Source organism: Aequorivita todarodis (assembly GCF_028561335.1).
Taxonomy (GTDB): domain Bacteria; phylum Bacteroidota; class Bacteroidia; order Flavobacteriales; family Flavobacteriaceae; genus Aequorivita; species Aequorivita todarodis.
Genome location: NZ_JAQQTG010000043.1, coordinates 1 through 49,911 on the forward strand (window position 1 = coordinate 1; position 49,911 = coordinate 49,911).

The 49,911-nt window shown below is 41.0% G+C and carries 41 protein-coding genes and 3 tRNA genes; 19 read left to right on the forward strand and 25 right to left on the reverse strand.

Annotated elements, in window-relative coordinates:
- The 4 genes from POV26_RS15390 to mutS all read right to left on the reverse strand — a co-directional run.
- Positions 1-146, reverse strand: a 146-nt coding sequence (locus POV26_RS15390; protein ID WP_419180018.1) for a GIY-YIG nuclease family protein, incomplete at its 3' end; no start/stop codon positions are given.
- 48 nt (positions 147-194) lie between these two features.
- A tRNA-Leu gene (locus POV26_RS11640) sits at positions 195-278 on the reverse strand.
- 114 nt (positions 279-392) lie between these two features.
- Positions 393-465, reverse strand: a tRNA-Gly gene (locus POV26_RS11645).
- 156 nt (positions 466-621) lie between these two features.
- Complete coding sequence (mutS, locus tag POV26_RS11650) at positions 622-3,237, reverse strand: DNA mismatch repair protein MutS (protein WP_272856647.1); 2,616 nt, start codon at positions 3,235-3,237, stop codon at positions 622-624.
- 225 nt (positions 3,238-3,462) lie between these two features.
- On the opposite strand from mutS, the gene POV26_RS11655 reads away from it, so the two are divergent.
- The gene (locus POV26_RS11655) at positions 3,463-4,011 is read left to right on the forward strand and encodes a TrmH family RNA methyltransferase (RefSeq protein ID WP_272856648.1); all 549 of its coding nucleotides are present in this window, start codon (positions 3,463-3,465) and stop codon (positions 4,009-4,011) included.
- 6 nt (positions 4,012-4,017) lie between these two features.
- Here POV26_RS11655 and POV26_RS11660 read toward each other — a convergent pair whose 3' ends face one another.
- The 4 genes from POV26_RS11660 to POV26_RS11675 form a co-directional block, all read right to left on the reverse strand.
- Positions 4,018-4,929 (reverse strand): geranylgeranylglycerol-phosphate geranylgeranyltransferase, encoded by a 912-nt coding sequence (locus POV26_RS11660; protein WP_272856649.1) that lies wholly within the window; start codon positions 4,927-4,929, stop codon positions 4,018-4,020.
- Between the two features lie 24 nt (positions 4,930-4,953).
- The gene (locus tag POV26_RS11665; RefSeq protein WP_272856650.1) at positions 4,954-5,850 is read right to left on the reverse strand and encodes a hypothetical protein; all 897 of its coding nucleotides are present in this window, start codon (positions 5,848-5,850) and stop codon (positions 4,954-4,956) included.
- A 5-nt stretch (positions 5,851-5,855) separates the two neighbouring features.
- Entirely contained in the window at positions 5,856-7,304 is a 1,449-nt protein-coding gene (locus POV26_RS11670; RefSeq protein WP_272856651.1) for an MBOAT family O-acyltransferase, read from the reverse strand.
- Positions 7,305-7,367: 63 nt separating this feature from the next.
- The gene (locus POV26_RS11675) at positions 7,368-8,306 is read right to left on the reverse strand and encodes a mevalonate kinase family protein (protein ID WP_272856652.1); all 939 of its coding nucleotides are present in this window, start codon (positions 8,304-8,306) and stop codon (positions 7,368-7,370) included.
- A gap of 367 nt (positions 8,307-8,673) precedes the next feature.
- On the opposite strand from POV26_RS11675, the gene POV26_RS11680 reads away from it, so the two are divergent.
- Positions 8,674-11,856, forward strand: a complete 3,183-nt coding sequence (locus POV26_RS11680) for a CHAT domain-containing protein (RefSeq protein ID WP_272856653.1) — start codon at positions 8,674-8,676, stop codon at positions 11,854-11,856.
- On the opposite strand, the gene POV26_RS11685 is transcribed toward POV26_RS11680, so the two are convergent.
- On the reverse strand, positions 11,853-12,956 hold the full coding sequence (locus POV26_RS11685) for a diphosphomevalonate decarboxylase (protein WP_272856654.1): 1,104 nt from the start codon (positions 12,954-12,956) through the stop codon (positions 11,853-11,855). The genes POV26_RS11680 and POV26_RS11685 overlap by 4 nt on opposite strands.
- A gap of 124 nt (positions 12,957-13,080) precedes the next feature.
- Here POV26_RS11685 and POV26_RS11690 point away from each other — a divergent pair, with 124 nt between their 5' ends.
- From POV26_RS11690 to POV26_RS11755, 14 genes are all read left to right on the forward strand, one after another.
- Positions 13,081-13,263 carry a hypothetical protein gene (locus POV26_RS11690; protein ID WP_272856655.1) on the forward strand — a complete coding sequence of 61 codons (183 nt, stop codon included), beginning with the start codon at positions 13,081-13,083 and terminating at the stop codon, positions 13,261-13,263.
- Between the two features lie 122 nt (positions 13,264-13,385).
- Positions 13,386-13,997, forward strand: coding sequence for an RNA polymerase sigma factor (locus POV26_RS11695; RefSeq protein WP_272856656.1), 612 nt, complete (start codon positions 13,386-13,388; stop codon positions 13,995-13,997).
- Between the two features lie 143 nt (positions 13,998-14,140).
- Entirely contained in the window at positions 14,141-14,893 is a 753-nt protein-coding gene (locus tag POV26_RS11700; protein WP_272856657.1) for a tetratricopeptide repeat protein, read from the forward strand.
- Positions 14,894-15,027: 134 nt separating this feature from the next.
- The gene (locus POV26_RS11705; RefSeq protein WP_272856658.1) at positions 15,028-18,285 is read left to right on the forward strand and encodes a CHAT domain-containing protein; all 3,258 of its coding nucleotides are present in this window, start codon (positions 15,028-15,030) and stop codon (positions 18,283-18,285) included.
- A 191-nt stretch (positions 18,286-18,476) separates the two neighbouring features.
- Positions 18,477-20,894 carry a T9SS type A sorting domain-containing protein gene (locus POV26_RS11710; RefSeq protein ID WP_272856659.1) on the forward strand — a complete coding sequence of 806 codons (2,418 nt, stop codon included), beginning with the start codon at positions 18,477-18,479 and terminating at the stop codon, positions 20,892-20,894.
- Positions 20,895-21,188: 294 nt separating this feature from the next.
- Positions 21,189-22,868: an SBBP repeat-containing protein gene (locus POV26_RS11715; protein WP_272856660.1), complete on the forward strand. Its 1,680-nt coding sequence runs from the start codon at positions 21,189-21,191 to the stop codon at positions 22,866-22,868.
- A 262-nt stretch (positions 22,869-23,130) separates the two neighbouring features.
- Positions 23,131-24,720 carry a T9SS type A sorting domain-containing protein gene (locus POV26_RS11720; RefSeq protein WP_272856661.1) on the forward strand — a complete coding sequence of 530 codons (1,590 nt, stop codon included), beginning with the start codon at positions 23,131-23,133 and terminating at the stop codon, positions 24,718-24,720.
- Positions 24,721-24,931: 211 nt separating this feature from the next.
- Complete coding sequence (locus POV26_RS11725; RefSeq protein ID WP_272856662.1) at positions 24,932-25,324, forward strand: hypothetical protein; 393 nt, start codon at positions 24,932-24,934, stop codon at positions 25,322-25,324.
- A 203-nt stretch (positions 25,325-25,527) separates the two neighbouring features.
- Entirely contained in the window at positions 25,528-25,824 is a 297-nt protein-coding gene (locus POV26_RS11730; protein ID WP_272856663.1) for a TM2 domain-containing protein, read from the forward strand.
- A 196-nt stretch (positions 25,825-26,020) separates the two neighbouring features.
- A complete protein-coding gene (locus POV26_RS11735) occupies positions 26,021-26,371 on the forward strand; it encodes a hypothetical protein (protein WP_272856664.1) in 351 nt (116 codons plus the stop codon).
- A 7-nt stretch (positions 26,372-26,378) separates the two neighbouring features.
- Positions 26,379-27,410 carry a S1C family serine protease gene (locus POV26_RS11740; RefSeq protein WP_272856665.1) on the forward strand — a complete coding sequence of 344 codons (1,032 nt, stop codon included), beginning with the start codon at positions 26,379-26,381 and terminating at the stop codon, positions 27,408-27,410.
- A gap of 500 nt (positions 27,411-27,910) precedes the next feature.
- Positions 27,911-29,011, forward strand: coding sequence for a DUF4407 domain-containing protein (locus tag POV26_RS11745; protein WP_272856666.1), 1,101 nt, complete (start codon positions 27,911-27,913; stop codon positions 29,009-29,011).
- A gap of 297 nt (positions 29,012-29,308) precedes the next feature.
- Positions 29,309-32,311: an aminotransferase class III-fold pyridoxal phosphate-dependent enzyme gene (locus tag POV26_RS11750; protein WP_272856667.1), complete on the forward strand. Its 3,003-nt coding sequence runs from the start codon at positions 29,309-29,311 to the stop codon at positions 32,309-32,311.
- A gap of 81 nt (positions 32,312-32,392) precedes the next feature.
- On the forward strand, positions 32,393-32,821 hold the full coding sequence (locus POV26_RS11755; protein WP_272856668.1) for a YybH family protein: 429 nt from the start codon (positions 32,393-32,395) through the stop codon (positions 32,819-32,821).
- On the opposite strand, the gene POV26_RS11760 is transcribed toward POV26_RS11755, so the two are convergent.
- The 10 genes from POV26_RS11760 to ruvC form a co-directional block, all read right to left on the reverse strand.
- Complete coding sequence (locus tag POV26_RS11760; protein WP_272856669.1) at positions 32,818-33,813, reverse strand: metal-dependent hydrolase; 996 nt, start codon at positions 33,811-33,813, stop codon at positions 32,818-32,820. The genes POV26_RS11755 and POV26_RS11760 overlap by 4 nt on opposite strands.
- Before the next feature lie 112 nt (positions 33,814-33,925).
- Positions 33,926-34,750, reverse strand: coding sequence for a hypothetical protein (locus POV26_RS11765; RefSeq protein ID WP_272856670.1), 825 nt, complete (start codon positions 34,748-34,750; stop codon positions 33,926-33,928).
- 276 nt (positions 34,751-35,026) lie between these two features.
- On the reverse strand, positions 35,027-36,820 hold the full coding sequence (locus POV26_RS11770) for a MutS-related protein (RefSeq protein ID WP_272856671.1): 1,794 nt from the start codon (positions 36,818-36,820) through the stop codon (positions 35,027-35,029).
- 65 nt (positions 36,821-36,885) lie between these two features.
- On the reverse strand, positions 36,886-37,245 hold the full coding sequence (locus POV26_RS11775; protein WP_272856672.1) for an MmcQ/YjbR family DNA-binding protein: 360 nt from the start codon (positions 37,243-37,245) through the stop codon (positions 36,886-36,888).
- 45 nt (positions 37,246-37,290) lie between these two features.
- The gene (locus POV26_RS11780; protein ID WP_272856673.1) at positions 37,291-38,193 is read right to left on the reverse strand and encodes a transglutaminase domain-containing protein; all 903 of its coding nucleotides are present in this window, start codon (positions 38,191-38,193) and stop codon (positions 37,291-37,293) included.
- Between the two features lie 89 nt (positions 38,194-38,282).
- Complete coding sequence (locus tag POV26_RS11785; RefSeq protein ID WP_272856674.1) at positions 38,283-38,897, reverse strand: DUF4230 domain-containing protein; 615 nt, start codon at positions 38,895-38,897, stop codon at positions 38,283-38,285.
- Between the two features lie 4 nt (positions 38,898-38,901).
- A complete protein-coding gene (locus tag POV26_RS11790) occupies positions 38,902-39,252 on the reverse strand; it encodes a DUF4260 domain-containing protein (RefSeq protein ID WP_272856675.1) in 351 nt (116 codons plus the stop codon).
- A 1-nt stretch (position 39,253) separates the two neighbouring features.
- A complete protein-coding gene (locus tag POV26_RS11795; protein ID WP_272856676.1) occupies positions 39,254-40,021 on the reverse strand; it encodes a cyclase family protein in 768 nt (255 codons plus the stop codon).
- A gap of 68 nt (positions 40,022-40,089) precedes the next feature.
- Positions 40,090-41,283: a radical SAM family heme chaperone HemW gene (hemW, locus tag POV26_RS11800; protein WP_272856686.1), complete on the reverse strand. Its 1,194-nt coding sequence runs from the start codon at positions 41,281-41,283 to the stop codon at positions 40,090-40,092.
- 24 nt (positions 41,284-41,307) lie between these two features.
- Positions 41,308-41,904 (reverse strand): crossover junction endodeoxyribonuclease RuvC, encoded by a 597-nt coding sequence (gene ruvC, locus POV26_RS11805; protein WP_272856677.1) that lies wholly within the window; start codon positions 41,902-41,904, stop codon positions 41,308-41,310.
- 44 nt (positions 41,905-41,948) lie between these two features.
- Between ruvC and POV26_RS11810 the strand changes: the two genes are divergently transcribed.
- Genes POV26_RS11810 through POV26_RS11820 form a run of 3 tightly spaced genes read left to right on the forward strand, consistent with a single transcriptional unit; the run spans position 41,949 to position 44,977 of the window.
- Complete coding sequence (locus tag POV26_RS11810; protein WP_272856678.1) at positions 41,949-42,905, forward strand: lysylphosphatidylglycerol synthase domain-containing protein; 957 nt, start codon at positions 41,949-41,951, stop codon at positions 42,903-42,905.
- On the forward strand, positions 42,902-44,050 hold the full coding sequence (locus POV26_RS11815; RefSeq protein ID WP_272856679.1) for a glycosyltransferase family 2 protein: 1,149 nt from the start codon (positions 42,902-42,904) through the stop codon (positions 44,048-44,050). The genes POV26_RS11810 and POV26_RS11815 overlap by 4 nt, the downstream gene beginning before the upstream one ends.
- Positions 44,051-44,098: 48 nt before the next feature.
- Entirely contained in the window at positions 44,099-44,977 is an 879-nt protein-coding gene (locus POV26_RS11820) for a hypothetical protein (protein ID WP_272856680.1), read from the forward strand.
- On the opposite strand, the gene POV26_RS11825 is transcribed toward POV26_RS11820, so the two are convergent.
- The 6 genes from POV26_RS11825 to POV26_RS11850 all read right to left on the reverse strand — a co-directional run bounded on the left by POV26_RS11825 (position 44,978) and on the right by POV26_RS11850 (position 49,797).
- Positions 44,978-45,457, reverse strand: coding sequence for a hypothetical protein (locus POV26_RS11825; protein ID WP_272856681.1), 480 nt, complete (start codon positions 45,455-45,457; stop codon positions 44,978-44,980).
- Between the two features lie 313 nt (positions 45,458-45,770).
- The gene (locus tag POV26_RS11830; RefSeq protein ID WP_272856682.1) at positions 45,771-46,853 is read right to left on the reverse strand and encodes a tetratricopeptide repeat protein; all 1,083 of its coding nucleotides are present in this window, start codon (positions 46,851-46,853) and stop codon (positions 45,771-45,773) included.
- The gene (locus POV26_RS11835) at positions 46,850-48,271 is read right to left on the reverse strand and encodes a M56 family metallopeptidase (protein WP_272856683.1); all 1,422 of its coding nucleotides are present in this window, start codon (positions 48,269-48,271) and stop codon (positions 46,850-46,852) included. Before POV26_RS11835 ends, POV26_RS11830 begins: the two co-directional genes overlap by 4 nt.
- Positions 48,268-48,636, reverse strand: a complete 369-nt coding sequence (locus tag POV26_RS11840; RefSeq protein WP_272856684.1) for a BlaI/MecI/CopY family transcriptional regulator — start codon at positions 48,634-48,636, stop codon at positions 48,268-48,270. The genes POV26_RS11835 and POV26_RS11840 overlap by 4 nt, the downstream gene beginning before the upstream one ends.
- Before the next feature lie 236 nt (positions 48,637-48,872).
- The gene (locus POV26_RS11845) at positions 48,873-49,427 is read right to left on the reverse strand and encodes a nitroreductase family protein (protein ID WP_272856685.1); all 555 of its coding nucleotides are present in this window, start codon (positions 49,425-49,427) and stop codon (positions 48,873-48,875) included.
- Between the two features lie 296 nt (positions 49,428-49,723).
- Positions 49,724-49,797 (reverse strand) — tRNA-Asp (locus POV26_RS11850).
- Positions 49,798-49,911: the final 114 nt, after the last annotated feature.

Consider the following 49,911-nt stretch of genomic DNA (forward strand, 5'->3'; position numbering starts at 1 on the left):
TATAAAGTCCAGTCCGAGGCCTTTCTTGTATAGGAATCGAAATAGGTTTTGTCCAAATGCCTTTGAAAACGTTCCGTGAAATCTAAACAGCTGCCAGTATAATAGCCATCGACCGATTTGGAATATAAGATGTAAACCGTTGCCATACACTAAAAATAAAAAATCCCCAATGTCTATTAACAAAGGGGATTCCGTACTCGAGGCGGGACTTGAACCCGCACGACCAAATGGTCACAGGATTTTAAGTCCGGCGTGTCTACCAATTCCACCACTCGAGCATTTCGACTGCGCTCCTTGCAGGTTTAATTTCAGCCTGCAAAAGCCTCGGATAGATTGTCTATTACAATCTGGACTTAACAAAAAATGCCGAATTGCATCGGCATTCAAGGTTGAGCGAAAAACGGGATTCGAACCCGCGACCTCCACCTTGGCAAGGTGGCGCTCTACCAACTGAGCTATTTTCGCAGAAATATTATTCTGTGGCGCTAACCACCCCGATAGCTATCGGGAGAGCTATTTTCGCAGAATATTTAATGAACGTCGCTTCCTAAGCAAAGCGGGAGCAAATTTAAAAATTTTACTTCAAAAGCAAAGTGTTTTTTGATAAATTATTGCTGAAATTTACTTTTTCATTTTAACCGAAGCATTGCGCTGCAGCATTCTGCGGATTTCATTCAGCTTCATCAACGCTTCTACCGGCGTAAGTGTGTCAATATCAATATCTAAGATTTCCTCACGAAGTTCTTCCAGCAATGGATCGTCCAGTTTAAAAAAGCTCAACTGCATCTCTTCTTTGGAAACAGCCTTCATTTCCTCGGTCAATTCTTCGGAAGCGTGGCTCTTTTCAAGCCTTTTCAGGATTTTATTGGCCCGTTGGAGCACTGCTTGCGGCATTCCGGCCATCTTTGCCACGTGTATTCCGAAGCTGTGGTGACTACCGCCGGGCACCAATTTCCGAAGAAAAAGCACGTTATCCTTCAATTCCTTCACCGAGACATTGTAGTTTTTGATGCGCGCGAAAGTCTCGGTCATTTCATTCAACTCGTGATAGTGGGTTGCAAAAAGTGTTTTTCCACGCGAAGAATGCTCGTGAAGGTATTCACTTATCGCCCACGCAATGGAAATTCCATCATAAGTACTGGTGCCGCGGCCAATTTCATCCAAAAGAATCAAACTCCGCTCTGAAAGATTGTTCAGAATACTGGCCGTTTCGTTCATTTCGACCATAAAGGTAGATTCGCCCATCGAAATATTGTCGCTCGCTCCTACTCTTGTAAAAATCTTATCCACACATCCCATTCGTACCGCCGAGGCCGGAACAAAACTGCCCATTTGTGCCAAAAGCACAATCAAAGCCGTTTGCCGAAGAATGGCCGATTTACCGCTCATATTGGGCCCCGTAATCATAATGATTTGCTGGTTTTCCCTGTCGAGGAAAACATCGTTTGCAATATAGGGCGCATCGGGCGGAAGTTGTTTTTCGATTACTGGATGGCGGCCTTCCTTTATGTCCAAATCAAACGTATCATCCAATAATGGTCGTGTGTAATTTGCCTCTTTGGCTTGGGTTGCAAACGAACACAAGCAATCCAATTGCGCAATCAAGGCCGCATTTTGCTGCACCGAACCGATAAACTGAAGCATCCAATCTACCAGTTTTGCAAAAATCTCCTGCTCTAACGCAAGAATTTTTTCCTCCGCGCCAAGTATTTTGGTTTCGTATTCCTTTAATTCTTCGGTAATATAACGTTCCGCACTGACCAGTGTCTGCTTGCGGATCCATTCCGGCGGAACCTTGTCTTTATGGGTATTTCGGACTTCAATATAATAGCCAAAAACGTTGTTGGAAGCTATTTTCAGCGAAGAAATACCCGTGCGCTTAGTTTCGCGCTCCAGCATTTCGTCCAAATATTCCTTTCCGTTGGCAGAAATATTTCGCAATTCATCAAGCGTTTCCGAAAAACCTTCGGCGATGCTATTTCCCTTTAGAATATTTACGGGCGCTTCCTCAAAAAGTGTTTCCTTTATTTTGTTCCGAAGCAATTCGCAGTCGTGCAGTTGTTCGCCGATAATTTTTAGCGATTCGTTTTTGGAATTCAGTGCCAACGCTTTTATGGGAACGACTGCTTCTAAAGAATTTTTAAGTTGGATAACCTCGCGCGGGTTCACTTTTCCGGTTGCCACTTTTGAAATCAACCGCTCCAAATCGCTGATGCGCTTGGTGTATTGTTGTATCTTTTCTAAAGTAACCGGATTGTCCAATAGAAAACTTACAACTTCGTGTCTGCGGTTTATCTTTTCAGCATTTTTAAGCGGAAGCGCCATCCAGCGCTTCAAAAGCCTTCCGCCCATTGGCGAGATGGTCTTATCAATCACATCCAAAAGCGTAACCGCGTTTTGCTGGTTGGAATGGTACAATTCTAAATTTCGAATGGTAAAACGGTCCATCCAAACGTATTCATCTTCAGCAATTCGCGACAATTTTGAAATATGTTGAAGCTTCGTGTGTCGCGTTTCGCTTAAATAATGGAGTGCCGCACCGGCAGCAATTATGCCCTCTTCCAAATGATCCACGCCAAAACCTTTTAAATTTTTTACATCGAAGTGTTTCGTGAGCGTTTCAAAGGAATAATCGGTCTGAAAAATCCAATCCTCCAAATGGAAAACGTGATAATTATCGCCGAAAGTTTCAGAAAAGAGCTTTCGTTTCTGTTTTGAAAAAAGCACTTCCGAAGGGTTGAAATTCTGCAGTAATTTATCCACATATTCCGCAGAACCTTCCGAAACCAAGAATTCGCCCGTGGAAACATCCAAAAACGAAACCCCGAGATTTTTGGTGCCGAAATGAATGGCCGCCAAAAAGTTGTTTGATTTTGATTGTAAAATATCATCGTTAAAAGCAACGCCGGGAGTAACCAATTCTGTAACGCCACGCTTTACGATGGTTTTGGTCATTTTCGGATCTTCCAGTTGGTCGCAGATTGCCACGCGGCAGCCCGCCATAACCAATTTGGACAAATATGTATTTAGCGAGTGGTGCGGAAATCCCGCGAGCTCAGTCCGATCGCCACCGTTGTTGCGATGGGTGAGCGTAATGTTTAGAATTCCCGCCGCGCGCACGGCATCTTCCCCAAAAGTTTCGTAAAAATCGCCCACGCGAAACAGCAGCAAAGCATCGGGATACTTGGTCTTGATCGTGTTGTACTGCTTCATCAACGGGGTTTCCTTCTTGGGCATTTTTTATTGTTTATTACTATTGTTTATTATTTATAGCTATTGTTTATTGAAGCTATAAATGTAACGAAATTGCTTTTTTCTTTGAAATGAAGGGGTTGTGAATTATTGGGTTTTATCAACAATTTCCATCCAACTTTGCGCATTTACATGTAAAATTCTCTCGCAAAGCCGCAAAGACGCAAAGAGCTTTTTCCAATTAACTTTTAACAGTTAACTTTGCCCCCTATGAAAAATCGCAAACTAAAAAACAGCGAGCTGGACCGCATCAATCCCGAAGAATACAAAGCTTCGGAAAAAACGCCGCTGATCATTATTCTCGATAATATTCGAAGTTTGAACAACATCGGCTCCGTTTTCCGTACGGCCGATGCTTTTTTGGTGAAGAAAATCTACCTCTGCGGCATTACCGCAAAACCGCCACATAAAGACATCCAAAAGACCGCTCTCGGCGCGACCGAAAGCGTGGATTGGGAATATGCCGAAAATATTATGGAAGTGGTTGCCAAACTGCAAAGCGAAGGCGTTTTTGTAGCATCCATCGAGCAAGCGGAACTCGCCGTAAACCTCAACGATTTTTCTGTTCAAAAAGAATTGACTTACGCAGTGATTTTCGGGAACGAAGTGAAGGGCGTACAGCAAAAAGTTGTTTCCGCCAGCGATGCTGTTATTGAGATTCCGCAGTTTGGAACGAAGCACTCCTTGAATATTTCGGTAAGCGTGGGCGTTGTGGTGTGGGATCTTTTTGTGAAGCTTGGCGCAGTTGGTAGAGGGTAGAGAAAATCAAAAAAATCTGTTTAGCAATAAATCTACGTGGATTAAAACGATGCTAAAAACGCCGATGACGATGGCGAACTTCAAAATATTATGCAGCACCATATAGTGAATTTTGTTTTTTGAATACCACAAAACCGCTAGAAACACGGCCAAACCGGCAATGCTTGCGTAAAAATAATAATCCATATAGCCTATTTCTTCCTTGAATTTTGTGATGAGCAAGATGATTGGCACCAAAGTCAATATGCTTAAAACCGTCAACATTCTTTTGGAGGTTTTTTCGCCATAGACCACTGGAATGGTATTGTAACCGTGCACCAAATCGCCTTTTAGGTTTTCGAGGTCCTTTACCAATTCGCGCATTGAGATTAGCAAAAACAGGAAAGTGGCGTGTACAAAAATCACGACATCGAAATTTTTGTAATGCACGAAGATCGCGAAGAACGGAACCACCGCGAGAATAGCCGCCGTAATGTTTCCTATGAAAGGATATTTCTTCAATTTATGCGAATAGAACCACAGGAAAAAAATATAAATAGAGAAAAACAGCACCGCCCGAAAAGAAACATAGCTCGCAAAAATGACCGACAAAAAGTTGAGCACAAAATAGGCAGAAAGCTTGGTGCGTTGGCTCACCAACTTATCGAGCATCGTTTTTCGCGGACGGTTTATCAGATCCTTTTCGCTGTCGTAGAAACTGTTTATAATGTAACCGCCCGCGATGGCGGAAGATGATGCCAAAACGAGCATCAATAGATTCACATCAAACAAAACCTGCCGTACGGGCAAATCTGGGGCTAAAATGTAAATGCTGGTAAGGTATTGGGCGATTACAATGATAAGTATGTTGTAGCCGCGGACCACAGAAAACAGGCTGAAAAACTTTAGAAGAAAGAGTTTTTGTTTTCTATTGAGCATTTTTTACAGACAAGTATTTAGTTTTTACTGTTTGGAAATCCACTCTCCCACTTCAGCAGACACTTCTTTTGCCGAGTCCCTATAAAGATGGATACCATCCGTAAAGGTAAACTTTGTATCGGAATTCATTAAACTTAAATAAGGAACGGATGTCGTTTTTGCCAATTCTTCAATTTTTTCATCAAAATCAGGAAGCAGTTCGGTCTCAATTTCCGCAATTCTATGATCTACGGGAAGCCTCACTAAATATACCTTTCCATGGTTTTTTAATAACTTAATGGTCTTTTTTAGGTATTCAAAACGTGTTTCTGAAAATTTATAGCTTTTTAATTTCAGTTTTTGTTCCAGAATATTTTCAGCAGTTCTGTTTTTTACCGAAGCGGAATCCATCGGCGGAAATACTTCAAGCCAACCATCAGTATGCACTTGCATCAAGGAAAAATTCCACAGGATTTTTATATAATTATCGCCATAATTGTTCAATAAATACGAAATATTTGGCTTTGAACTGAAGGAAGGCAGGGTGCCCATAAACGATTTTGATTCGCCAAACTGCGATTCGTTGTTCGGGTCTGCCCCGTCACTGGAAATGCTCCACGGATCTACCGTAATAATAAAAACGCCATCCTTTGATTGTGGCTCCAGTTTCTTTTCAATAGCACTTAAATACGCAGGGCCAAACGGACTGTGCGCCACGGTAAAAGAGAAGTTATAGCTGTCTTTTCGCAAATAGGGCTTCAGCACTTCCGGCATCAATCCCTGTGCGGCTTTTGAGGTTCCAAGTATCAGCGAGGACTGTTTTGGCGTTGTGGTCCGGGAATAAAAAGGATCGCTCTTGCCGTCGGCTTGTAGAAAAACAAAGTAAACCGAAGCAATAATTGCAACGGCAAACAAAGAAGATTCTATCAGAAATTTTTTCATCCTTCTTAAAATTGAAAATATATAAACGCCTGTTCCTTTCCGCCAAAGAAAAAGATGAGCATTGCCAAACTGTAATAAAAAGCATATTTTGCTGGCTTTGGCCAAGACTCGCCAAAGCTTTCAAGGGCGTAATTCGTTTCCCTTCCTTTCCACTCCAACATCAAAAACCCTACAATCAAAAAGGACAAAACATACACCTTATTTAGTGCCAAAAAATTGGGGGCATCAAAAATCGATTCGGAAAAAAGCAATGAAATATACTCAAAAGCACTGCTTAGTGAATTCGCTCTAAAGAAAATCCAAGCAAAACAAGTGATCGTGAAAGTTAAAAGTATTTTGAAGAAATCTGCAATACTGGGCAAAAGTCTATCCTTTGCAACCACTTCAATATGCTGTCTGTTTCGTTTCAAAAGTAAAAGCGGAAGAAAATACAGCGCATTCAACGCGCCCCAAAAAATAAAAGTCCAATTGGCGCCGTGCCAAAAACCACTTACAATAAAGATGATGAAAATATTGCGGACTTTTAACCAATTGCTCCCGCGGCTTCCGCCCAAAGGAATATAAACATAGTCGCGAAACCAAGTGGAAAGCGAAATATGCCAACGCCGCCAAAACTCGGCAATATCCCTTGAAAAGTACGGGTATGAAAAATTCTTCATCAAATTGAAACCAAAAAGCTTGGCCGTTCCGATGGCAATATCCGAATACCCAGAAAAGTCGCCGTAAATCTGAAAGGCAAAAAATACCACCCCAATAGCCAACGAACTGGCGGTATAATCCTGTGGGTTATTGAAAGCCAAATTCACAAACTGCGCACAGTTATCCGCAATTACCATTTTTTTGAACAGCCCCCAAAGTATTTGCCGAAGGCCATCCATTGCCACCGCATATTCGAACTTTCTTTTTCTGAAAAACTGCGGCAAAAGATTGGTTGCCCTCTCAATAGGCCCCGCAACCAATTGCGGAAAAAAACTGACGAATGAAAAGAAGGCAACAACATCTTTGGTTGGCTCCATTTTACGCCTATAGACGTCTATGGAATAGCTCATTGTCTGAAAGGTATAGAAGCTGATTCCCACTGGCAAAATAATATTTAACCGGGATGCTTCAAAGGGGTGGCCAAGTAGCGTAAATGCTTCTGCAAAGCTTTCGGAAAAAAAATTGAAATATTTAAAAAAGCCCAAAAAACCGAGGTTTACAAAAATACTCAGCAGCAAAAGGGCTTTTCGGCTTTGCTTCTTTTCGGTTTTTGAAAGGCCAATTCCCACCAAATAATCTACCGCAGAACTAAAAACAATCAACGAGAGGAAACGCCAATCCCACCACGCATAAAAAACATAGCTGGCGACCAGTAAAAGAAAATTTTGAAGTTTTAGGTTTTTATTGGCTACAAACCAATAAAGCAGAAAGACAATAGGCAGAAAGATTGCAAAATCAATGGAGTTGAAAAGCATGAAGCATCTTTAATTAACTGCAATCTAATAATTATTGTAGAAATGCCTTAAGAAAAAGCGATTCTAAAAACTATAAACCACTTCCAGTTTATAATCCTTCAGCGCTTTGCGGGCTTTGTCAATATCTTCGGTAAAGCCGAGCATATAGCCCCCGCCGCCGGAGCCGCAAAGTTTTAGGTAGTATGCATTGCTGTCAATTCCCTTCTTCCAAAGTTTGTGGAACTGTGCGGGAATCATCGGTTTAAAATTGTCGAGAACCACTTTTGAAAGCTGTTTGATGTTCCCGAAAAGCGATTTTATATCGCCTTGCAGAAAATCCTCCACACAGGCATCGGTATGTTTCGTAAATTGATCCTTCAGCATATTCCGGAAACCTTCCTGCTTCATATTCTCCATAAAAATCTGGACCATCGGCGCGGTTTCGCCCGTACTGCCGCTGTCCAGTAAAAACACGGCGCCTTTGCCGTTTTCGGTTTGTGAAGGGATTCCGGCCGGTTCAATATTATCTTTGGAATTGATTAAAATGGGAAGGCTCAAATAACTGTTCAACGGGTCTAGCCCCGAGGATTTTCCGTGGAAAAAAGACTCCATTTCAGCAAAAATAGCTTTCAGTGTTAGCAATTTTTCACGGGTAAGATTTTCAAGGACCGTAATTTTATCTTTTGCGTATTTATCGTAAATGGCTGCTACCAACGCACCGCTACTGCCTACCCCGTACCCCTGCGGAATGCTGCTGTCAAAATACAGTCCGCTTTCAACATCTTTTTTAAGCGCTTTTAGATCAAAAGAAACCATTTTTGGATTTTCTGTTTGAAGCGTCTCCAAATACGCCGCAAATCTTTTAAGACTGGCGTTTGATTTGTGCGTGGAAATGGTGTGGTGTTTATCAATTTTCAATGCACCGTTATAAAAATTGTACGGAATGGACAATCCTTTGGAATCCTTGATGATTCCATATTCGCCAAAAAGCAGAATTTTTGAGTAAAAGAGGGGGCCGTGCATATATTTAAATTTGCTGTGTTAAAAATACCGTTTTAAACGATAAGATACTGTTTTAAAGTGCAAAGATACAGTTTTTAGGAATTATAGTTTCAGAAAATTTCATTCAGAAGTCCAGAAAAACCGAAATTAAAGAGTTGAATTAAAGTATTCTATATAGTATTGATGACAGGATATGAGGAACAAAATTGGAACGTTTTCATAGCGCAAAAGTGTTTATCTGAAATTTGCCAATCAAAAATAATTCGTATCTTTCTTCAAAATATCCCCTGAAACATTCACTTATTTTTGAGTTCCTTCATCTATGAAATTCATTTGTGGGATATTTTTTTCCTTGCTACATATTACCATTTTTCTTTCTGTGTTTACAATGTATCCGCAAGAAAAAGTTACGGCCGTAAAAGAAATCCAAACCTTGATTGAACAGGATTCCCTCGCAAAGGCCCGTACGGAAGTATCAAAAAACCTTACTTATTATCGCACCAAAAAGATATACGACAGCCTATACAACTACATACAGTTTGAAGGCAGTTTTAAGCTAAACAACGGCGACAAAAAACTGGCCATAAAAAAGGCTGAAGCACTTACACAAGAAATAAAGAACAATGCCTCGCCTCATTTTATTGTTGAGGCAATTACCGAGCTTGGCTGGATTTACGATGATGCCGGGCAACACCAAAAAGCATACAATCTTCTGGCAACGGCCATTCCCATAGCTCTCAAAAACACCGAACCCAACAATACCGACCTTGCTGGGGTGGAATACGGACAGGGTTATTACGCCTCAAAATTGGGCAATTTCCCATTGTCAAAAAAACACTACGAAAAAGCCTTGCGGCTCTTGAAAAAAACGGGAAAGGAAGATTATGTTTTTTACAACCAAGTCTATAACGCGTTGGGCGGAATGATGTGGCAGGAAGCAAAACTGGACAGCGCAAAGTTCTATTTTCAGGAAGCGGTCAATGTATTGGAAAAAACGGATGAGACTGATATTATGAATAGGTACTATCGTCCTGCACTGGTAAAAATGAACCTTGCCGTTTTGTGGAATGCTCTTGGAAAAAACCAAAAAGCCATTGCCATTTCCGAAGAATCCATTGCAGGATTTCAGGAATATATCAATCGCTCCACAGATGAGGCCCGAACCTATAAGGCAAAAAGCCATCAATGTGTTGTGATTGATAATATGGCAACGTTTTATAACACTTTGGGCGAATATTCCCGTTCGCAGGAGCTCATTGAATATTCCTTTGAACAGAAAAAAAAGCTTTTTGAAAAGAACGACATCAATATCATTATTTCAAACATCATTCTTGCAGAGGCCAAAACGGCAAGCCGCGATTTTGAAGGCGCCGCAAAGAATGCAGACGAAGCACTAAATCTTTTGAAGACCAGTCCGGGAGCCGATCTTTATTGGGAAGCCGCAGCCCTCTCCACCCGTGCCACCATTTATGAATTTATGGACGATGTTGAAAATGCCGCAATGTATTATGAAAGGGCCCAAACAACCTACCGCAGGTCTATGGGAACTATTTACACAAAAGACTTTCTGGATAATATTCTGGAATATTCCCTTTTCGCCGCAAAAAACCAAAAAAGGGAGAAAGCCCTTTCCCTTGCCAAAGAAACCTACAATTTTACGCACACGGGAGATTTCAAAAACACGCTTCAGGAATTTTATCACACCGTCAATTTGGCACAAGTACATTATCTGCTTAAAGACTATGCCGAAGCAGAAAAATACAGCGATGAAGCCTTGCGTTTCAATATTTTAGAAAAAAATGAAAAAATCAGCTCCTCAGATTCCATACTTAGCCAATACCGAAAACCACAAGCCTTGCTTATCAACGCAAAATCAAAATACTATTCCACGGAAAACAAAAACCCTTTTTTCCTGAAAGATCTTTTGCAGCAAGTAGAAAAGGGAATTGCCATTTTGGACCAGCGAAAAAAAGTGGTCAGCAATTATGAAGACATTACGCTACTGATAACTGAAAACGAAGAGATCTTAAATTTTGCTGAAAAACTTCGGCTCGAACTTTTCCAAATGACCAAAGACGAAGTATATCTGGACAAGATGATAGCCCTCCACGAATCCAGCATCTACAACCGTATCCGTTCTAGGTTGAACCTTCGGGACAATGTGGCATTTCAGCATGTTCCAAAAGAAGTGGTTTCGCGGGAGAACGATTTAAAGGCAAAAATGGTTTCTTCCCTCAACGATTCAGAGAACAGCAGCATAGCGCCCTTCTTTGAAGCATCTGAAAACTGGGAACAATTTCTGGATTCGTTGAAACAAAATTATCCAAGATATTACAAAATGCGTTATGCAACTTTGGAAGAACCCATATACGACCTTCAACAAAAAATTCCTGAAAACACTACTGTGATCCGATATATTTTTATTGAAGACGAACTCTATGCTTTTCTGGTCTCGCCTTCATTAAAAAAAATGATACAACTGAATTATGCACCAGTTAAAGGCCATATTTCAGAAATCAACAAAAACAACGATTTTTCATTGGATAAACTACGACCCAAATTATACGAACTCTACCGGGCACTTTGGTTTCCCCTGGAAAAATACGTGCATACTAAAAAGGTGGTAATCGTCCCAGACCGGGAACTCTTTAATCTCAGTTTTGAGATGCTCCCGCAAAGGCCCTTAAAATCCTTTAATGAGTTTGCCACCAATAGCCTATTATCAAATTATGACATTTCCTATAATTTCAGCCTGTTGCTTTATAAGGACAAAGGCAAGGTAGCCGATTATTCCTCAGAATTTATTGCCTTTGCCCCTGGTTTTAACACAAAGATGAAGGATGAATACAAACTGGCCCTTAAAGATTCCGTGGAACTAGATAGAACCTATTTAACATTATTGCCACAACCGTTCAGTGAAGATTTGGTAAAACAATATGCCAAAATTTTTAACGGGAATTATTTTATAAATGAAAACGCCAGCAAGGAGCTTTTCATAAACCGGGCAAAAGAGCACAAAATAATCCACATAGGTACCCACGCCGAAAGCAACAATATAAGTCCAGAACTGAGCCGACTTATTTTTGCCAAAAGGACCGATGGCACTGAAGCCTATGATGAAAATTCGTTGTACTCCTATGAAATCTACAACATAGACCTTTCGTCCAACCTCGCCATACTCACTGCCTGCGAAACGGGCAAGCCCACCTATCAGGCCGGTGAGGGGATGATATCGTTGGCACACGCCTTCAACTATGCCGGCAGCGAAAGCATCTTGACCAGCCTTTGGGAAATTGATGAGGAATCGAGCGCAAAAATCGTAAAACTTTTTTACGACAATCTTTCCCGAGGAATGCCAAAGGATGAAGCTTTGCGAAAAGCAAAATTAAGCTACATAGCCACTGCCGAGGGCCGTACGATCGCCCCTCAATATTGGGCAGGACTTGTGCTCATTGGCGACACTGCTCCCATAGATTTAAATAACGATGTAGCCTGGTGGTGGTATGTTTTGGCAGGAATCGTGGCCGCATTATTGCTATTGGCAATCGTCAAAAACAGGAAAATTTCCTAATCAGTTAATTTTTGGCCTCCCAGACCAACACGGTCCTCAATAAACTCTCCGTTTTTACAAAAAGGCACTAACTCATTTTTAATGAATTGCAACACATTTTCCTTTTCACTTTCAGGATAGAGCAGATGCACATTGGCACCGGCGTCCAAGGTAAAGCATGCATGGCTTCCCGTGGTTTCCCTAAATTCCCAGATACGGTTGATTATTTCCAAAGTGTTCGGTTTCATCAATATGAAATAGGGCATGGAGGTCATCATCATGGCGTGCAGGGACAGTGCTTCGCTTTCAACAATTTTAATGAATTCAAGAAGGTCGCCATTTTTAAAAACGGGTATCAACTTTGAAAGATTGTCCTTTGCCTGCCTGAAGCGGGATGCCGCAAAAGGATGGTCCAGCATCAAATCGTGGCCAAGTGTGCTGCTTACCTGCTTTTCACCTTTGTCCACCAAGAGAATGGTGTCCTGATAATTTTGAAAAATTTCATGAATATCGGAAGGATATTTGGTGCCAAAAAGGTTACTGCTTCCCTCAATTTCGGGATGCTCGCCCCAGACAATCAGCGGGCCTTTTATACTTCGGCACGCGCTGCCCGAGCCCAAGCGCGCAAGAAAGGAAGCTTTTTCTGCAAAGTAAAGCCGTCCTGTTTCATCCAGTTCAAATCCCATTTGTTGCAACATTTGCCGCTCCATATCCATCAGGCAAAGTGCCAAGGCTCCCATCCCACTGGCCGATGAGGCTATCCCGCTGCTGTGTGGAAAACTGTTGACGGTTTCAATGGTAAACCTAAAATCCTCCAAAAATGGAACGTAAACAACTATCCTTTCAAAAAAGGTCCTGATTTTCGGTTCGAAGCCCGTCTCCCGCTTTCCGTTCAGGTACACTTCAAAGTCAAACCCCTCATTTTGTTTTCTTTCAAAGGAAAGGGTTGTTTGGGTATGGCAATTTTCCAAAGTAAAGCTGATGGAAGGGTTCATGGGCATCTGTTCGCCATATTTCCCCCAATATTTCACCAAGGCAATGTTACTGGGCGCTTGCCAGCTAACTGTTCCTGAAGTAAGGGAATGGTGGTAATTGCAAACAATGAATTTGTGCTGTGGCATAGATTATTATGGGATAGATGGCAAAAGTAAAATTCTTTTTAGTTATTCCGATGACAATTTAAAAAGGTTTCGATGTAAATATATCTGCTAAAGAAGAATCTAGTAATTTAAGGATTATAAAACAATGGACTCTTCAATAGCTTGTGAGGTTGTACATCAACCGGAAATGCCCCTGAAATATGGGGCATTTTTCATTCCGAGCGAAGCGAAGGAATCTCAGCGAAGCGTAGCAATCTCAGCAAAGTCGTCCCGAAGGGATGCCGTCGGCAAAATCAAAATTCCAACTCTTTTTCTCTCTAACGTTTAACGTCTAACGTTTTTTTTTGATGACCTTCTTCCAATCTTCCGTTATCCAGATAAACAAGGGTAAATTTCGGGTTTGTTTTAAAAAAATATTCAGAAACGTTAAAAATTGAAGTTCCATTCTGAGTGAAAAAATTGTATATTTCCATATCTAATTTTATGGAAGATACGCTCACCCAAAATCACTTTACCCTCCTGGACGCTTTTTTAAATAATAAGGAAGCGCCTGTAAGGGAATTTTATATTGCCGAATATCCCAAAACAAAATATTACGTCCTAAAGAATGGAGGTACTATTGACAATGCCAACGATGTTTTTCAGGAAGCGTATTTTGCCTGTTGGAAAAAGTTGAGCACGGGAAAATTCAAGCCGAAAAACAAGGCTGAAATTGAGGCGTATCTTTTTACGATCGCTAAAAATAAATGGACTGACCAAACGCGGCTTGTTTCAAAAAAGAAAACCATTTCAATAGATGAAAAGATGTACCAATTAAAGGCAGACGATACAAACGACACAAGTGAAGTGGCAGAAAAGGAAGAACGCCTAAGCATAACCCTGGCCGCTTTTGAAAATCTGGGCCAAGCCTGCAAGGAGCTGCTCACGCAGTTTTATTTCCATAAAAATTCCTTACGGGAAATTGCCGAAAGATTAAATATGGAAGAAGCCTCGGCGAAGAACAAAAAATACAGATGTATCCAGAAGTTGAAGGAGTTGGCGAATTCAGTGGGTAGTAGGTAGTGGGTTGTGGGTATTAGGTAGTAGGAATTAGGTAGGGGGAGTTAGGAGTTTAACGCTTAACGCATAACCCTTAACCCTTAACCCTTAACCCTTAACCCTTAACCCTTAACCCTTAACCCTTAGGAGTTAAAAGTTATGAAAAAATGAAAAACAAAATTGAGATAAGCCCCGTAGAATGGGATGTGATTGAAACCTATCTGGAGCAGGAGAACGCTTCGGAAAGGGAGACCTTTTGGCGTGAAAAACTGGTTACAATCCCAAATGTGGAAGAAAAAATTGCGCACATCGCAAAAATAAGGGAAGAAATTGAGGACAGCATCCGCCAATCGAAAATAAAGGAATTTCACGTGCAAGTTTCGGTTGATGAAAACGGTGGAAATGTAAAAATGCTACCTGCCGGCAAATCGAATCCGAGAATAATTTGGTATAGCATTGCTGCCGTGCTGGTGGTTGCATTCGGGATTCTTTGGATGATGCAGCACAGACCTTCTTCGGAAAAAATATTTGCAGAAAATTTTAAACCAGACATAGGTCTTCCCCTAAAAATGGGCACCACAAACAACCTGGAGTTTTATGAAGGGATGGTGGACTACAAACAGGGAGAATACCAAAAGGCCATTGACCAATGGCAAGTTTTATGGAAAGATAATCCGCAAAACGATACCTTAAATTACTTTTTGGGGGTCGCAAATTTAGCGCGGGATGATGCAAAAAAAGCGTTGCAATATTTTCAAAATCAGGAAGTTTTCCAGCACGGTATTTTTAAGGAAGATGCCGCATATTACGCAGCCCTCGCTAAGATAAAGGAAGGGAAATTTGAAGAAGCCAAGGCATTGCTCCAAGAAAATCCTTCGGAGCGAAATACAAATTTGTTAAGACAGCTCGAAGACCTATAAATTTCTTTAGAAAAAATTATCCGTTGCGCCGTTAATCTTTCCATTTTTACACTTCCTCGATTTGATCTCCAAAAAAACCTTTACATTTTTTGGTAAACTGAAAATATTGGTATATTTCAAAAAAAAATACCAATATGGGGCAATTCTACCGCTTTATTTTTTTGATTGCCGCCCTATTTTTTTTGTCCGCCTCAAAATCCTTTGCACAAAAGGAAAAACTTTCGGGAACCAAATTATTGGATTTCTACCTGATAAAAGAGCAAACGAAACAAGCAGATTCCGCCCTACAATCGCAAATTGAAAATTTCAAACAGACCAACCAGATAGATTCCCTTGCCCAATACGCCGTGTATGTGGGAAAGGTCGCCTTTTTGAAAAGCAATCCACAGCAGGCGGCCAAAAAAGCGGAGGATTTTTTTAAGGAACTAAAAACCCTCGGTGCGTCCAAACGCGCGCAACATATTGCCCTGTATGGTCTTTCCAAACTTTATGAAGATTTGGGCTACATAGAAAAATCCTTTAATGCCGCCCAGGAATCCTTGAATACGATTCTACAAGTAAAGGATGCCACATATAATGAAATTGCAGAGGCCCAATACGCGCTCACCTATAGTTATTATATCTCTGGAAAATACGTAGATGCCAACATACAGGCAAAAAAAGCACTCGCGAATCTAAAAAAATCCAAAGAAAAAAATTACAAGAAATTATCGGACGTAAACAATTTTTTTGGCGTTATGATGTGGCGTTCCCAAAAACTGGACAGCGCACAATATTTTTTTAAAAACGCCATAAAAATTTTAAATAATATAGAAGGAGATTCGCTTTATAAGGTATATTCCGCTGCTGGCATAAAACTGAATTTAGCCCTGGTAATGGAAGCGGAGGGAAATATTTCAGAATCCATAGAGACCTTGGAGAAACTTATCCAAGCCTGCACCTATGTAGTAAATGAATCACAGGAGCAACGAATGGTAGAGCGCTGCAAACGCCTAAAATGGTCCGGGATCACCAACCTCGGCTCCCTATACCACAATATTGGCAACGTAAACCGCGCCTACGAGCTCACTGCCTACGTTTACAACAACCGGAGTGAACTGTACTTGCCCGGCGACCCTGAAATACAAAGATCAGTCGTTTTGATGGGACAGGCGCAGATGGGCCTAAAGGAAACCGACAAAGCCATAGCCTCTTTTGAAAAGGCACTAAAAATGTATGAGGCTGATTCGAGCCCCGACTTGTTTTGGCAGGCCATCGCTACCGCAAATTTGGCAAATGCGTACGAGTTAAAGGGCAAAATTGCCTTGGCCGAAAAAACCTATAACGATGCCGAAAAACTATACAAGGCCGCGCTCGGCAACAACCTGGACGATACCTATCTTGAATTTGCCAACGACAAAGCGCTATTCTTGGCAAACAACAATAAGAAAGAAGCAGCAATTGAAACTTCACTGTATGCCTATAATTATTTAAAGAAGAACGGCGGCAATCACAATATCGACCTTATTGCGCGAATCTTAAACCTGGCAGAGGTGTATTACATTACCGGCGAATACCAAAAAGCTGCGGAATGGAGCGAAAACGGATTGCATTATATTGACACGCTCTCCCAAAACCAAGCAACAGAACTCGACGCCTTAAAGCTAACCTACAGAAAACCTTTGCTGCTTTTAACAAAATCGAAAGCGGAGTACAAGCAGCACACCACCGAAGATTCAATTTTTCTTAAAAGTCTTTTGAAAAATATGGACGATGCCTTTAAAATCCTTGAGGAACAAAAAAATCTGATTTCAAAAGACGATAACGTAAACGTGCTGTATTCAAATTTTTTGGGGCTGTACGGTTTCAAAAAACGACTTTATTACGATTTATTCGCGCTAACAAAGAATAAAAAATACCTTACCAAACTTATAGAGACCCACGAAAACAGCATCTATTACAGCATCCGTTCCAAGTTGATGCTGCGCGATGAAATTGGTTTTGCCGATGTGCCACAGGAAGTCATAAAAAGGGAAAACAAGCTGAAAAAAGCCGCCACGGAATTTGCCTACTCCGAAGATTCAACCGAAACTTTTCAGGATTATCTCAAAGCAAGCGAAGTTTACGATTCATTTTTGGATTCGCTGAAAACGGCCTTCCCGAAATATTACAAAATGAAGTATGCCTCGTTGGATGTTTCGCTACAAAATCTTCAAAAATACATTCCCGAAAACACCACCGTAATCCGCTATCTGTTTATAGACGGAGCGTTGTACGCCATGGTTTTGGACCAAAAAAACCGAAATCTCATAAAACTGGAATACGGCCCCATTAAAAACCATATCGAATCGCTAATCGACCCATCCCTCACTTTTGAAGCGGAGGCCACGCTGCTGCACGAACTGTATGAAAACCTTTGGAAGCCTTTCGAAAACCAAATACATACCGAAAAAATAATCATTCTCCCCGATGGGCCGCTTTTCAACTTGAGTTTTGAAACCCTTACCCCTTCCAAAATAAAAAGTTACGGGGAGCTCGCCACCAATAGTCTTTTGGCGAAATATACCATTTCGTACAACTTTAGCCTGTTGCTTTTGCACGGAGAAAAAAAGCCGAAAATGTTCCCGGAAAACTTTGTGGCCTTCGCGCCCGGTTTTACAAAGGAAATGAAGCAGGAATATAAAATCAGCATCAGCGATTCGCTTAACAAGGACGCAACCTACCTCCATCTTTTATCACAACCGAGCAGCGTGGAACTTGCCAAAAAATATTCGAAAATATTTGACGGCACTTCGTTTTTGAATGAGAACGCGTCCAAAAGAATTTTTAGGGATAAGGCCGGCGAACACAAAATAATCCACATTGGCACCCATGGCGAAAGCAACAACATAAGCCCCGAATTCTCGCGGCTCATTTTCGCAAAAAACATGGCGGACGACAAAAATTATGATGAAAATTCGCTTTACACATACGAAATTTACAACACCAACCTCTCCTCCAATCTGGCGATACTTACCGCCTGCGAAACCGGAAAACCAACCTACCAGCCCGGCGAGGGAATGATTTCGCTCGCCCACGCCTTTAACTATGCGGGCAGCGAAAGCATCCTGACCACGCTTTGGGAAGTAGATGAAATTTCCAGCTCCCAGATAGTCGGGTATTTTTATGATTTCCTTTCCGAAGGATTCCCAAAGGACGAAGCGCTAAAAAAGGCAAAACTGAAATACCTCACCACCGCAGAGGGCCGCGCCGCCTCGCCACAGTACTGGGCAGGCTTGGTTTTGATAGGCGACACCACTCCCATCCCGCTGCAACAAGGCATCAACCCGCTTTGGTGGTGGGCAATAGGATTGTTTTTGGCAGGAATTTTAATCTTTTTTCTTCTGAAAAGTAAACGGGCCAAAAAAGCATAATCCAAACCCTATTTTCCACCCACTACCCACGACCTACTACCCACTACCTCCTCACACCACATCCCTCAAACCTCATCCCTCCAAAAAAAGTGATGACCTTTTTAAATAGTGCCGTTAAAAGAATAGAAACTCACTACAGTTATGCTGCACCAAGTTTCAAAACCCATTTAACTAACACTAAACCAGATTTTATGAAACGACTATTATTATTTTCAGTATTGAGCATTTTTTGCTTGACTATTTCAGCACAGACAAAAACTTGGGTTGGGCCTTCGGGAGGTTCCTATAGTGTATCCTCCAATTGGAGTCCTGCGGGTGTACCAAACCAAAACAATGATGTGATTGTCCCCACGGGGAGCGATATGATTATAGATATTGAGGCAAATATAAAATCCATTGCCGTTCAGGGTAATTCCCACGTTACTATGAGAAATACGCTCTATTTTACAAATACCTCCTCTATTGCGGCAAATGCTTCCTTTACTTGGCAATTTGGGTATTTACAAGGCACGGGAACTTTAAATAATAACGGTAGCTTTACTATTATTGAGAACATAAATAAATACATTGAAGACACAACCATTATAAACAATGCAGGAACCATAAATTTTCCTGTGGGCTTTTATTTATTTCTGGGTGATGGCTCAATTATTAACAATTTAGCAGCAGGTGTCATTGATTTTCAATCGGATGCTAATATTGTCTATGACGGAACTGCAGGCCATATCTTAAACAATGCGGGATTGATCAAAAAATCTGGGGGCATAGGCGTGTCAACAATTGAGGTTGCTTTGAACAATACAGGCATTATCAGCTTAGAAACCGGAGAGATGAACTTATATGGCGAGGAAAAAACATTTAACGGAGGTGTTTATAATGTGAATGCCGGAAGTGTCATGCGATTGGGAGGGGATAATATCAATTTTGAGGGTACCCTAACCGGACAATTGGATGGCGAAATGAACTGGACAAATTATGTCACTGTAGCAAATACCGCAATATTGGATTTTGATGGCAATGGTTTCAACTGGACATCCGGATACTTAAAGGGAGATGGTGTTTTAACCAACAACGGTACGCTAACCTTTCCTTCAACGGTAAATAAATATATAGAAAATGCTACCACGCTTGAAAATTTAGGAATTATAAATTTTGAAATTGGCTGCTATTTGTTTGTTAATGATGACTCCGTTCTTGACAATACGGCTTCAGGGGTAATTGATTTTAAATCGGATGGCAATATCACCTATGGTGGGAACGGAAGTCATATCCTCATTAATTCGGGATTGATTAAAAAGACTGTTGGAACTACTTCATTCCTAGATGCCAAATTGGTAAATACAGGCACTATCAGTGTGGAAGCGGGACAATTAAACCTGTACGGCGAGGACAAGACTTTTAATGGAGGTGTCTATAATGTGAATGCAGGAAGCGTAATGAGTTTGGGAGGAAACAATATTAATCTGGAGGGTACATTAACTGGGCAACTGGACGGCGAAATGAACTGGACAAATTATGTAACGGTAGCAAATGCCGCAACTTTAGACTTTGATGGCAATGGTTTCAGTTGGACTGCCGGTTACTTACAGGGAGATGGCGTTTTAACCAACAAAAGCGTCTTCAACTTTCCCACCCCTGTAAATAAATATATGTACGGAACAACCATACTGGAAAATCAAGGCATTATCAACTTTACGGTACCTTCCACTTTGTTTGTTGGCGATGATTCCAACATCAATAACACCGCCTCAGGAGTTATCGATTTTAAAGCAGACGCATCTGTTGCTACTTCTGAAAATGGAAGCATCAACAATGCAGGTGTATTAAAGAAAACAACGGGCACGGGCATTGCCTATTTTTATCTTCCGGTTACTAATTCTGGAACAATCGACATACAGTCTGGAACCATGACATTCGTAGATGGAAATAACTTTACCAATACAGTAAATGGCAAAGTAATGGGCATCGGCACAATAGATGTACCTGTTTCCGCAAACTTTACAAATGACGGCATCTTCTCCCCAGGCGGTTATCCAGGAACATTGACCGTTATTGGCGATTATAAATCCACATCAAATTCTGATCTACAAATAGAAATTTACGGTTACAACCAAGGAACAGAATACGACCTGCTTGCTATTCAGGGCAACGCAATAATGGATGGCGACATCCCGGTTTACTTGGCCTTTGAAGCCAATATTGGAGATGAATTCGTAATCCTTACAGCAAACAACATTACCAGCTGCAACCTCCCCGCAACAGTTACCGCCCATCATGACGGTAATAATTATACGTTCGATGTAATCTGCAACCCAACAAATGTTACGCTAAAAATAACCAACATCGTTTTGGGAACCGAAGAAAATACATTGAGCAATATTTCCATGTACCCAAACCCATCCAACGGTCGTTTCACCATAAACTTGGGCAGGGAATATACAGATGTAACCGTTCAGGTTATAAATATGCTCGGGCAGGTTATTTCCTCTTCAAAATACGCTTCAGCAAGATCTGTTGAAAAGGAGATAAATGCTCCCGCGGGAATATATTTTGTAAAAGTGAGTACAGCTAAAGAAGGATCGAAAACTTTAAGGATTATAAAACAATAGATTTTTCAATAGCCTGTGAGGTTGAAACCAACCGGAATGCCTTCTGAAATATGGAGGCATTTTTTATTCCCAATAAAATGAAGGAATTGCCGCGAAAGCGAAAGCGAAATTGAAGTTGAAATTGAAATTGAAATTGAAATTGAAATTGAAATATTAGAAAAGCGAAAAATCTTCAACCCAAAAAAGGATTTACCGAAACACTACCCACTACCCTCTTAAATACGGCAACTGCCCCATTGATTTACCAATATTTACTGGGCACCTTTGAATTATAACTTTTAAAACCCAGAAATTATGAAACAAATGATACTCTTGGCATTGGGCCTCATGGTCTTTTCGCTGAACGCACAAAGCCTGCAATGGGCAAAACAAATTGCAGGTACTTCCAGTGGCCACACTATGGCAATAGATGCCGCTGGTAATGTTTATACCTTGGGAACATTTCGCTATACCGCAGATTTTGACCCATCTGTAAATACCTATAACATGACTTCAAACGGAGAAGGGGATATTTTTATTACCAAATTTGATGCAATCGGAAATTTCATCTGGGCGCTACAGCTTGGGGCGCAATACTATAACGACATCCCCGGAAATATTGCTTTTGATTCCAACGGCAATATAGTGGTTGCAGGTTCCTTCCAAGGCACAATTGATTTGGATCCGGGCGTGGGCGAACACATGGTAACCACGGAAGGCAAAGAAGCCTTTTTAGTGAAATTGGACACCAATGGCAATCTGCTATGGGCCACACATTGGGGCGGAAATGACTACTTGGCGCAAAATAACGTATATACAGTGGTTTTGGACGGGGCGGACAATATCATTATAGGCGGCGGCTTCTTTGGGACCAACGACCTTGATCCCGGAGCCGGAACATTTACCGTATCCGTGGCTTCCTATGAAGATGCCTACCTATCCAAATTGGATGCCAACGGCAATTTTTTATGGGCCATCACCATTGGGGGAGATAGTCCATGGAATGACCAAGTAAATGCAGTAGCTGTTGACGATTCGGGAAACATCACTTTTGGCGGGAAATTCTATGGAAATGTTCCCGCATATAATTTAACGGGCAATGGTAATTTCTATATAAAATTGGATGCTTCGGGCAATTTGGTCTGGTCAAAACAAACCACAGGGAGCGGCAGTATTTTAACGGTCACTTCCCTAAAGATCGATGCCGATAACAACACCTACATTACCGGCGGTTATTTGGGTACATGCGACTTTGACCCGGGCGCGGGCGTTTACAACCTTTCGAGCAGCGGCGGCTATATTGATATTTTTATTTTAAAACTGAACGCCGCGGGCGACTTTGTGTGGGCCACAGGTTTTGGCGGGGAAGATGGGCTGGACACTTCAAAATCCATTGAACTGGACGGCCAAGGCTATCTATATGTAACCGGCCATTATAAGGGAACCGCAGATTTTGCCCCGGGGACCGAGGAATTTTTGATGACGCCCATTGGCCATATTGATATGTTCCTCCTAAAACTTGATACCGATGGCAATTTTGAATACGCAAACACCTTTGGCAGCGCCCCCAATGGCGATACTATTGGCCACTCGGTACATGCACAGGGCAACGGAACTGTTTTTCTTACAGGTTCTTTTCAAAACACAACCGATTTTGATCCCAGCGGTGGCGTTTACAATTTAATTTCTACAGGAGGGGATAACTGTTTTATGCTAAAACTCAATGGCGATCCGCTGGGAATTACCAAAAACAACCTGTTGCCCATTTCCCTATATCCAAATCCGTCAAAGGGCAGCTTTACCGTCGATCTGGGCAAAGAATTTCAAAACGCGACTGTTGAAATCTCAAATATGATGGGGCAAATTATTTCTTCTGAAAAATACAGTTCCGTAAAAACAATAACGCAACAAATAAATGCTTCCGCGGGAATTTATTTCGTAAAAGTAAGTACGGCCAAAGAAGGATCGAACACATTAAGGATTATAAAACAATGATCGTTCAATAGCTTGTGAGGTTGAAACCAACCGGAATGCCTTCTGAAATATGGAGGCATTTTTTTGAAATCGAAACCAAAATTGAAATTGAAATTGAATCACCTCGTCACCCAACATCCCTCATGCCTCATACCTCAAACCTCATCCCTCACCCAGCACCCAGCACCCAGCACCCCCCACCCAACACCCAACACCCAACATTTTTTTGATGACTTTTCCCAACTTTCCCGATATACCTATATAATCCTTAAAAAACCAAATTATGAAAGCATCTATTACAATTTTCGCATTATTGCTGGGCCTATTTACGGCCCAAGCCCAAGACCCCGCCATTATTTGGCAAAAAACCATTGGCGGTAGCGACACCGATTTCTCGACCAATTTTGAAGCCACCACCGATGGCGGCTACATTTTGGGCGGGTATTCCACCAGCAACATTTCTGGCGAAAAAACCGAAAATAGCAACGGGGCCATCGACATCTGGATCGTAAAAATTGACGGCTCCGGCAACATACAATGGCAAAACACCATCGGGGGCAGTGGCGACGATTATCTTATTTCGCTTCAACAAACCTCAGACGGCGGTTATATTCTCGGTGCCGGTTCAGACTCAAACATTTCTGGCGACAAGACCGAAAATTCCCGTGGCGGTTTGGATTATTGGATCATAAAACTGGATGCCTCGGGCAATATTCTCTGGCAAAAAACCTATGGAGGCAACCAACCGGAGTTTGATACCTATATCGTAGAAACCACAGATGGTGGCTATTTTGTGGGCGGTTATTCCGATAGCGACGTAAACGGTGACAAAACAGACCCCACCAACGGGCAACGCGACTACTGGGCCCTAAAGCTGGACAGCAACGGAAACATTGTTTGGCAAAACAGCATAGGAGGCAGTTTGGTTGACCGTCCACAAGCAGCCTTTCAAACCACTGACGGAGGCTTTATAATCGGCGGATTTTCAAATTCCCCAAGCTCGGGCGACAAAACTGAAAACACACGCGGCGGCAACGATTACTGGATTGTAAAACTGGATGAAAACGGGGCGGTACAATGGGACCGCACCTATGGAGGAAATGACAGTGACGTGCTTCGCGATATGATACAACTGGCAAATGGCAGCTACTTTGTGGGCGGATATTCAAAATCAAATATTTCTGGAGACAAGACCGAAAACTCACAGGGCGATTACGATGCCTGGATCCTAAAGCTGGATAGCAGCGGCAATTTGGACTGGCAAAACACCATTGGCGGTAGCGGCATAGACTATCCGCGCGATGTAAAACAGCTTGCCGATGGCACCTATATGGTAGCCTGCTGGAGCAACAGCAACATCAGCGGCGACAAAACAGAGAATTCCAACGGAGGTTATGATTATTGGCTGCTAAGGCTCAATACCGCTGGAAATATCATATCCCAAAACTCCATTGGCGGGGCTGCCGATGAAAGCGGTTCCTACATCCTTCCCACTGCAGATGGCAATTTCGCCATGTTCTGCTCCTCAGACAGCAATATCTCTGGCGATAAAAGCGAAAACAGCAGAGGCCTTGATGATTATTGGGTTTTTAAGACCACCCCAACAATCCTCGGGATTTCAAAAAATACTTTTGGCCCAGCCATAAGCGCCTACCCAAACCCGACCAATGGCAGATTTACGATAAATCTGGGCGAAAGTTTTTCAGAAATAAATGTAACCATCAGCAATATGCTTGGGCAAGTGGTTTCAACTTCAACCTATAAAAACGCACAAAAATTAGACGTGGAAATAAACGGCACTGCAGGAATCTATCTCGCGACCGTAAAAACTTCCGAAGGAAAACAAGCTACCCTAAAAATAACAAAACAGTAATTTTTTTCATTTCAATTAGTTAATAAGATGGAAGCTCCCCTAAAAAGGAGCTTCTTTCATCAATAACACCCCGTTAATCCTGTTTCCTTTACTTCTGCCTCCCTTCAGTCTCTTTTCGTGTTTCCCTTTCAATCCTACATCAAAAAGCATAAAAATTCCTATCTTTCACAAAAGTTTGAAACCTAAAATCAATTCATAAAAAAATATACCTATGAAAAATTTAATCGCTCTTTTCGTCTTCGTTCTTCTCGCAGCCACTGTGCAAAGCCAATCCCTTACCCAAAAAGACGTTACCGGCACTTGGCTGGTTACGAACGTTGAAAACAGCAACAGCAACCCAAAAATGGCAGCGGCAATGGCCAACGCGGTGATTAACCTTTATGCCGATAACAGTTTTGAAATAAAGGAAAGACAGGCAAACGGCACTGCGTATTCATATACAACCTCCACGAATAAAAATGCAACCTGGAGTTTCAACCCAAGCACCCAGACCATCAGCACTACCCGTTCAAAAATGACGCTTCAAATTTCCAAAAGCGGCGACAAAACTTTTTTTACCGATACGGACAGCGGGCTGAAATTTGAAGTGATGAAACCTATATAAAACTATCCTATTAATTGTTAAAACCCATTGTGCCATCCCTAAGGATAGTAGGATGGGTTTCCTTTTTAACCAACTCCTATTCCCCGAAGTTTTTATAAAGAAAATCCTTCAATTACGGAAAACCGTAATACAAATTCCATTAAATTTCAGAAGTTTGGGAAATGATAAATTCAACCCATTAAAAAAACAAAACAACCAAGACTATGAATAAACACTACCTTCAATCGCAGCTTAAATCAACAGGCACAGCTTACCTGCTGTTCTTCTTTCTCTTTGCAACCCACTACGCCTATCTTGGCAAATGGGGGCTGCAATTTCTCTTTTGGTTCACCTTCGGCGGACTGGGCATTTGGTGGTTAATAGACCTTTTTACCATGTCCAGCAAAGTGAATGCGCACAACGCCGTAATCTTCCGCCAAATTGAGGAAATTGAAAAAAGGGAGCGCAATGACGATCAAGCCAGGCAATTGGCCATGCTTGCGGCCGTAAAGGGGAATTAACACACACTCCAAAACTCCACTTCGTTGTTATAGCCCAATGGGTTGGGGTTTTATTTTTAAGGAAGATTCCTTCTAATAAAAATGCTTTGGAAATAAAGTGTTTGCTTTATATTTGAAGTTAACTTTATTACACCATATTAGGCGAATAAACACCAGATGGTTTTTATATGCGTGTTGTGCAACATTTGAAAAAAATATGAAACAAACTTTTACCTTAATGATATTCTTATTCCTTATCAGTCTTTCATTTGGTCAAAACCTTGAAGATTTAGATAGCTATACAGTTGACGAATTTTATAAAAAAGTAGAACTTGACAGAGGAACACTTGATGAAGATGGAGACGAAATTGAATATATTTATGTGAAAACGGAATTAGAGAAGGGCGACTATAAAATTGACTTGACTGATGGAGATGGAGATTTATACGAGGTAAAAGACACAAATATTTTTATAAAATTTAATGGCTACTTTGGATATGCTGGTTACTCAACTGAATGTATTTTAAAAGTAGATTATTACTCATCAATAGTTTACAAATTAGAATAAAATAGGAATGAAAAAATACTTTATAATAATACTATTAGTTCCAACTTTAATGTTTTCTCAAAATGCTAAAGAAATTGCAAAAATGTGTATGGCTTCCACAGTTTCACTTGTTATGGAAGACAACTTTAAACAACCTTTATCTTTAGGCTCTGGATTTATTGTTGATAATGGTAAAGTAATCACCAACCTACACGTAATAGAAAATGCAAAATATGGTTACGTAACTATTAATGGAGAATCAAAAAAGCATAATATTGAGGGATATTTAGCTATTGATAAAACTAATGATTTAGCATTATTATCAGTTCCAACCTTAATAGGTAATTCAATTGAAATAAACGATAATAATCCAGAAATTGGAGAGAAGATTTATGCCATTGGTAATCCAAAAGGTTTGTCAGGAACAATATCAGAAGGAATTATAAGCGGAATTAGAACTTTTGACAATGAAGAACTTATCCAAATAACAGCACCTATTTCGCCTGGAAGTAGTGGCGGACCAGTAATAAATAATAATGGTCAATTAATTGGAGTTTCGGTTGGAACTTTAGATGCTGGACAGAATTTGAATTTCGCAATTCCTACAAAATATGTTACAAAATTAATTCAACAAACCAAAACCCAATTAACCCAATTAAATATTAAGTCTGTTCCGAAAAAAGATAGTGAGAGTAATTTGGGAAAAGGAATTAAGGAAGGACTGGAGATTATAAACATAGAATGGAATGCAATTGACTACTCAATTCCGGCAGAATATCGCTCGAAAGAAAGAGAATTAGAGGGCTTTTCTATCAAAAACAACTTGCCTTATGAAATAACTAAAGTAACATTGCTGTTTATTTTAAGAAATGCACAAGGTCAACCAATTGATGCTTTTGAATATAGTCCATATATAAGTTATGGCGATTACATAAAACCATTTCTCGCAAAATATATTGAGGCAGGTTTTGGAAGTTCAATCGGAAGAGAAAGAGTAAGCAAAAGAAAAAGTGGAGAAAAACTTGAAATTAGAATATTAGACTTCTCAATTAAAGAATAAAAAACGTTGCACAACAATGGCTCCTATGAAAAGCACTAATCCCGTTCTTCAAAAATAATATTTTTATTTTAATTATCTCATAATGATTATTTTGGGGTGTTGGAATGTTGATAATTCCGAAGGATTATCAGTATTTCAATACCATATAACTTGCTCCGCATCCTATATGTGGTCCATTGTCCAGCGCGGCCAGCAGTCCCGATAGCTATCGGGATATGATTATAAGTTATAATAAACCTGGCCACTTGCTATAAAGATGTGATTCCTATTTTTTGGATCTCCGATGGCCTCTCCCCAGCTAGCGCACGTTTGCAACGTGTGTCCACAAAAGAAATCCCCTACTTTTAAGTAAGCAATTTTTTCCATCCGCATATTTTACAACCCCAACTATCCACTATAAATTATGCATTAAACCCCAAAAACCCTGTAACAATCTGAAAGAAATAGCGTTATATAGATTCATCAACCTGCCTGCCAGAAGGTAGGTCTAAAAAAACCTTATGCTACAACGCTTTTTCATCTTCTGCTCCGGCGCGGATACCGCCATCCTTGACGAATGTTCACCCGGCGAACGCACCAAATACGCCGGTATTGGCGCCACCGTATTCTTTACCGCCGTTATGGCCACTATTGCCGCCGCCTATGCGCTTTACACGGTTTTCGACAATTACTTTTCCGCTATTTTCTTCGGAATTATTTGGGGATTGCTCATCTTCAACCTCGACAGGTTCATCGTTTCCACCATCAAAAAACGCAACAACTTCTTTGATGAATTGATACAGGCCTCCCCGCGAATTGCCTTGGCAATAATCATCGCCATCGTGATCTCAAAACCCTTGGAAATGAAGATTTTCGAAAAGGAAATCAACCAAGTTTTGCTCACCGAGAAGAATGAAATGACCCTCGCCAACAAAGACCAGTTGGCATTGCAATACACCCCTTCCGTAAAAGCCTTGGAAACCGAAATTGAAGGTTTAAAAAACGAGATAACCACAAAAGAAGCCGAAGTAAACGCCCTTTACGAAACCTACATTGCCGAAGCCGAAGGCCGCAAAGGCACGGAACTAATAGGCAAAGGACCCGTTTACAAAGAAAAGCGCGAAAAACACGATGCAGAGCTCGCTGCATTGGCAGAGCTAAAGAAAACAAACGCCGAAAAGATTGCTGCAGCCGAAGCCCAAATAGCAACCTTAGCCACCGAATACCAAACAAAAGTGGCAGAAACCCAACCCGTAATTGACGGTTTTGATGGGTTAATGGCACGTGTAAATGCGTTGAATAAACTTCCACTGTTGCCTTCGTTGTTTATCTTTTTGCTGTTCCTCGCAATAGAAACTTCTCCTATTTTCGCAAAACTTTTGTCCCCAAAAGGCGCGTATGACTTAAAGTTGGAAGAACAGGAAAGCGCATTAAAGTCCTGGGTTGTCCAACAGAAAACACAACGCGACATAGTAGTAACCACAGACCGCGACATCAACAACAGGGTGTATGCAGACATCGCCGAGGAGCAGGAACTTTACGATTACAAGCGAAAAAAGGCAAGAGAGCTGATGCAGATGCAGGCCGATGCCTTTTACAAAAAACAGAAAAGCGTGCTGTAAAGCCCCCTAACCCCCGAAGGGGGAACTTTTCTTTAGGCTCAAAACTGTGTTATTTTAAATAATTTAATGGCTCCTCCCCTGATAGGGGGAGGTGGCATTTCATTTTGCCAAAAAGCAAAATGAAATGACGGAGGGGGTACAAGTTTAAACCCCTTCTCAATTTACCATTTTCTTAATTGTCCTACAATTATCCTTAATTGCCGCCAGATTTATCTGGGGGAACAATTAATATGGGATTTTGGGAAGGGCTTTAGCCCAACATTCAGTAATTTTGAAATAATATTTTTCCGGTAAACTATGTCCAAAACCACCCCAGACCAAGCATCAAAAATCGCCAAAGACCATTATAATATTTCAGCCGAAGCCTCAAATCTTGACGGCTACGTTGACGAAAATTTTCTTTTAAAAACAGTTTCAGATGAAAAATTCCTTCTGAAAATTTCTTCCGAAGAAAATGGCGAGCAACTAAATTTTCAAGTAGCGATACTAAAGCATCTTTCAACAAAAAGTTTAGATACTTCCCTTTCCAAAGTTATTCCAAATAAAGAAGGAAACCTGCTTACAGAACTTCCAAACAACAAAACCGCCAGCGTATTAACCTGGCTACCCGGCAGGCTTTGGGCAACGGTAAACCCAAAAACCGAATCTTTGCGAAATAGTTTGGGCGAGGCCGTCGGAAGTTTGACAAACGCATTGCAGGATTTTAACCATCCCGCCGCCCAAAGAAAGCTGGATTGGGATCTGGCAAATACAGCATGGACCTCAGAACACAGCAATCGATTTTCTGGAAGGCAAAAGGAAATCGTACAGCATTTCCAAAATCGTTTTGTGGAAATTCAAAAGGAATACAGAACCCTTCCCAAAAGCATCGTCCACGCCGATGTGAACGATTATAACATTTTGGTCTCCGACGATCTGCGAAACCCGAAAGTAACGGCGCTGATTGACTTTGGCGATGCGGTTTTTACCCAGACCGTCAACGACCTCGCCATAGTTTTGGCGTATGCCGCCATGAACCTTCCCGACCCGCTTACAGCAGCTTTGGAAGTTGTAAAAGGGTATAACAAACACTACAAACTATCGGAAAACGAACTGCAATGTTTATATACTTTGGTCGGAATGCGCCTCGTTACAACCGTTACGAGCGCCTCCCTTAAAAAAGAGGAATTTCCAAACGAGGAATATTTCGTAATCAGCGAAAAACCTGCTTGGGAATTGCTGGAGAAATGGTTCAACGTGAACGAAAATTTTGCCTATTATTCCTTCCGAAACGCTTGTGGATATTCCGCACATCCCCTGCAAAAGAAGTTCGAAAACTGGGCAAAAAACAATCGGGTTCCGTTAAAAACGATGTTCCCAAGCCTCGCTTCAAAAAAAATAACAAATCTCGATATGAGCGTTGGCAGTACTTTGCTCGGAAATCCTTCTGAATATAACGATACGGAGGTTTCAGAATTCAAACTGAAACAATTCCGAAAACACCATCCCAAAACCCTACTGCTGAACGGTTATTTGGAAACACGTCCTTTTTACACCACCGAAGCTTTTAAAAGCGAAGGCAACAACGGCCCGCAATACCGAACCGTCCACTTGGGAACCGATTTTTGGATACCGGCCAAAACCCCCGTCCACGCACCCTTTGATGGAAAAGTGAGAATAATCCATCACAACAATTACGATAAGGATTACGGCCCGATGCTCATCCTGGAGCACACTTTTAAAGGCGGAAAATTCTACTCGCTCTACGGCCATTTGTCGCTAATGTCGTTGGAAATTTTAAAAGTGGGGCAAAAGGTAAAACAGGGCGACCGCATCGCTTACATCGGCAAACCATCTGAAAATGGCAATTGGGCACCGCATCTTCACTTTCAATTGGTTTTGGATCTGTTGGGCAATAACGAAAATTTCAACGGAGTTGCATTGCCTTCAAAAGTTGAAATTTGGAAAAGCATTTGCCCAAACCCAAATTTTATTTTTGAAGAGGAATTGGAAACCGCCGAAACAAAGAATTCGGAAGAAAAAATGATTCGTTTCAGAAAAGAACACCTCGGGAAAGGCTTGAGTCTTTCCTATGAAAAACCGTTGCACATCGTGCGCGGCGAAGGTGTTTATTTAATTGATATTGAAGGCCGAAAATATCTGGATACCGTAAACAACGTAAACCACGTGGGCCATCAGCACCCAAAAGTGGTTGCCGCAGGACAACGGCAAATGGCGGTTTTGAATACGAATACGCGCTATCTGCACGAAGAAATTATCGCCTATGCCGAAGCATTGCTGAAAAAACTACCGCCGCATTTATCGGTTATTCACATTGTAAATTCGGGCAGCGAGGCCAACGAACTTGCGCTGCGAATGGCAAAAACCGTAACGGGCAACAAGGATATTCTGGCGATTGAAGTAGGCTACCACGGGAACACAAACGCGGTAATGGACGTGAGCTCCTATAAATTTGAAGGCAAAGGCGGTTTCCCAAAACCTGGGACAACGCACATTTTGCCGTTGCCGGATTCCTTCCGAGGAAAATATTCCGGAGAAAATTGTGGGATTGATTATGCCAATCACGCCGCGGAAATCATTCAAAATTTAAAATCTGAAGGAAAAGAAATCGCAGGGTTTATCGGTGAAACTATGATTAGTTGTGGCGGACAAATTGTTCCCCCGAAAAACTATTTCAAGGAAGTTTACAAGCAGGTTCGCGAAGCGGGCGGTATCTGCATTGCCGATGAAGTACAAACTGGTTTTGGCCGCATGGGGAAAACCTTTTGGGCGTTCGAACTTTACGACGTACAGCCGGATATTGTAACGATGGGCAAACCTGCTGGAAACGGGCATCCGCTTGCCGTAGTTGCTTGCACCAAAGAAATTGCCGAAAAATTCAACACGGGAATGGAGTATTTCAACACCTTTGGCGGGAATCCCGTTTCCTGCGCCATTGGAAGGACGGTTTTGGAGGTTATTGAAGAAGAAAACCTGCAGCAAAATGCTTTGGAAGTTGGGGGCTTTTTAATTGCCGAATTGAAAACACTTCAAAAGCAATTCCCAATTATTGGCGACGTACGCGGTGAGGGGTTGTTTTTGGGGTTTGAATTGAATGATTCCAATAAAAATCCACTGCCCGAACACGCTTCCTATCTGGCAAATAGAATGAAACAACTCGGTATTTTGATGAGCATTGACGGCCCCGACCACAACGTTCTAAAAATAAAACCCCCAATGGTTTTCAGCAAAGAGCATGCGGAAGAGCTTCTCTTTAGACTGAAAATTGTTTTTGGGGAAGATTTTATGTTGAAATTTTAAAGAAACTCCGTGCTCTCTGCGCCTTTGTGGTAAAATTTCCACCGCAGAGGCGCAGAGGACGCAAAGCAAAAACCATCTATTATGAAAAAACTACTTATAATTTTATGTTTTCTTACAACACTAAATGTAATTTCCCAAACCGAAGCCGCCGATAAAGAAGCAATCCTATCCGTATTGAAAACACAGGAAAACGCTTGGAACAACAACGACCTCGAAGGTTTTATGCAAGGTTATTGGAAAAGCGATTCCCTGAAATTCTACGGCAGCAAAGGAGTTACAAGCGGCTGGCAAAAAACGCTGGAAAATTACAAAAAAGGCTATCCTTCAAAGGAATATACCGGGACGTTGAGTTTTACAATTGAGGCAATCACCAAAATTGAAGCCAATTCGTATTACGTAATGGGCCAATTCCATTTGGTTCGCGCTGCGGGAAATGCGAACGGAGTCTTCCTTATTATTTTTAGGAAGATTGAAGGCGAATGGAAGATTATTGCAGATTTGAGTTGTTAATTTCCTTTAATGCGCGTCCAAAGATCGCCCAATAATTTTTTGGCATCGCGGGTATCTTTTTCCTCTTCGGTAACGGTTACCTCGTTTCCGGTTTTTTCGATTAGAAAGCTGAAGGCATACTTTTCCGCTTGCGGATCAACGCTCATCATCCCGAAACGCAAATCGTTTAAATAAATTCCCTCTTCCTTTTCAGAAACCGTGTACCAACCCTGGGTGATTTTTATAAGGCGTTGCACTTTGTCGTATTCCGCTAAATCGCCAAGGGCTTCGTGATTCTTCGGATGCGGATAAAACCGAATGGGTTTTGTATCAAAAAAAGAATAATCGCCTATCAAAAAAGCATCGTCGGTTTCCACATTTGCGGTCCATAAAATCGTGTTCAGCGGGCTGGGTTTTGTTTCCAAAGCGGAATAGGCAATCTTTTGCTTTTTCAGAGCGGATTCAAATTTTGAATAGGTGATTCCCTTCAGAACTATCGTAAGCAACATATAGGCACTGCTCACGATCAATCCCAGATTATTGAATTTCCTTCTTTTGATGCTTCCCCTTTTTTGAAGCATCGCCAATATCAGAAACACCAAAAACGGCAGCGTATAAAGCGGATCGATTACAAAAATATTCTTATACGCCAAGCGAATATCCAACGGCCAAAAAAGTTGCGTGCCCCAAGTAGTATGCGCGTCGAGCAACGGATGTGTAACGAAACACAGAAACCAAAACCACGACCATTCCTTTAAACTCGCCCGTTTATCCCAAAGGGAAAGCAGCCATCCAAAAAGCAGACCGAAAACCACTGCAAAAACAATGGAATGCGTAAACCCACGATGGATTTCCAAAGCGGTAACAGTATCGGTGAAATGGCTTGAAAGCACGTCCAAATCTGGAATTGTTCCAGCAATCGCGCCCAAGGCCATGGCTTTGTTACCGATCTTTTTGCCCAAGACCGCTTCGCCCACGGCAGCACCCAAAACTATTTGTGTTACTGAATCCATTAAAAGCTAATATTTACAATAGCCAAGCCGCGAAAATACACCCTTCTTCAATATAAAAAAAGGATGCTTTTTTTAAAACATCCTTTTCTAAAAAAGTATAATTTGTGAAGTTTTATTTTGAAAGTTCCGCCACTAAAGTATAGGCAGCATCACCGTGAATTCCCGTAAAATATTTGCCCCATTTTTTCCCACGCTGTTTTCCGGTATCTCCCGGCCAGGCTTGGTCAATCAATTCACTGTTTTTATCAAACATCTTTTCCATGTCGCACATAGAATCTACGAAAAATGCTTCAATAAATTCGGTTTTGTCGCTTCCCCAAGCGTGAACATTGGGATAGTAGCCTTTTATGTATTCGTTTTTTGAAAGGACTTTTGCGAAATTTTCGGCCCGCATTTCGTTAAATTCCTTTTGGGAACCATCCTCTGGAAAGGTAAAATGGGTCTTGCGAACGTAAAGCACTAAATCTTTTGTGTTATCCTGCGGTATTAACTTGGCGCCATCAATGGGAGCATAAATTTCGTCGGAGTGGTATATTGCCATATAACTGTCGCGATTTTTAAAAAATTTCCCTCTGGCCGTTTCGTCGGGCCAAGCCTGTTTGGCAAGCTCTTCGGCGCGTTCGGCAGCTTTTTCCATAGCTTCCCAGGATGGATAGGTCTGTACGTAAAGCACTTCGGAATTGTCCGGAGAAAAAAGGTGGGTGTAATAGGACGCCGAAATAATGTATTGGTTCTTGCTGACCACTTTTTGCAAATATTCCTTTTCTATAGCCTTCCAAGCATCCATGCTGAAATCGTCTTTATCCATGTTCCAGTGCATTGTAGTAACTGACAGGTATTTAGGCCGTTCCGCCTCATTCTGGGCGAACACACTAAAATTCAACAGAAACATAATTGATGCCATTGCAATAAACTTAAGGTTGGTGGTTGTTTTCATCTGTATATAATATTTGTTAAATAGGAAGAGCCAGCCTGCCGCACTGGCAGGGAATGCCCTACTGTACATCTTCCGTTGATTAATAATTGGTTCTTGGGCATTTCATAATTCCATAAAATTAAATTAGTATAAATGTTAAAATTGATTACTGTTTTAATCTTTGGGACAAAGTGAGGATAGTAAAAAAGCTAAAGTGAAGAATCCATAAGGAATAAAGCTTTTTTAAAAGTAAAGAAAAAATAATTATAAATGACTGTTTTTCTGATAATTATAAAATCAATCTACAATTTGCATTTTTTTCAGCAGAAAAGAGGCGTTCATATTTTGGCAAATTCCGGGTTTGAAGGTGTAGTCGAAAAAGAGTTCGTCGTTTTCTATTCGCGCATCGAAGAAATAATTTTTTACTTCGGGAAGTTCTTCCGCGGCAGCGCACAGACTTAAATCGTGGGTGGCGATGATTCCCGTGGAATTGCTGGCAACGAGTTTTTCCACAAATTTTCGGGAGCCGATAGCCTTGTCGGTGCTGTTTGTACCTTTCAGAATTTCATCGAGAATGATAAAATAACGGTCTGTTTTTATTTCGTCAACAATAAATTTCAGACGTTTCAATTCGCTGAAAAAGTAGGATTCGTCATCTGTCAAGCTATCGGTACTTCTCATGCTTGTAATGAGTTTTATGGGGTTGTATTCCGCCTTTTCGGCACAAACGGGTAAGCCAATATTTCCCATGACAATCTGAAGGGAAACGGTTCTTAAAAAAGTACTTTTCCCCGCCATATTCGCTCCCGTAACGATAAAGAATTCTTCGGAATTTATCTGGAAATCATTCCGCACCATCGTTGCTTCTTTCAACAATGGATGCCCGGCACCTTTCACTTTAAGGACGGGAATATCATCATTTATCTTTGGAAACACATAGTTGGGATGATTAAAGCTGAAATTTCCCAAACTGTTGTATGAGTCAAAAAAAGTAATCACGTCAAACCACACGGCAACGCTTTCTTTATGCGTTTCAATCCAAGCTTCAATGTTGTGGCTTTGCCGAAGATCGCGAAGCATAAAACCATTGGCAATAATACCAATGAGCATATTGCTGCGTTGGTCCAAAGCGTCCAAATGCTTGGCAAAATTCTTCAAAATAGCCGAAGCTTTTATTTCAGCATTAACCACTGAATTCCTTTTTTCCGAAAGCAATTCTGAAGAAAAATCCTGCTTTTCAATCTCCAGGATCAATTTGTGAAACTGCTCAAAAGTGCTTTGAATTTTTGACGTATGCGAAGAAAGATCGTTTACCTTTTTTAAATATTTTCCAGAGATTGCCAGCCCCAAAAAGAACCAGCCCGCAGTGGCGTAGCCCGAAACCAAATCAAGGTAGTTCAAGACAATCAATCCAACGGAAATAACCGAAAATACGAATGAAACCGGTTTGATCCATTTCGGGACAAAGGTTTTATAATTTTTTAGCCACGTGGTTACTTCGGTTGTGGATACTTCTGTTTTAACCAAGGAAGCAATTGCTGAAAACTGTTGTCGCCATTTGGGCATCAGCGCCAACTCATTAACGGCTTCTTGTTTTTTTGGAATCGCGTGGATTGCATTTTCAGTGAAAATCTTCGCCAAAAGATTGGCTCCGCTTTCCAAGGCAGTTCTGTTCACATATTGAAAAAAGGAACCACGCCCGAAAAGATCGATATCCTGACTGTAAAAATGGAGCGGATCCTTATATTTTTCGCCGGAAGGCAAATGATGGAAAACACGGTTCAGGACGTCTAGCTCAGTTTCATTTTGTTCAATCAACTTCCTTTTCAAATCCCGTTCATATTGCAAACCATTGTGTTTTGAAACCAAATAAACAAATGCCACAATTGCCGCCAAGATAATAACGACCAAAATTTTCACATTTCCGAAGCTATAGCCACTGGCAGGCAGGAAAAAGTAAACCCCAATACAGGCCAGCAAAAACACTACAAGCCTAATAGTGCTCGAAATCACGAGTTTTTGCTTTATTTTTTGAAGTTCCTCGGAATGGATTTCAATCTGTAATTTGTAAAAATCGAAAGGGTTGGGCATAGTTTTAAGTTAAACCTTTATGATAACCCTCGCAGGTCTTTGAGACCTGCGAGGTTTTTGGCTCTTTAGGATTTTTTCAGTTCTGCTTGTAGTTTTTTGGTAAGACTTTTTACCACCAATTCATAGGAGTGGTCTATCAATTCCAAAACCAGTTCGGGCGGTAAATTCCTTTCCAATTGTACGGTATTCCAGTGGACTTTGCTCATGTGATACCCGGGAAGTATCAATCCGTCATACGTTTCGCGAAGCTCGATGGCCCGTTCGGGATCACACTTTAAGTTTGCGGTTGCGGGATGTGTTTCCAAGCCTGTGAGGGCAAACATTTTGCCCATTACCTTAAAAACGAGGGTTTCTTCCCCAAAAGGGAAGGATTCGGTAACCCCTTTTTTTGAAATGCAATAATTTCGAAATTCCTCAATGTTCATTTTTCCTATTTATGCCTACAAGGTCTTTGGGCCCTGCAGCAAGTTTCAGTTTATCCTATACCCCAAGGCAGGCTTTCCGTCAAAATAGACGAGCAAGGTTTTTGCCCCGATGGTCAAAGGCACGTTAAATTTTATGCCGTTCGTTTCCCGTTCAATTTCTTCCACGGAAATTATCTCGGTTCCATAAGAATATGCAATTTTTTCAGGGTTTGTGTTTTTGACGGAGAACAGAATGGCGTCAAAATATTCATCTTCAAAAAGAACGCCCTTTGTCGGGAATTCAATATCCTTTGGCAACAGATTTTTCTCAATAATCAACGGCAGTTCCGAAAATTGGCTTTTGCTCAGCTTTTCATCCAAAAAGGCATCCTCAAACATATCGGGATAATGCGTTTTAATAAAAAGCTCGGGAGGTGTTTCAAAATAAAAATAGCTCGGTTCCGCAATAAATTTGCCATTGTATTTTCCAGCGCCCCAAGTGGCATCAAAAAGATAGGACTTACCGTCAATCGTGGCTACATTCCACATATGGATTCGTTTAAAAGGCCTTCCAATATCTGGAAAATTGGATTTTATATCGCCGCGTACCAAGTAGTTTTTTATTCCCTGCAGCTCGCACAGTTTTTCAAAAAGCATGGCATAGCCTTCACAAACGGCGACGCCATTTTGGAGGGTTCGCTGAATGATCTTTGCTCGAAGCTTTTCGTCCTTTTCGTTTCGTTCGCGATAGTTTGTAAAGGTGTAATCAAACCGTTTGTACTCGTCGGGATCGTATGCAATGTTTTGGATGATCCACGTGTAGATTGCCCTCACTTTATCCTTTTCCGAAGCAAAATCGCGGGCGATGAATTTTGAAAGTTTCTCCGGATTTTCAAAAGTGTTCGGATACATTGAAATTATGGCGTCCGCCCGTTCATAATCTTGGGCAAAAATTTTTGTGCCAATCAATATTATAAAAAGGAACGGAAATACCCTCTTGCCCCCCTCAAGGGGAGATTTTTTAAAGAAACCTAAAAAAAATTGGAGCGGTAAGAATTTCATTTTTTTGAGGCTATCTTTTTTGGGGTTTCCTGCACCAGCAGCGAGGTGTAATCCAGTTTCCAATTAATGGTTTCCACCAGCTTTTCCATTAGCTGGATGGTTTCCAAGGCTTGTTTGGAGGCTTCGTCAAAAAGGCCGCTTTCGGGAATCTTGTCAACGATGTGCTTTTTGGCTTCTTGGTTTATTTCGGTAAGATCTGTTGCCGTGAAGGGGTTTGCCCAACCCTCGCGTTTGTCGTAATATTTAAAATCGGTTTCAATGGTGAGCAGTTCGGGTTGCGGGAAATTGGTTAAAATAATAGTCTTGGTTTTGGTGTCCGCGTGCATTTTCACTTTTGTAAGGTCGAAACCAATATGTGCCTTGGCCTCAATCAGAATCAAGGCTTTCTTTTTCCCCAAAATCAAGTTCAGCCACTTGTCCTTTACACTTTCATAATGGAAGATTTCAGAAAAATCGCCTTCCACGGTAATGAATTTACACACGCTGCGGATTTTTTCCATCAAAATAACGGACTGTGTATTTACCTTTTCTTTTTTTCCGCCGCCAAAACGCGCGAAAAGGAAATAAGCCACAATGGCGCCCACGGCCAAACCTATAAATAGATATTCCATAATATTATTTTCCGATGCTTCCCAAATGTGTGTTTTTAAAACTGTCCGGATATTTCAATCCGTAGCCAAAAATTCTGTCGAAGGAAGCGTGTGAGAACAAAATTACGCCTATTAAAATTAACAGAGAATTGTTCAGATAAAATCCTGTTAAACCTATGGCAATCGCGACTGCTTTGTGATGAAAAACATTGTACGTGAAGGCGCCAATTTTTGAATTGACCAAATATCCGATCATTCCAATATCTGGGGTAAGCAACAATGCGGGGAACCACCACCAAGCATAGTCTAATTGTGAAAAGAGAAAAATTCCGAGGATAAATTGGGCCAATTCCTCAATTTTTAAAGTTGTCTTCATTTTATAAAATTTTATAGAGAACCGGTTTGCTGGGCGCGGCATCGTTTTCAAAGGAAGCCATCTGTAAATTGAGCAGATAGCTGCCGTCTTCAACGGAATCGGGAACGTAAATCAACTCGGTAATCGTGCAATCCGCTCGTGGGTTTTGTGGAAAATTCCAAAAAGCCTTGTGTGCCAAAAGTTTACCTTCGTCCTTTTCTTTATCAACGGAAGGAAGATCGATCAACAAATGTTTCACGCCGATTTCCCGTAAAAACAACGCCGCTTTTTCGTGAAGAAATGGCCAATTGGTATCGGACCAGTGCTTTGATCTTTTGATTGAAGAATTTGGAAGAGTTCTAATTACAATCGCTTCGGGCGTTTTTCCTTTTAAGGCTTTGGAAATGCTTTCTTCGGAAATAATTTCGTCCGCACCCCCCGCCCTCTCCATAGGAGCGGGAGCTTTGGGTTTTATTGAAATTACTTCTGCCAAAAAGAAAAAGGTTTTTAAGGCTTCGTTTACCGAATGAAATTCTTTTGAAATATGTCCAAAACACTCCGTATGTGTACCGTGGGCGTGCGGATTGAAAAACACATTGTTGAAATTTACCGAAGCACCTTCCGAAACCTTACCCGTCCAATCGCCCATTTTTACGGGCTCAATTATCGGTTGGTTTTGATACCACGCCAACGGATTTTCTTCCGAAGCCTGAAGAGGAATTGAAATATCCAGCGGTTTGGAAAGATCGATGTTAATTGATTTTCCTTTATGTTCAATTGTAGTTTTCATTCGCAAATTTTGAAAAAATAAAGATACGACATTCCCAGACCTAACAGGTCTTTAAGACCTGTTAGGTCTCAAACGAAAAACAAATCTGCCGCGATCCCATCGCTCAAAAATTTTCCTTTTTTTGAAATTTTCAGCGTACCGTTTTCGAGGATTAAAAGGTTGTTTTTTATAGGGTTTTCGGCTTGTTTCAACAGGTATTCCAAATAATTTTTTCCGAAATCCCTTTCAACCTTTTCCAAGGAAACACCTTTTTTGGTACGCAATCCCGTCATTATATATTCATTGTATTTGTCCTCTTTTGAAAGAATTTCAATTTCGGAAGGAAGAATTCCGTCTTCAATACTTTTTATATATTTTGTGTTGTTTGCCACATTCCAGCTTCTACTTTTTCCGTCATAACTGTGCGCTGACGGCCCGATGCCCAAATACGGCTTGCCTTCCCAATAGGCGGTATTGTTTCGCGAATGGAAACCGGGTTTTCCAAAATTTGAAAACTCATAGTTCTCCAACCCGGCTTTTTCGGTTTCGGAAAGTAAAATTTCGTAATGCTGTTTAGCTACTTCCTCATCCACGGGCGGCACGATTCCTTTTTCGATGAATTTTTTTAAGGCGGTTTTCGGCTCTACCGTCAAGGCATAACACGAAAGATGCGGCACATCAAGACTTAAGGCAATTTCAAGATTCTTTTTCCACCGCTCGTTGCCCATTCCGGGAATGCCGTAAATTAAATCGATACTGATGTTTTCAAAATATTGCTTTGCTTCCTTTATACACTCCAAAGCTTCGGAAGCGTTGTGGGCACGGTTCATCAGCTTTAAATCTTCTTCAAAAAAGGATTGGATGCCGATGGATAGACGGTTAATCCCCGCCCCGGCGGGCAGGCGTGAATTCGTTAATTCGTTAATTCGGGTCGCGGTTAAATCATCCGGGTTGGCTTCGAGGGTGATTTCTGCATTTTCTGAAACCTTAAAATTTGAATAAATAGTTTCAAAAATCTGTTGCAATTCTTCGGAAGAAAGCAAACTGGGCGTGCCGCCTCCAAAGTAGATGGTTTCAACTTCGCTCCCCATTTCCTCCTTCCGAAGTACCAATTCCTTGCAAAGCGCATTCACCAATTCACTTTTTTTCTTCAAGGAAGTGGAAAAATGAAAATCGCAATAATGGCACGCCTGTTTGCAAAAAGGGATATGGATATACAAGCCGCCCCCGCCCCCAAAGGGGGAGCTTTTATCGGTTTCGGCAATAGGCTTTTGTTTAAAAATCAACGCTTTATGGAATTTAAAAAACTATTTCTTTTTGCGTAAATCCACGTTCAGCACTCCCCCTTTGGGGGTTGGGGGGCTATTCTGTTTCACAAAAGCTGCCCAACCCGTGTAGCTTTTCCCGGTCTCAATTTTTCCGGAATTGTAAAAATGGCAAACGGCAGCCGCCAAACCGTCGGTACTGTCGAGGTTTTTTGGCAATTCTTTCAACTGTAAAAGGCCCTGCAACATTTTCGCAACCTGTTCCTTACTGGCGTTTCCGTTGCCCGTAATGGCCATTTTTATTTTTTTTGGGGAATATTCGGTTATGGGAATTTGCCGCGAAAGTCCCGCTGCCATTGCTACGCCCTGTGCTCTACCGAGTTTTAACATGGATTGAACATTCTTTCCGAAGAAGGGTGCCTCAATGGCAATTTCGTCGGGATTGTGGGTATCAATTAGCTCCACGGTACGCTCAAAAATTAATTTCAGTTTTAGGTAATGGTCATCATATTTTTTTAGTTGCAGCTCGTTCAGTTGCATAAACTGCATCTGTTTGCCCACCACTTTTATAAGGCCGAAACCCATAATGGTGGTTCCGGGGTCAATTCCTAAAATTATTTTTTCTGTTTCGGTTTTCATACTCATGGGATTCCCGCTTTCGGGGGAATTAGTATTTTAGCAACATGATTGCCATCTCCCACAAAACTAAACAATATCTGCTCGTCACCGCCAAGGTTTTGATTATTGGGTTGACTTTTGGGTATATTTTTTATAAAATCAGCTATACTAAATCGTTGGGTTTCTCAGAGTTTAAAGCTACAATCGCCGCTCAGGCCAGCGTTTCGGGGTATTTACTTTTGCTCTTTTTGGTTTTGGCCGCTGCAAATTGGTACTTTGAAATCCTGAAATGGCAAAGTTTGGTTTCCGTAATCCAAAAAATGAATTTCCAAACGGCAATGAAGCAAAGCCTTGCATCACTAACGGTTTCATTGGCAACGCCCAACCGGATTGGCGAATATGGCGCGAAGGCCCTATTTTTTGAAAATTCAAAACGGAAAAAGGTTTTGTTGCTCAATTTCTTTTCCAGCGGGTCACAAATGCTTGTCACAACACTTTTTGGAATACTTGGGCTGCTGTACTTTCTTCGAAATTTCAACGTGGCCTATTCCGTGAAAACGCTCTGTTATTTTGGGATTGGAGTGATTTTGCTTTTCGCAATCGGTTATTATTTTAAAGAAAAGGAATTGCTGATGAAGGGATTTTCCTTTTCAAAAGTATTCCAATTTTTCAAACAGATTCCTTTTCGAATAAAACGAAACGTGCTGCTGTTTTCCATGTTTCGCTACATAATTTTCAGCGGCATGTTTTATGGATTGTTGCAATTTTTTGGTGCCGAAATCGCTTTTTTTGACGCCATGCTCCTCATTTTCACCATGTATTTTCTCGTTTCAATAGTCCCAACGTTTTTCATTTTTGACGTTGTAATCCGCGGAGGCGTTGCCGTTTGGCTGTTTTCATTTGTAAACGTTTCTGAATTTGCCGTTTTGGCAACCGTACTCACAATTTGGATTTTCAACTTTGTGCTTCCGGCGCTTTTGGGAAGTTTTTATGTGCTCACCTATCAACCTACCACCCGATGATCCTGGGCTTTTTTATTCTTTTCGCCATATACTTTTACAGTATGGTTTTTATAGTTTTGGGCTATAGAAATGTTCGCTTTTTTTCTTCCTCCGAAATGGCGGACAAGCCCAAAGAAATAAGACCCGCAACCCGTTTCAGTGTTGTAATTCCTTTTAGAAATGAAGCAGAGAATCTTCCAAATCTTTTGAAAACCATACATGGATTGAAATATCCTTCGGAAATGTTTGAGCTTATTTTTGTGAACGATGCTTCCGAAGATATTTCCGAAGCAATTATTTCCGAAGCGATGGAAAAGAGCAGGTTTTCAATAAAACTGATCCAAAACGAACGCATCTCCAATTCCCCAAAAAAGGATGCCATTTCCAAAGCAATCAAAAACTCAGACTATGAATGGATTGTAACTACCGACGCAGATTGTGAGCTTCCGAAAAACTTGTTGAAAACTTTGGATGGTTTTATTCAAAAAAGTAATCCCGTAATGGTCTGCGGGCCCGTTATTTATAAGTCCAACGGAAGTTTTATCGAAAATTTCCAGCAATTGGACGGTTTGAGCCTGCAGGCGGTGACCATTGGCAGTTTTGGACTGAACAATCCGCTGCTCTGCAACGGTGCCAATCTGGCCTATAAAAAGGAGGCTTTTCTAAAAGTGAACGGTTTTTCGGGCAATGACCACCTTGCCAGCGGCGATGATATTTTTCTGTTTGAAAAGTTGAAAAAAGCATTTCCGAAACGGGTGCGATTTTTAAAGTCAGAAGAGGCCATCGTTTTCACAAAACCGCAACAAACTTGGAAAACCGTTATAAACCAGCGGATCCGTTGGGCTTCCAAAACTACAAAACAGAACAATCCGGTTTCCATGTTTTTGGGAATCCTTGTTTTTTTAGTGAATCTTTCCGTTTTGGCATTTCCCTTTTTTATGATTTTCGATACCGGTAATCTTGGCTTTTATTTGCTGCTAATTGCCATAAAAATCATTGTGGATTACGTAGTGATTCAACAAACCGCTTCCCTTTTTGGCAACAAGCTCTTCTTTTGGAAATTTTTGCTACAAACTTATATGTATGCCCTCATTGTTTTGATTGTTACCTTGGGAAGTTTTCGAGGAAACTATTCCTGGAAAGGGCGAACCTTCGAAAAACAATGATAAATTGATTTAATTTTTTACCTTAGCCCTACTTTAAATTGTGCCCTTATGAAATCGCTCCTTTCCCTTTTCGTTTTGTTTCTTTTACTTTCCGCAGGAACGCTGCAGGCGCAGCAACAATACACCGTTGATGGCCAAACCTATACTTTGCATACCGAAGTGGAAGGCACATTGACGTTGCTTTGGAATACCGTGGACGGCGAATACCGCTATTTTTCAAAAAAAGGAAACGACATTCAAGAATTGAAAAACACAAAACAGAACGGCGATTACCAAGAGGAATACAAGGAAACGCTGAAGCAGCAAACCAGTGATGCCGTAGTTTCAACAGAAAATGTGAAACTAACCCTGCCCAGTTTAAGCGCTTTTTTTGTGGAGTACAACAAAAAGAAAGACCCCAATTTTGTTGAGGAGAAAAAATCCGTCCAACTTGATTTTCGGCTTGGCGCCTTTGCAGGGATGAGCAACAGTATTTATACCGAAAATCCTACCAATGCCTTGCAGCCAGTAGCTGGAATAGATTTAGAATTAGTGGATGCCGTAAAGCTGAAAAGACACGCCATGGTATTGCGCTTTAAGCAGACTTTTGAAAGTAGTGACTATAAATATTCCGCTTCGCAGTTTTCTTTGAACTATCGGTTTAAATTTGTGAAAACACCAAAGTTTGATGCTTTTGTAAATGCAAAATTTGCGGCCCTCACCTTTTCAAGTAGGGAATATACCGTTATTCCCTTTGGCGGACCGGCACAGGTTTATAAAGAATCAGGCAGTGATTTCAATGCCCCCGTAACCTTCGGAATTGGGGCGGATTACAAAGTCGGTAATGGTTACATAACCTTTAGTTACAACGACATCGTGGGTTTAAACGTGGAAAGCAACGACGAGTTTCCCGTAGATTTTACGCTTGGCTATAAATTCAATCTGTAATCAATTGGTTTTGATTATTACGGGAAGCGTGAATTGGGTCTTTACCGGAATTCCGCGTTTATAGGCCGGTGCCACGGGCTTTAGCGAATCGATACTCTGCAAAAGCCACGTTTCCAAATTTGGAAATTCTTGCTGTAAAGCCGTGTCCATTTTTATTTCCAAAATAGCGAGTTCGCCTTTGCTGCTCACTTCAAAATTTACTTTTACGGTATCGTAAACCTCGCGCGTTGCAACCATCCCTTCGTGGTTAATGGATTTATAGAGTTGTGAACTGATGGTATTTATAAAACAATCTTTCTGTTCGGGCTTTTCCAAAATGCTATCGCAGTTCGAAAAAGAGGGGTAGCGGTCCACATCTTTCCAATCGATGGTTTTAATTTCTTGGTTGTAAATTTCTTCCGAAGAAACTTTTTCGGTCTCAAAAAACTGGCAGGAAGTTGCCAGCAGCAGGAATGCGACAAAAAGAAAGAAGTGCTTCATTTCAGAAAAATGTTCTACTGGGAAAGGTACAAATTTACTGAAACTTAATTCTTTGAAAAGCTAAGTTGTTGTTTATTAAAAAAGACCCCAAAGGTTTTCCTCCTCCGGCGGATAAGTGAAAACCTTTGGAGTCTCGGTTTGGCACAATATCATCCCGCAGGGATGAAATATGTATAGAAAGAGACAATCCGTCTGGGGTACGACCCCGATGGGGTCGAATATATTTGTGGGTTTTGTTGCTATAAATATTTGAACCCTTCGGGTTCTGGGGTTTTAAAAAACCTGATAGGTCTTTGGAGGTCTGGTATAAAAGTTAATGTCCCGAAAAGTGAAGTTCCTTTTTTAAATCGCTTACACGTTGTTTTGCCAGTTCCCACATGCGTCCATTTTCGGAATAATGCTTTAAATAATCTTCATAAAAATCCAGCACTACTTTTTTATCTGCGAAATAATTATCCGCCGATACAGCCAGCAAATACAAGGCTAATTCGTTTTTTGGATTATTGATTAATGCCTTTTTTAACGCCTTCATTTCATCTTTATAATTCCCTTGCCGCTTATAATTTTTTGCCAATTCCATATAACTTTCCGATAGCGGGATTTCCTGAAGTCCTATGGCAATATTTAAATGATTTTCAGCTTTCTTATAATCCTTTAAACTTCTATATAACGAGGCTACTTCAATATGCCACTTAGGGTTTTTATCATCAAATTTTTCGAATAATATTTTATACTGGGCCAATGCCTTTTCAAATTGATTTGTATAGGAATAACAGGACGCCAAATTTTCGTGAATCTGGACATTGCTCTCCCCAAAACCAATCAATTTAATATATGTGGAAATGGCATCGTGGCAATCTTTGGTGTAGAACTGTTTCAAAGCAAGCAGATTTAGGAACCGAACGCTGTTGCTATCCGCAGACAATCCTTTATTTACAAAAGATTCGGATTCTTTAAATTTTCTGTTTTCAATATAGTTACGGGCAATTTTATAGGCTGAATTGATATGGTTTGTATCCAAAAAATATACTTTTTTGTATTCCTCAATTGCCGTGGAATCATTTTGGGCTTCTTTTATAAGTGCGCGTTGATATATAAAATTTGGATTGTTCGGGAAAGTTTCCGTTAACTTTTCAAAAATGCTGTCTGCCATTCGAAATTTTGATGATTGTGCCAATAGCTTTGCATAATCGAATTGCAACTGCGTATTTTCATTTTCTTCTGAAATTGCCCTTTCATAACAATAGAGCGCTTTGGAAATATTGCCGTTTGCCTCATATACTTTGGCTAATTTGTAAAGGCTATCCACTTTTTGCGGAATGGCATAAGCCGAAGTATTTTGTGCTTCGGCCTGCAATGAAAACATTAGAATACAGAATAATACTAATTTCTTCATTCCACCACGTCAAAAACAATGGGCAGGGAATACAGCACGCCCACTTTTTCGCCTTTCTGCTCGCCCGGCTGCATTTGTGGGAGCAATTTTACTACGCGAACGGCTTCGGCCTCCAGTTCCGGTTTTGGGGCGCGGGCACGCACATCTGTTATTCTTCCTGTTTTGTCAATTTTAAATTGGACGGCGATGCGCTGTCTGCCCTCTAAGTCCAGTTCTTTCCCCAAACCGATGTTGAAGTTTGAATTTACAAATTCGGCGATTTTTTGCGACATGCATTTTTTCATCTCCTCGTTATCGGATCCGGAGCAGCCGGGAAAAACGGGCACTTTTTCAATAGCGGCAAACGGAACGGGTAAATCGCCTCCATCTGTGGTTTCATCCAAATATTCCTGCACCGAGGTGTAAACCTTATCGCCGGGCCGAGCTTCGGTAGTGAGCAATTTCAGTGCCTTTTCCTCCTCGGGGGTCATTTCGCCCTTTTTCATAATGGCTTCGGCCAGTTCGTTGATTTTGTTCATCACTTCGGAATCCGACTGTTGGGAAGTTTGCGCTTCCTCTGCTTTTGGGTCATTGCTGCAAGCGGTGTAAATTAACATGCCGCAGATTGCCGGAACTAACAGTAAATACTTCAGCTGCGCGGTTTTTTGAGATTTTGATTTTTGTAACATAACGATTCGTTTTTTGATTAATGACTGATTGAAAAATGTATTGATGAATGATATTTTTTCGGTCTGGAAGACTTCGGAAAGTAAATTTTGATAGTATTGTTTTTTGTCTTTTTGAATTGTCACTTTTGCATCCGCAATAAATTCGTGAAGTGTGGCAATTCTATTTTGAAACAAATAAACCATAGGATTGAACCAAAAGATGATGCGGAGCATTTCAAAAAACAGCAGATCCAGTGAATGTCTTTGTTGGATGTGTATTTTTTCGTGTGCAATGATGCTGGCCTTGCTTTCTTCGGAAATGTTTTCGCCCAAAAATATGATGTTGAAAAAGGAAAAAGCGGTGTCGGTTTTGGGAAGGATAATCAATTTATAGTTAGCAAATTTCTCCATGTTTCCCATAAATTTCAGCCTACTTATTTTGTACAATTTCCAACAAAAAACCAACGCGCTGATACCCATTCCGAAAATCCAAACGCCCATCAAATTGGGTTGCCACAATGTGTTTCCACTGGCAATTGTATCCGAAGTTTCGCCGCCAAGGATTATCGCGGGAAGTTGAAATATATATTCCTGTGGAATGTTTTGTTGAAAAAAACCGATACTAATGAAGGGTAGAATGCAAGCCAAAATTGGGGTCGATAAAAGATAAATCCTGTTCAAATTGAAAAATGTTTCCTTTTTCAGAAAGAGGTCATATACCGCCAAAAACAGCAATTGAAAAACGAGTATTTGTATAATGGCATGTATCATTTTTCAGTCTTTTCAGAATTAATTTCCTTCATAATAGCTTCCATTTCCTGGATGCTGATGTCGTTTTTCTTCATAAAAAAGGAAACCATGCTTTTAAAGGAGCCTTGAAAATAGCCGTCCATCAGTTTGTTTAAGGATTGATTGCTGTATTCGGTTTTCTTCACTTTCGGGAAATAAACGTGGCCGCGCCCTTCCTTTCTGTAATCTACAAAATCCTTGCTCTCCAAAATCCGGACGATCGTAGAAACGGTATTATATGCCGGTTTTGGCTCCGGTAATTTCTCTATAATTGAAGCAACATTGGCCTCCTCCAAATCCCAAAGGATCTGCATAATGTCTTCTTCCGCTTTTGTTAGTTGTTTCATGTTTCAGTGTTCAGTGTTCAGTGTTCAGTGTTCAGTGTTCAGTGTTCAGTGTTCAGTGTTCAGTGTTCAGTGTTCAGTGTTCAGTGTTCAGTGTTCAGTGTTCAAATGTAACTAAAAAATTAGTTCAAACTAATTTTTTAGTTGTTAAATTTTTAAATAAAAAAGACCCCACAGGTTTTTGAAACCTGTGAGGTCTTACGTATGTGCTTTGGATCCTAAATCCAGAACTTTGAATCTTACATCCAAACAGTTTTTTCTTCAATGGAGGTTTTACGGGTTCCCTCGGGCAGTTCGCCGTCGTATTTTCCCAAGTAGAAAAACCCTAGGCATCGTTCTCCTTCTTCCATTTGGACAAACTTATCCATATATTTTATAATTCCCGGTGAGCTCCAGTACCCCCCTATTTTCATTTCGGAAGCGGCGAGCCACATATTTTGGACTGCCATTGCGGTTGAGGCGATCTCTTCCCATTCCGGCAAGCTTTCCTTTGGATCTCTTTGAAAGCAAATAACTATTACACATTTGGCTTTAACCGGATTTTCGATAAACTTGTTATAGGTGTTCTCCGAGAATTTTTCTGAAGTATTTTTATAGGTTTCAGCCAAAAATTTTCCAAGGCCAATTTGCGAAAGACCGTGAAAAACCTTGAAGCGCCAAGGCTCTGTGCGTTTATGGGTCGGTGCCCAATTTGCGCTTTCAAGTATGGCCAAAACTTCTTCTTTGGAAATGGGTTGATTGTTGTATTGTGCAGGAAAAACCGCGCGGCGGTTCTTTATAATTTCTGAGATCATATTTTTAATTTGGCTCGTGAAGATAGTAAAACCCTTTTTGAAAAAAAACAATTTCAGCTGAATGTGGGAACTTTAAAAACGATGTATTGCTATCCAAAATTTTGAGAAACAAGAAAAGTCTCCTAAAAAGACTCCTTTTAATTTCAAAAAATTTAAGGTAAAAGGAGTGGTAACACCCAAAAACAAAAAAAGCCCATCCTAATGGATAAGCTTCTCATCGGTCTTCCCGATAGCTATCGGGATCAAACCACAAAGTATTAAACTAAATTTAATACTTCAACACAACATTTTAGTTGCGGTCTGGACGAGACTCGAACTCGCGACCCCCTGCGTGACAGGCAGGTATTCTAACCAACTGAACTACCAGACCAATATTATAATCCGTTTAAAACGGGAACCGACAACAGTCGATTGTTAATATTGCTACAGCCTATTTAAAGATATAGGCAAATCTATTTCTATCATCAGGTATTCTAACCATCCC

What these genes read in the sequence shown, in the direction of transcription:
- POV26_RS11755 (WP_272856668.1), top strand. Translation starts at nt 32,393, where the DNA reads ATGAAAAAACTACTTATAATTTTATGTTTTCTTACAACACTAAATGTA.
- POV26_RS11820 (WP_272856680.1), top strand. Translation starts at nt 44,099, where the DNA reads ATGAAATCGCTCCTTTCCCTTTTCGTTTTGTTTCTTTTACTTTCCGCA.
- POV26_RS11655 (WP_272856648.1), top strand. Translation starts at nt 3,463, where the DNA reads ATGAAAAATCGCAAACTAAAAAACAGCGAGCTGGACCGCATCAATCCC.
- POV26_RS11670 (WP_272856651.1), bottom strand. Translation starts at nt 7,304, where the DNA reads ATGCTTTTCAACTCCATTGATTTTGCAATCTTTCTGCCTATTGTCTTT.
- POV26_RS11825 (WP_272856681.1), bottom strand. Translation starts at nt 45,457, where the DNA reads ATGAAGCACTTCTTTCTTTTTGTCGCATTCCTGCTGCTGGCAACTTCC.
- POV26_RS11815 (WP_272856679.1), top strand. Translation starts at nt 42,902, where the DNA reads ATGATCCTGGGCTTTTTTATTCTTTTCGCCATATACTTTTACAGTATG.
- POV26_RS11685 (WP_272856654.1), bottom strand. Translation starts at nt 12,956, where the DNA reads ATGCCACAGCACAAATTCATTGTTTGCAATTACCACCATTCCCTTACT.
- POV26_RS11760 (WP_272856669.1), bottom strand. Translation starts at nt 33,813, where the DNA reads ATGGATTCAGTAACACAAATAGTTTTGGGTGCTGCCGTGGGCGAAGCG.
- mutS (WP_272856647.1), bottom strand. Translation starts at nt 3,237, where the DNA reads ATGCCCAAGAAGGAAACCCCGTTGATGAAGCAGTACAACACGATCAAG.
- POV26_RS11775 (WP_272856672.1), bottom strand. Translation starts at nt 37,245, where the DNA reads ATGAACATTGAGGAATTTCGAAATTATTGCATTTCAAAAAAAGGGGTT.
- POV26_RS11725 (WP_272856662.1), top strand. Translation starts at nt 24,932, where the DNA reads ATGAAAAATTTAATCGCTCTTTTCGTCTTCGTTCTTCTCGCAGCCACT.
- POV26_RS11720 (WP_272856661.1), top strand. Translation starts at nt 23,131, where the DNA reads ATGAAAGCATCTATTACAATTTTCGCATTATTGCTGGGCCTATTTACG.
- POV26_RS11730 (WP_272856663.1), top strand. Translation starts at nt 25,528, where the DNA reads ATGAATAAACACTACCTTCAATCGCAGCTTAAATCAACAGGCACAGCT.
- POV26_RS11680 (WP_272856653.1), top strand. Translation starts at nt 8,674, where the DNA reads ATGTATCCGCAAGAAAAAGTTACGGCCGTAAAAGAAATCCAAACCTTG.
- POV26_RS11830 (WP_272856682.1), bottom strand. Translation starts at nt 46,853, where the DNA reads ATGAAGAAATTAGTATTATTCTGTATTCTAATGTTTTCATTGCAGGCC.
- POV26_RS11700 (WP_272856657.1), top strand. Translation starts at nt 14,141, where the DNA reads ATGAAAAACAAAATTGAGATAAGCCCCGTAGAATGGGATGTGATTGAA.
- POV26_RS11810 (WP_272856678.1), top strand. Translation starts at nt 41,949, where the DNA reads ATGATTGCCATCTCCCACAAAACTAAACAATATCTGCTCGTCACCGCC.
- POV26_RS11750 (WP_272856667.1), top strand. Translation starts at nt 29,309, where the DNA reads ATGTCCAAAACCACCCCAGACCAAGCATCAAAAATCGCCAAAGACCAT.
- POV26_RS11770 (WP_272856671.1), bottom strand. Translation starts at nt 36,820, where the DNA reads ATGCCCAACCCTTTCGATTTTTACAAATTACAGATTGAAATCCATTCC.
- POV26_RS11735 (WP_272856664.1), top strand. Translation starts at nt 26,021, where the DNA reads ATGAAACAAACTTTTACCTTAATGATATTCTTATTCCTTATCAGTCTT.
- ruvC (WP_272856677.1), bottom strand. Translation starts at nt 41,904, where the DNA reads ATGAAAACCGAAACAGAAAAAATAATTTTAGGAATTGACCCCGGAACC.
- POV26_RS11710 (WP_272856659.1), top strand. Translation starts at nt 18,477, where the DNA reads ATGAAACGACTATTATTATTTTCAGTATTGAGCATTTTTTGCTTGACT.
- POV26_RS11715 (WP_272856660.1), top strand. Translation starts at nt 21,189, where the DNA reads ATGAAACAAATGATACTCTTGGCATTGGGCCTCATGGTCTTTTCGCTG.
- POV26_RS11785 (WP_272856674.1), bottom strand. Translation starts at nt 38,897, where the DNA reads ATGGAATATCTATTTATAGGTTTGGCCGTGGGCGCCATTGTGGCTTAT.
- POV26_RS11740 (WP_272856665.1), top strand. Translation starts at nt 26,379, where the DNA reads ATGAAAAAATACTTTATAATAATACTATTAGTTCCAACTTTAATGTTT.
- POV26_RS11795 (WP_272856676.1), bottom strand. Translation starts at nt 40,021, where the DNA reads ATGAAAACTACAATTGAACATAAAGGAAAATCAATTAACATCGATCTT.
- POV26_RS11765 (WP_272856670.1), bottom strand. Translation starts at nt 34,750, where the DNA reads ATGAAAACAACCACCAACCTTAAGTTTATTGCAATGGCATCAATTATG.
- POV26_RS11745 (WP_272856666.1), top strand. Translation starts at nt 27,911, where the DNA reads ATGCTACAACGCTTTTTCATCTTCTGCTCCGGCGCGGATACCGCCATC.
- POV26_RS11660 (WP_272856649.1), bottom strand. Translation starts at nt 4,929, where the DNA reads ATGCTCAATAGAAAACAAAAACTCTTTCTTCTAAAGTTTTTCAGCCTG.
- POV26_RS11790 (WP_272856675.1), bottom strand. Translation starts at nt 39,252, where the DNA reads ATGAAGACAACTTTAAAAATTGAGGAATTGGCCCAATTTATCCTCGGA.
- POV26_RS11705 (WP_272856658.1), top strand. Translation starts at nt 15,028, where the DNA reads ATGGGGCAATTCTACCGCTTTATTTTTTTGATTGCCGCCCTATTTTTT.
- POV26_RS11845 (WP_272856685.1), bottom strand. Translation starts at nt 49,427, where the DNA reads ATGATCTCAGAAATTATAAAGAACCGCCGCGCGGTTTTTCCTGCACAA.
- POV26_RS11665 (WP_272856650.1), bottom strand. Translation starts at nt 5,850, where the DNA reads ATGAAAAAATTTCTGATAGAATCTTCTTTGTTTGCCGTTGCAATTATT.
- POV26_RS11690 (WP_272856655.1), top strand. Translation starts at nt 13,081, where the DNA reads ATGGACTCTTCAATAGCTTGTGAGGTTGTACATCAACCGGAAATGCCC.
- POV26_RS11835 (WP_272856683.1), bottom strand. Translation starts at nt 48,271, where the DNA reads ATGATACATGCCATTATACAAATACTCGTTTTTCAATTGCTGTTTTTG.
- POV26_RS11675 (WP_272856652.1), bottom strand. Translation starts at nt 8,306, where the DNA reads ATGCACGGCCCCCTCTTTTACTCAAAAATTCTGCTTTTTGGCGAATAT.
- POV26_RS11840 (WP_272856684.1), bottom strand. Translation starts at nt 48,636, where the DNA reads ATGAAACAACTAACAAAAGCGGAAGAAGACATTATGCAGATCCTTTGG.